Origin of the sequence: Agrobacterium radiobacter, from assembly GCF_040801995.1 — a bacterium.
Lineage (GTDB): Bacteria > Pseudomonadota > Alphaproteobacteria > Rhizobiales > Rhizobiaceae > Agrobacterium > Agrobacterium radiobacter.
The window spans coordinates 283,742-340,513 of the sequence record NZ_JBEGHX010000002.1 but is presented as its reverse complement, the minus strand read 5'-3'; the positions used below and the strand labels follow the sequence as shown (position 1 = coordinate 340,513).

The following is a 56,772-nucleotide window of genomic DNA, read 5'->3' as shown; positions in this document are numbered from 1 at the left end:
TACAGAGGCTTGGCATTTGCCTTACTCCGGGGCGTTTTCCATTTCCGCCATTCCGGCCTTGAACCGGAAACCAGTCAGCCAAAGTCATTGGACCGAGGGTGATGGCAAAGTCCGAAAACGTCTCCTCCGTCATGCTCGGGCTTGTCCCGGGCATCTGCAACCGATCGGCTTTGCGATACGTGGTTGGATCCTCGGGACAAGCCCGAGGATGACGGCGCATGTGTGGGCTGGCTTTTTCAGCTCTTGCCACCTGCAAGCTTCAAGCCGCCGTCGTCGCCGATGATGACATCCAGCTCACCATACCCGCCAATGGAAAGATGCGGCGTTTCGATCGGGTGGGAATGGGTCACGTTGATGACAACCACCGCGGCGCCCATGCGTTCTCCGGCCTGAATGCCCGCGGGCGCATCTTCGAAGACGATGCAGCTTTCCGGCGCAACGCCCAGCCTTTCGGCGGCCTTCCTGTAACCTTCGGGATCGGGCTTGCCGTTGACGACATCGTCCGCACAGATCATGACGGGTGGCGGCGTGATGCCGGCCGCGGCGAGCCGGCGTTCAGCCAGTTCACGCACGGCTGACGTGACGATGGCCCACTTGCCTGCCGGTAGAGACGAAAGAAAGGCCGCGGCGCCCGGTATCTGAATGATGCCGTCCACATCATCCATCTCGGCGCGCAATATCATATCCGCCTCCGCATCCACATTAAGGCCGGGAATCGCCTCGCGACGGATCACCTCCGAGGCCCGCATGCCGTGAATGCGCTGCAGGAAAGCATTCGGCTCGATGCCATTTGCAACGGCCCACTCCCGCCAGACCCGCTCGACGACGGCGATCGAATTGACGAGTGTTCCATCCATGTCGAACAGGAAGGCCGCAAACTCTTGCGAAAAAATCTGGTTCTGCGGCGGGACTTTGCTGTGCATCTCATTCTTCCGTTGGAACTGTGGGACAGCCCGTATCTACAGTATCGGAAGACATAACGGAATCGCTTTTCCATCCCGGGAATCGAGGGCCGGCTCAAGGCCGGTCGGAAATCGTGTGCCAGAATCGGACGTGCTGCGATCCCGTCGAGTCGAACTTCCAGGGCGGAGAAGGAGAGGGAGAGCGTGTCTTCGCTGAGACGTCAGCCTGCTGCAAGGATAAGCTGTCATCATAAACATTCGCAGAGGGCGGAATATCGCAAAATCAAAAGGTAACCGAGGTTTTGGAAAGTTCCGCGCGAAGAGTTTCGCATTGGGAATTTTCTTAACGATTTCCCTTCTTTGGGGCCGGCGTTAACCATTTGTTAACCATATTCGAGGTACCTAATTGTCAACGATTTATTTACCAAGATGACCAAAGTGCTAACAGACCAGCGTTCGATCCGTATCAAAGGCCGCTCCTTCCTCGCAGTCGTCCTGTCCCCCGAATCTCCGGTCGATCAATGGCTGGAGAGGCTTGATGATCTCGCCGCCCGTTCGGCGGGCTTCTTTCTGTCGCGGCCGGTGGTTCTCGACGTCTCGGAGCTGTCGCTCGACAAGGCGGGACTGAAGGAACTGCTGGCGGCGCTGACGGAGCGCAATGTCGGCATCATGGGCATTGAGGGCGTTCGCCCCTCGATGATCGAGCCGGGCATGCCGCCATCGCTGAAGGGTGGAAAGCCTGCTTCCGATGTCGAGGTTGAACCGGTCGCCATCGCTGCCGACTTGCCGGAGGAAAAGCCGCGTGCTGCCGGTGAGGTCAGGGCCGTCGTGCAGTCGCTGGTCATCAACGAGCCGGTGCGCTCCGGCCAGTCGATCCTGTTTCCCGAAGGCGACGTGACCGTCATCGGCTCGGTCGCCTCGGGGGCGGAAATCATCGCCGGCGGTTCGGTGCATATTTACGGCGCCCTGCGCGGTCGGGCCATGGCCGGTTCGCTCGGCAATGTTTCGGCGCGCATCTTCTGCCGCAAGCTCGAAGCGGAGCTTCTGGCCATCGACGGCGTCTACAAGGTGGCCGAGGATATTGACGACAAGCTGCGCGGCCAGCCCGTTCAGCTCTGGCTGGAAAACGATACGATCAAGGCCGCAAAACTCGGCTGATAACAGATAAACACACAGGAACAGGAGAGAGCCATATGGGGAAGGTAGTCGTTGTAACTTCCGGCAAGGGCGGGGTCGGCAAGACCACCTCGACCGCAGCGCTTGGCGCCGCATTGGCGCAGAACAAAGAGAAGGTCGTGGTCGTCGATTTCGATGTCGGTCTGCGTAACCTCGACCTCGTCATGGGTGCTGAACGCCGCGTGGTTTACGATCTCGTCAACGTCATCCAGGGCGACGCCAAGCTGACGCAGGCGCTGATCCGCGACAAGCGCCTCGAGACGCTGTTCCTCCTGCCGGCCTCGCAGACGCGTGACAAGGACAATCTGACGCCGGAAGGCGTCGAATGGGTCATCAACGAGCTGAAGAAACATTTCGACTGGGTGATCTGTGACAGCCCGGCCGGTATCGAACGGGGCGCTACGCTCGCCATGCGCCATGCAGACGTGGCCGTCGTTGTCACCAATCCGGAAGTCTCCTCGGTGCGTGATAGCGACCGCATCATCGGCCTGCTCGATTCCAAGACACTGAAGGCCGAACGCGGCGAGCGCATGGAGAAGCACCTGCTTCTGACGCGTTACGATGCTTCCCGCGCCGAGCGTGGCGACATGTTGAAGGTCGATGACGTTCTGGAAATCCTTTCCATTCCGCTGCTCGGCATCATTCCCGAAAGCACGGACGTGCTGCGCGCCTCCAACGTCGGTGCGCCGGTAACGCTGGCGGATGCCCGTTGCGCGCCGGCCATGGCCTATTTCGATGCCGCCCGCCGCCTGTCCGGCGAGGATATTCCGGTGGTCATCCCGGGTGAGAAGCGTGGCATCTTCTCCAAGATCTTCGCAAGGAGGGCTGCATGAGCATCTTCAGTCTTTTCCGTAAACAGAAGTCGGCACCGCTTGCGCGTGAGCGTCTGCAGGTGCTGCTCGCCCACGAAAGGGCATCGTCCGGCTCCGATCTCGTGGCTATCCTCCGGGAAGAAATTCTCGGTGTCATCGCCAAGCATGTGCAGATCGACAGCGACAGGGTGCATGTGAAGATGGATCGCGACGAGCATGTCTCCATTCTGGAGATCGACGTCGAAATCCCGCTTGGCGCGGACCTGCGCGCTGCCTGAAGACATTCCGCCAAAGACGCCGCCCGCCACCGGGCGGCTTTTCTATTCCGCCGTCGTATCGACGGGTTTGTGAAACGCTTCCTCCAGGTCACCGGGCAGCGGGCGTTTCAGGTTTATCCCGTTCGGCGGGATCGGCGCGTTGAACCATTTGTCGTAGATTTTTTCGATTTCGCCGTTGGCATAGATTTCGCCGAGCGCTTCGTTGACGGCATCCCTGAAGCCGGTATCGCCGTGCCGGAGCATCAGGCCATAGGGCTGGGGCGGGGCGAGATATTCGTTGGAGATGACGTAGTCTTCCGGCTTGCCCGTTTCGGCGACGAAGGATCGCAAGAGAATATCGTCCATCACGAAGGCTGAGGCGCGGTTTTCCGTCACCATGTCGAAACTGCCCTCCGTGCTGTCATTCTGCAGCACGGCAATGTTCAGCCCCAATTTGCGATTGAGCACGTTGAGCTGGCTGATATTGATGGTTCCCGTCGTCACCACCACCGTTCGTCCGGCAAGATCGGCGACGGTGTTCAGACCGCTCGATTTCAGCGCGACATAACGCGTGCCGGTGATGAAGTGGCTGTAGGAGAACCACACGGCCTTGCGCCTTTCCTCCGTATTCGTGCTTGCCACGCATTCCATATCCATCGTGCCGTCATTGAGAAGCATGATGCGGTTGCTGGGCGTGCGCTTGACGAATTCGACCTTCAGTTCCGGCAGGCCGAGCTTTCTCTTGATGGAATCCGCCACCCTCAAGCAGAGCTCGATGCTGTAACCGATCGGTTCCGATCCGGTGCCAAGATAAGAAAAGGGAATATTGCGATCGGCATAACCGAGCTTGATCGTGCCGGTTCTGGCAATGGTATCAAGCGTCGGCGGTTGGGCACCGTCACTGGCCGCCTGGGCGGGCAGAAGACTGAGGAAAAACAACAGAAGCCATAATGTCGATCTCTGCATCGCGCATCTCCAGCCAAAATAATCCGTCAAAACATCTTCATGAAAATCGATAGGAGTTGGCGCTTTGCGCTCTCAGTCCTGGTATTCGCTTGGATATTCGTAGGCCTGTTTTAATGACGCGGCCATTGGCAGGTTCAGGTTCATGCCGTTGGGGGGAATGGGCTTGGTGAACCATTTTTCATAGAGGCCATGAATGGCCGGGCCGGTGAAGATATGTCTGAGGCTTTCATTGACCGCCGCTTTGAAAGCAGGGTCGTTGCGCCGGAAAACCAGGCCATAGGGTTCGGGTGCGCTCAGCGTTTCCTCGGAAAGCGCATAGAGGTCCGGGTTTTCCGATGTCGCCGCCAGCGCCGCGAGCAATATGCCATCCATGACAAAGGCGGAAGCCTTGCCGGAAACCACGAGTTCGAAGGCCTCCTCATTGGTCTTTGTCGGCATCACCGAGATGTTGAGGTTCTTCGCCCGGTTGACGGCGTTGAGCTGCTCGATATTGACGGTGCCGGAGGCGGATGTGACGGACCGTCCGGCGAGATCGGCAAGGCTTTTCAGATTGTCCTGCCTGCGGGAGAGAAACTGCGTCGCGGTCATGAAATTGGGATAGGAGAAATCCACGATCTTACGGCGTTCGTTATTGTTGGTCGTGGCTGCGCATTCAATGTCGATCTGGCCGCTGCGGACAAGGATGAAGCGTGTCGCGGGCGTTGCCTTGACATATTCGAGCTCGATGCGGTCGAGCTTCAGCTTCCTGCGAATATCTTCGCTGATCGCCCGACAAAGATCAGTCGAGAAACCAGTGACCTCGCCATCAGGCAATTGATAGGAAAAGGGCGGTTCGGCCTCGCGATAGCCAATGCGGATCTTGGCGGTTCTGGCAATCTGCTGAAGCGTGTCGCCTTCGCCGGCGGCCTGAAGGGGCGTGATGGGAGCAAAGCATGTGAGGAAAAGGCAAAATACTGAAAGACGCATTTTATGTCCTCTGGGCCGGCGGCCGGTTTCTCAAATGGCTTTTTGTGGTGGGCAATAGATTTCCTGTGTCGGTCGACCGATGTCGCCGAATTCATCCTGCGCAATCGGAGCGATGACGGCGCGGTTCTTGAGAATTCGGGCAAGCGGCGCGGGCTCGGCAAAATAATAGCCCTGCGCTTCGTCGCACCCGGAAAGCTTGAGCGCTTCGACCTGCTCACTGTTCTCAACGCCTTCGGCGGTGACCTTCAGGCCAATCTGTTCAGCCATGTCGATGACAGTGTTGACGATGGCCGAACACATGGGATTGGCCGGCAGGCCGGAGACGAATTCCCGGTCGATCTTGATCTTGTCGAAAGCGACATGGGTTAACGTGCTGAGCCCGGCGTAACCGGTGCCGAAATCATCAAGAGCGAGGCGAACGCCTCTTTCCTTCAGCAGTTTCAGGGCCCGGGCGCTGCTGTCACGCTCCAGCATGGCCGTTTCCGTCACTTCCAGTTCAAGCCGTTCCGCCGGGAAGCCGGATTTCTCAAGCGCCCGGTCGACGACAGGGACGATGTCGTCATTACAGAGCTGAACGGCGGATAGGTTGACGGCGAGCTTGATATCCTTCGGCCAGGTCATCGCATCCATGCAGGCCTGTGCCAGAACCCATTCGCCCAACGGCCTGATGAAGTTGTTTTCTTCGGCAAGCGTGATGAAGCGGTCCGGGGTAATGAGGCCAAGCTTGCTGTGTCGCCAGCGGGCCAGCGCTTCATAAGCCACAATGCGACCGCTCTGCAGATTGACCACGGGCTGGTAGTGCAGCTCGAATTCGTGGTTTTCGAGTGCGGATTTCATGTCTATTTCCAGCGCATGCTTGTGCTGCGCCGCCATGTCCATGCCCGCCTCATAGAAAACGAAATAACCACAGCCCATGGATTTCGCCCGGTAAAGGCCGAGATCGGCGTGTTGCAGAAGCTGCGTGGCGGATGTGCCGTGGCCCGGCGCGCAGGCGATTCCGATGCTGGTATCAATGCTGATGTCGCTGCCTTCGAGGCCGAAACTGCGCGAGACGGCATGCACCACCCGCGCGGCCAGCATCGCCGCATCGCTCTCGCAGTCACCGTTTGTCGACTGTATGATTGCGAATTCGTCGCCACCGAGGCGACTCACCATATCGTTTTCACCGAGCACGGAGGAAATCCGCGAGGCCACCGCCACCAGCAAGGCGTCACCGGCGGCATGTCCGAGTGTGTCATTGACGGCCTTGAAGCGGTCGAGATCGAGCAGCATGACATTGAAGGGCTGGCCGGACGCCGACAGTTGCTCCAGACGGTTTTCCAGCGTCTTCATCAACAGCACGCGGTTTGGAAGTCCGGTCAGCGCGTCGTGATGGGCCATATGCTCCAGCTGCTGCGCCATATCGCGTATCTGCCGCAGGCGTCCACGCTCCAGAACTGCCTCGCGCAACGTTTCGATGGCGGTGGCCATGTCGCCGATCTCGTCTCTCCGCTCCTGAAACGGCGTGGCGACATCTGTTTCCTCGCGGGCAATCCGAAGTGTCGCCTGCACCAGCGCCGGGACCGGTTTCAGGAAATGCCGGGCAATCACCGTCACAAGTACGCCGGTGACGGTCAAGACCACGATCAGCGCGGCGAGTGAATTATAGATGAGCTTGCGCTGCGCGCCATAAAGCGCGTCCGATCCGCCGATGCTGACGGCGACCGCGCCGATCGGTTTCTTCGTTTCCGTGCTGATGATCGGCAGCAGGCCGATATAATGGCTGGATTCGCCGATCGTCGCAAAACCGGTGGAAAAACGCGCGGCGACCGCGTCTCTGGAAAAGATGGGATCGGTGGCGAGCGGCTTTTCATCGTCATCGGTGGCGTTGTCGAAGGCCGCCGCGATCTGGCGGAAGCCGGAATCGGCCTCATCATAACGGAAAAGCCAGACGGCATTCTTGGTCTGCGCGCCGATAAGCGCGAGAACGTCGCTGGGGTTGAAGCCGGTGACGAGAATGGAGTCATCATCGCCGATCGGCTTGTCGGTCAATATGCCGTTGACCTGCCCGTCGGCATCGGCGGTGACGCTGACATAGGTATAGATGCTGCGAAGCGTGGCGCTGGCGATCTGCGAATTGACGCGGGCCTGATTGAGCCATTGCTCGCTGGCGGCGGCAACGAACATGTACCAGCCGACGAGCGCGCCGATGCTGTAGGAAAAGATCACGCCGCCCAGGAATATCAGGGTTATCTTGCTGGCAAGCGACCGCCGCCGCGAAAACCGGCCTGTTTCCGGCTGCGTCGGTGAGCGAAGCGTGTGGCCCGGTTCAACCTGTCTATCCGTCCCGCGATAGGCAGTCTCTTCCATTCGCGATAGTCCCCCGCGATGTCGCGTTATAATTGTTTTATGGAATTTTATAGGGCATGCGTTTCAATGATGTCTGCTAAATAATTCAACAAAGTTTAGAGGCGATTAAGAATTAATCCGTCTTTTTATAGTCGTAGCTTATATAAGAAATGGCATTCATGCACCTCAGGTTGAAAAAATCGGAGGTTAGAGATGAAGCGTCAAGGATAGACTCCAAAATTCTGCGATCTTCGTCATGTTTCCTGATCTGCGTGTGGGGCATAGATGGCGCGATGATTGACCTTGCCAACGGGTCGATAAACGGCATGTTGTGCGCAACATGCCGTTTTCAGGGAAGATATCCATGGCTCACAGAGGCAAAAATATCGCGCAGCTTTCCGTTCTCATCCAGAGCGGCCATCTCGATCCGCGTACCTTGGCGGAGGAGATGCTGGATGCGATCGGCAATGAGGGCGATCAGGCCATTTTTGTCGAGTTGACGGCCGCGCGGGCCATGGTGGAGGCGGAAGCCGCGTCAAAACGCATTGCCGAGGGCCGTTCCTGTGGCGTGCTTGATGGCATTCCGGTGGCCTGGAAGGACCTTTTTGATCTGGAAGGCATGGCGACCACGGCCGGATCGACGGTGCTTGCGGATGATGCGCCTGCGTCTCGCGATGCTGATGTGGTGACGGCGCTGAAACAGGCGGGCATGATCTGCATCGGCCGCACCAATATGAGCGAGTTCGCGTTTTCCGGTCTCGGCATCAATCCGCATTATGGCACGCCGCGCAATCCTGCTTCTAAGGATGGTCACCGTCTGCCGGGCGGCTCTTCGTCTGGCGCGGGCGTCACTGTCGCAGCCGGTCTGGTGCCGGTAGCGATCGGCACCGATACGGGCGGATCGGTGCGTATTCCCGCCGCCTTCAACGGTGTGGTGGGTTACAAGGCAAGCCGCGGCCGCTATTCGATGCGTGGCGTTTATCCCTTGGCAAAAAGCCTGGATTCGCTCGGGCCGCTCACGCACACCGTGCAGGACGCCGTCTGGGTGGATGCCGCGATGCGCGGCAAGGCGGCTGCAGACGTCCAGCGTGCGCCTCTCGCGGGCCTTTCGCTGGTGGTGCCGGAAACTGTATTTTTCGATGGCATAGAGGATGGCGTTGCAGCCGCTTTCGAGCAGGCGGTGGAACGTCTTGTCCGCGCCGGTGCCTGGGTGCGGCGGCAGGCATTTCCCATTTTTTCGGAGCTATTCGATCTTATCAAAGAAAAGGGTGCGCTGGTGACGGCGGAAGCCTTTGCCCTGCACAAGACACGGCTGGAAGGTGCGGATGCCGCGCGCATGGACCCGCGCGTGGTTGCGCGAACGAGGCTTGGTGCAAATATTTCAATGCCTGATTATATCGCCATCATCGAGGCGCGCGAACGCATGACGGCGGCGTTTTCAGGCATGATCGGCAGGCAGGAACTGCTGGTGTCGCCGACATTACCGCATGTTGCGGCCAAGGTCGCGCCGCTTCTCGATGACGACGATGCCTTTTTCGCCATGAATGCGAAAACCCTGCGAAATACCCAGATCGGCAATTTCTTCGATCTCTGCGGCGTTTCCATCCCTTGCGGGACGGGTGAAGCAGACATGCCGGTTGGCCTGCTGCTTTCCGGTCTACACGGCTCGGATGACCATGTTCTCAGCGTGGCGATGGCGGCGGAAGAGATTATTCGCGGCTGATGAAAGGAAAAGGCGGCCTTGTTTGGCCACCTCTCAATGCACGCTTCAGCGCGCCGCCCAGTTGGCGCCGCGGCGAAACATGGTCTTCATCTGCGGTACGGAAAATTCCTTGGCCTGATGGCCGAGCGCCGAATAGAAGACGCGGCCTTTGCCATATTTGCGTTTCCAGACCACCGGCATCACCACGCCGTCGATCCACCAGGCGTGGTCGCCGGTGAACTTCGTCGTGGCCAGCACCTCGTTGGAGGGGTCGACATGCATGTAATATTGCTCCGACGTATAGGGAAAATCGGAAATTCCCTCCATCAACGGATCGTCGGGGCGAGTGATGTTGACCGTGTAATCGATGATATTGCCGGGATGGGCGACCCATTGGCCGCCGATCATGAACTGATATTCCACGCATTCGCGGAAACTGTCGCCCGCACCGCCATGGAAACCGGCAATGCCGACGCCGTTTTCGACGGCGGCCGTGAGGTTCTTGATCTCTTCCTTCTCGATCTTCGACATGGTGACAATAGGCACGACGAGGCTGAGATCATGCACCGACGGATCGGCGAAAGCCTCCGTGCTGTGCTCCACATAGACCTTGAAACCGTCTTCCTCCAATATGTCCTTGACGATGGTGGCGCATTCCTGCGGCTCGTGGCCGCTCCAGCCGCCCCAGACGATGAGTGCTTCGCGCATTTATTTCCTCCTCGGGATTATTTGCCGAGCTGGCCGTCGACCAGCGATGTTTCGAGCGGCGCAGGGCGCTCCGCTTTGGTGGTGATGGAAACGGTCGTGCCGCTGTCCGATGCCGTCTGGAAGGCTTCCATGACTTCCAGCACATGCAGGGCGAGATCGCCATTGGCGCGGTGCGGACGGTTCTCGCGGATCGCGTAGGCCATATCTGCAACGCCGATGGAGCGATAATTGCCGTCAGCATAGGGCGACGACAGCGACTGCGGCTCGAACTGGCCGCCCTTTTTCAGCAATTGCACCTCGCCGCCGAAATGGTTGGGATCGGGCACGATCAGCGTGCCTTCGGTGCCGTAGAGTTCCAGTGGCACATGTTTGTGGCCCGCCACATCAAAGCTCATGCCCACCTGCACAACGGCGCCGTTCTCGAAGGCCAGCACGCCGGACACATGGGTGGCGACATGGACGGGGATTTTTTCACCGTTCTTCGGTTCGCTGGTGATGAGGCGCTCATTGCGCGGTGCAACGGCAAAGCCCGCCACCTTGGCGACCGGGCCGAACAGGTTAACGAGATCGGTAATGTAATAGGGGCCCATATCGAGCATCGGCCCGCCGCCGACCTCGTAATAGAAGGCCGGGTTGGGGTGCCAGCGCTCATGGCCGGGGCACATGAAGGTGGCTGTTCCGCCAACGGGCTGGCCCAGCACACCCTCATCGATCAGGCGGCGTGCGGTCTGGTGTCCGCCGCCAAGGAAGGTGTCGGGGGCCGAGCCGATGCGCAGGCCCTTGGCCTTTGCCGCATCCGCAAGGCGTTTACCCTCGGCGAAATTGATGCCGAGCGGTTTTTCCGAATAGGCGTGCTTGCCGGCATCGAGCGCACGCAGGCCCACTTCCACATGCGCCTTGGGGATCGTCAGGTTGACGATGATTTCCACTGACGGGTCGGAGAGAAGTGCGTCAATGCTGGTTGCCTTCAGGCCGAATTCGTCCGCCCGCGCCTTCGCGGCTTCCTCGTTCATATCCGCCAGTCCGCGAATGTCGAGAATGGGAAACGACGCCATGGCCTTGAGATAGGCGCTGGAAATGTTGCCGCAGCCTATGATGCCGATACCGACCTTGTTCATATGATTCCTCCCGTAAATCAGAAATACCTGGGCCTGTGCTCAACCCTGCGGGCTAGAGCGCTGGCCCGGTTGTGTTCCATGGCGATTCGTAAAGTTCGTAAAGCGCAACGGCCGCGGCCCCCTGCGCCCACAATTCGTCGCTCGCAACATCGAAAACCAGTTCCGCGACACCGGCCAGCGATGGCGGCACGGCGGCGTTGTAGCTGTTGCGAATGCTGGCGATGAAAGGTTCGCCAAGTTCGAGGCTGGAGCCGGTGATGATGACCCGCGGCGGCGCAAACAGCGTGACGATATTGGCAAGTGTCAGGCCAAGTGCTGCGCCGGCGCGCAGGGCCGCCGCGATGAGATCGTGATCTTCGGCCGCAATCAGCGCATGGGCATGCTGCATGCCACGGCCGAGCCGGATCGCTTCGGCAAAACGCCCGTCCACCGGGCGCGAGCCTAAAATGGCATTTTCGCCCGCCTGGCTTGCCAGCCGCACCGTTCCTTCATTAGCAAGGCCGATGACGAGGTCGCCGAGATTGTGGCTGAGACCGCCAGCGCCGCGAAACAGCTGGTTCTGGTGCAGCACGCCAAGCCCGAGTGTCTGTTCCAGCGAAATCAGCACCATGTCTTCGAGATCGCGCGCATGGCCGAACCAGTGGTGGGCGAGCGTGATGGCGTGTGCGTCACTTTCGATGATGGTTGGCGAATTCAGCCGCGCCGTCATTTCCTCGGCAAAGTTGACGTTTACTTCGCGCAGGATAGGACTGCTGCGGATCCTGCCGGTGCGGTGTTCGATGACACCAGGCAGGCCGAGACAGACCATGTCCACATCCTCAAGCGAAAGACCGGCATCGACGACGCAGCGTCGTACGCCGTCTTCCACCAAATCGGCGATGACGCCGATGGGCTGGCGGTCGACGCGGATCGGCAAGGCAAGGGTGGACAGCACATTGCCGCAGAAATCGGTGACGACAAAAACCATGCGGTTTGCGGCGATCTTGGCGCCCACAACGCGGGCGGCATCCGGGTTCAGTTCCAGCATCACGCGCGGTCTGCCGCGCCCCCCTTCGGTGCGGATATCACCGATATGGCGGGTGAGAATCAGCCCGTCATCGAGCAGCGAGGCGGTAATCGCCGAAACAGTCGTGGTGGAGAGCTGCGTTCTTTCGCTGATTTCCACCCGCGAGATCGGGCCATGGCGGCGGATGCTATCAAGCACGCTCAGCCTGTTGATCGCGCGCATCAATTCGGGGTCTGCGGTCTTCATGAGGTCCTGCTGCGATCGGGTTCGATCTAAAACGAATTTATATCGGATTGCGGATTAAATAACGTCTGTCGGGAGGGGTGTGTCAAGCGGTTTGGGTAAAAAATTGGCAAACCACCTTGACATCGGGCAGGGCGTGGGGTGAATTAATCCGCATTGGGGAATAAATGGTGAGGAACCCCAGGGAGGATCACGATCATGACGTATTGGCACGCAGGCGCAAGCCTGAGCGGCAGGCGGATTGCCTTTGCCGCAACGACAAGCATAGCCCTGATGCTCGGCGCGGCCAGCGCCTCGGCAGCCACGGTCGTTAAATGGATGCATGTGGAGCTGGACCCCAAATCTGTGGCTGTCTGGGAGGAGATTGCCAAGGAATATGAGGCCAAGCATCCCGATGTCGATGTTCAGCTGCAGTTCCTCGAAAACGAGGCCTTCAAGGCAAAATTGCCGACGCTGCTGCAATCCAATGACGTGCCTGACTTCTTCTACAGCTGGGGTGGCGGCGTCCTTGAGGAGCAGTCCAAGACCGGCGCGCTGAAAGATCTGACCGACGTTTTCGACGCCGATGGCGGCAAGCTGCGTGAGGCCTATAATGCGTCCGCAATCGACGGCCTGTCTTTTGACGGCAAGGTCTGGGCCGTGCCTTACCGTGTCAGCCTCGTCAGCTTCTTTTATAACAAGGAGTTGTTCGCCAAGGCCGGTGTGAAGGCGGAGGATATCAAGACCTGGGACGATTTCAGCGCCACGGTCAAGAAGATCAAGGAAGCCGGTATCGTCCCGATCGCCGGCGGCGGCGGTGAAAAATGGCCGATTCATTTCTACTGGAGCTATCTCGTCATGCGCAATGGCGGGCAGGCCGTGTTCGATGCCGCCCGCAAGGGCGAAGGCGAAGGTTTCATGGACCCGGCGATCATCAAGGCCGGTGAACAGCTGGCCGCGTTCGGCAAGCTCGAACCCTTCCAGCCCGGATATCTCGGCTCGACCTGGCCACAGGCGCTCGGCGTCTTCGGCGACGGCAAGGCGGCGATTATTCTCGGCTTCGACAATACGGAAGCCAACCAGCGCAAGAATGCGGGCGACGGCAAGGGGCTGGCCCCTGAAAATATCGGCCGCTTCGCCTTCCCGATTGTCGAAGGCGGCGCCGGCAAGGCCACTGATACGCTGGGCGGCCTGAACGGCTGGGCGCTCACCAAGAACGCCTCCAAGGAAGCGATCGATTTCGCAACCTTCCTGACCAGCAAGGAAAGCGAAGAGAAAATGGCGACCGCCGGCATGATCCTGCCGGTTGCCACGGGTGCCGCCGGTGCGGTGAAGAACCCGCTGCTGGCGGATTCGGCAAAACAGCTTGCCGCCTCCACCTGGCACCAGAACTTCTTCGACCAGACATTGGGCGCCGCCGTCGGCCGCGTCGTCAACGATATTTCAGTCGAGATCGTTTCCGGCCAGATGACCTCCGAAGAGGGCGCCCAGCAGATTCAGGACGCATTCGAACTGCGCTGATCTGACGGTTTTCATGGCAGCGCCGCGAATGTGCGGCGCTGCTTATCTGCCTCCATGAAAGCGGATAGAGATGACGGATATTTCCATGACTTCTGCGTCCATACCGGCGCGCGGCGCGACAAAGGCCAAGCGCAAGCAAAGTTCGGTCGCGCATGACCGGGCGCTGACCCTTCTGGTGTTTCTGCCGCCTGCCCTGTTGCTCTTTACCCTGTTCGTCATCCTGCCCATGGGCGAGGCGGCGTGGTACAGCCTTTACCGCTGGAACGGTTACGGCACGCCGACCGATTTTGTCGGTTTGAAGAATTTCCAGGTCCTGTTTGGTAATGCCGCCTTCTCGCAGGCCCTTATGAATAACGGCCTGATCATCCTTATCTCGATCCTGATCCAGATTCCGCTGGCGATCTGGCTGGCCATGATGCTGGCGCACCGCATTCCCGGCGTCGTCGCCTTCCGGCTGGTGTTCTTTCTGCCCTATGTTCTGGCTGACGTTGCAGCGGGCCTGATCTGGCGTTTCGTTTATGATGGTGACTATGGTCTGTTCGCCGCCATCTCCAATTTCTTCGGTTTCGCCAACCCTTACGTGCTGGCTGACAAGGATGTGGCGATCTATGCCGTGCTTGGCGTCATCGTCTGGAAATATTTCGGTTTCCACATGATGCTGTTCATCGCCGGCCTTCAATCCGTCGACAAAAACGTGCTGGAAGCAGCCGAAATCGATGGCGCGTCCGGCTGGCAGAAATTCCGTTATGTCACGCTGCCGATGCTCGGCTCAACGGTGCGCCTTTCCGTCTTCTTTGCGGTAATCGGCTCGCTGCAGCTCTTTGACATGATCATGCCGCTCACCGGCGGCGGTCCGTCCAACTCCACGCAGACCATGGTCACCTTCCTCTACACCTACGGCGTCATGCGCATGCAGGTGGGGCTTGGCAGCGCGGTGGGCGTCGTTCTCTTCGTCATCTGCGTGACGCTTGCCTTCGGTTACAAAAGGATTTTCATGCGCCATGACTGACACATCCACTTCCGTCCGCATGCCGCTGCAAACCAAGCTTTATCTTTATATATCGCTGAGCCTGATTGCGGCCATCGTGCTTATCCCGTTGCTCACCACCGCGCTCGGCGGCTTCAAGACGCTGGGAGACCTGCGCGTCAACCCCTTCGGCATTCCGGCCGAATGGCAATGGTCGAACTACGGCGATATCCTGCTTGGCAAACGCTATTGGCTGCAAATCTTCAACTCGCTGGTCATCGCGCTGCTGACGGTATTCCTGACGCTGACTGTCTCGGCCATGGCGGCCTTCACCTTCGCGCATGTGAAATTCTTCGGCTCGTCCTTCCTACTCAACTATTTCCTGCTGGGGCTGATGTTTCCAGCGGCGACCGCCATCCTGCCGCTGTTCATTCGTATCCGCGATCTCGGCCTGCTCGATACCTATTGGGGTGTGGTGCTGCCGCAGGTAGCCTTCGGGCTGGGCATGAGCATTCTCCTGTTCCGCAATTATTTCCGTAATCTGCCGGACGAGCTGTTTCAGGCGGCCTTCGTAGATGGCTGCGGTTATCTACGCTTCTTCTGGCATATTTCCGTGCCGCTTTCGCGGCCGATCGTGGCGACCGTTGGCATCGTCTCCTTCGTCGGCAGCTGGAACAGCTACATCCTTCCGCTCATCATGCTGAATTCGGAATCGAAATATCCCTGGCCGCTCGGCATCATGGTTTATCGCGGCGAATTCGGCACGGAATGGCAGCTCGTTCTCGCCTTCATCACGCTGACGATCCTGCCGACCGTCATCGTCTTCTTCCTCGCACAGAAACACATCATCGCGGGCCTGACGGCCGGTGCCGTCAAATCGTGACATGAAAGGAGCAAAAAATGGCTTCCGTCGAACTTAAGGGTATCCGCAAGTCCTATGCGGCGCTCGATGTCATCCACGGCATCTCGCTTGATATAACGGATGGTGAATTCATCGCGCTGGTCGGTCCATCCGGCTGCGGCAAGTCCACGCTTTTGCGCATGATCGCCGGGCTGGAGGAGATCACCGATGGGGATATTCTCATCGGCGACAGGGTGGTCAATGGCATGACCCCGCGCGAGCGCAACATCGCCATGGTGTTCCAGTCCTATGCGCTTTATCCGCATATGACGGTGGCCGAAAACATGGGCTTCAATCTGAAGCTCGCCGGCCAGCCGAAAAACGTCATTGAAGAGCGCGTTGCGGAAGCCGCCCGCATGCTCGATCTCGGCAAGCTTCTGGATCGCAAGCCCTCACAGCTTTCCGGCGGCCAGCGCCAGCGTGTCGCCATGGGCCGCGCCGTGGTGCGCAACCCGGCCGTCTTCCTGTTCGATGAGCCGCTTTCCAACCTCGATGCCAAGCTGCGCGTACAGATGCGCAGCGAAATCAAGGCCCTGCACCAGAAAGTTGGCACGACCTCCATCTATGTCACCCATGACCAGATCGAGGCCATGACGCTGGCGGACCGGGTGGTGGTGCTCAATCACGGCCGCATCGAACAGCAGGGCACGCCGCTCGAACTTTACAAGACACCCGCCAATCTCTTCGTCGCCGCCTTTATCGGTTCGCCGGCCATGAACCTCATCGAAGGCGTGGTCGATGGCGAGGGTGACCAGCCCGCCGCCCGGCTGAAGGACGGCACCGCGATCCGCATTGCCGCCTCCCGCAAGGTCAAGCGCGGCCAGCCGGTGACGATCGGGCTTCGCCCCGAACATATCGGTTCGGCGATTGGCGGCGATATCTCGCTTACCGGACGGACGGTGCTGGTGGAACCGACGGGCGCGCAGACCCATGTGGTCTTCGAACTGGCGGGCGATCAGGTTACGGCAGTGGTGGATGGTGAGCAGCCGGTGAAGGTGAACACCCCCTTCGCAGCCACCGTGCACCATGAGCGCGTGCACGTCTTCGACAGGGCGAGCGGACTGGCGCTTTAAGCGCCTCCCGTCTTTTAAATGAAATACGGAAATTCTCTTGCCCTCCGCTTTTGGGGCTTGTTTGAAAATCACGAGCGGTTAGCTTGGCGCTTGGGAACAAAGCGGGTTACCGCGCAACTGTATCGATGCAGGAGGAGATTTTTATGAGAACGATCAAAGGGCCGGGTCTTTTTCTCGGTCAGTTTGCCGGTGATGCAGCCCCCTTCAACAGCTGGGACGGCATTACCAAATGGGCGGCGGAAAAGGGCTACGCCGGCGTGCAGGTGCCGACCTGGGCCGGGCAGCTGATCGATCTCAAAAAAGCGGCGGAATCGAAGGATTATTGCGACGAGTTCGCCGGTGTCGCGCGCCAGAACGGCGTGGAAGTAACCGAGCTTTCCACCCACTTGCAGGGTCAGCTCGTCGCCGTTCACCCGGCCTATGACGAGGCCTTTGACGGTTTTGCCGCACCGGAAGTGCGCGGCAACCCGAAGGCACGCCAGCAATGGGCGGTGGAGCAGGTGAAGCTCGCGCTGAAAGCCTCGAAAAATCTCGGCATCAAGGCGCATGCGACGTTTTCCGGCGCGCTTGCCTGGCCGTTCGTTTATCCGTGGCCGCAGCGTCCGGCCGGTCTGGTGGAAACAGCCTTTGATGAACTGGCGAAACGCTGGACGCCGATCCTCGATTACGCTGATGAGCAGGGTGTGGATGTCTGCTACGAAATCCATCCGGGCGAAGATCTGCATGACGGCGTCACGTTCGAGATGTTCCTCGAGCGGGTGAAGAACCACAAGCGCGCCAACATGCTCTACGATCCCTCGCATTACGTGCTGCAATGCCTAGATTATCTCGACAATATCGACATCTACAAGGACCGCATCAAGATGTTCCACGTCAAGGATGCGGAGTTCAACCCGACCGGGCGGCAGGGCGTTTATGGCGGTTATCAGGGCTGGGTGAACCGCGCTGGTCGCTTCCGTTCGCTGGGCGACGGGCAGGTTGATTTCGGTGCGGTCTTCTCCAAGATGGCGGCCAATGATTTTGACGGCTGGGCCGTCGTCGAATGGGAATGCGCACTGAAACACCCTGAAGACGGCGCCCGGGAAGGGGCGGAATTCGTCAAGGCGCATATCATCCGCGTCACGGAAAAAGCCTTTGACGATTTCGCATCAAGCGGCACCGATGATGCGGCCAACCGCCGTATGCTTGGGCTTTGAAAGCATTTCAGGGGAGATATTATGGCTATTGAAGGAAAGACAACGGACAAGGCGAACAAGCGGATTCGCCTTGGCATGGTCGGTGGTGGTTCGGGCGCATTTATCGGCGGCGTTCACCGCATGGCGGCGCGGCTCGACAATCGTTTCGATCTCGTCGCAGGGGCCCTGTCCTCGACGCCGGAAAAATCCCTCGCTTCCGGCCACGAGCTGGGGCTCGATCCCGAGCGTTGCTATGGTTCGTTCGAGGAAATGGCCGAAAAGGAAGCGCTGCGCGAGGATGGCATCGAGGCGGTGGCGATCGTTACCCCCAACCATGTGCATTATCCGGCAGCGAAGGCGTTTCTGGAGCGCGGCATCCATGTCATCTGCGACAAGCCGCTGACCTCCAATCTGGAAGACGCCAAAAAGCTGAAGCAGGTGGCCGACAAGGCCGATGCACTGTTCATCCTCACGCACAACTACACCGGCTATCCGATGGTGCGGCATGCGCGGGAACTGGTGGAGTCAGGCGCGCTCGGCACGATCCGTCTGGTGCAGATGGAATATCCGCAGGACTGGCTGACGGAAGCGGTGGAACAGACCGGCGCGAAACAGGCCGTCTGGCGCACCGATCCGGCTCAGTCCGGCGTCGGCGGCTCCACCGGCGATATCGGCACCCATGCCTATAATCTCGGTTGCTTCATTTCCGGTCTGGAAGCGGATGAGCTGGCGGCGGATGTGCATACCTTTGTCGAAGGCCGCCGGCTGGATGACAATGCGCATGTGATGCTGCGCTTCAAGCCGAAGGGCGGCAAGCAGGCAGCCAAGGGGCTACTCTGGTGCAGCCAGGTTGCGGTCGGTCACGAAAACGGGCTGAAGGTCCGTGTTTATGGCGACAAGGCCGGCATTGAGTGGACGCAGGCCGATCCGAACTATCTCTGGTTTACGAAGCTTGGCGAGCCGAAGCAGTTGATCACCCGCGGCGGTGCCGGGGCAGGGGCTGCTGCAGCACGCGTCACCCGCATTCCGTCCGGCCATCCGGAAGGTTATCTCGAAGCCTTCGCCACCATCTATACCGAGGCGGCGCATGCCATCGAAGCCCGCCGCACCGGCTCGGCGCTCGATAAGGCGGTTATTTACCCGACCGTCGATGACGGGGTTAAAGGCGTCGCCTTTGTTACGGCCTGCATCGAGTCCGGCAAGAAGAATGGCGGCTGGGTGAAGCTGTAAGACGAGGTTGCGGCATATTTCTTCTCCCCGTTGCCGGGGAGAAGATGCCCCTGACGTCATCTGCCGACGGGATCAATTGACGCGTGTCGTCTGTCGCTGCACCCGTTCCGTTATGGGGCAGCCATCCTGGAGCTTGGTCCAGGACGAAACGTTGAGCTTCATCTCGCAGCGCGCGAGATAGGAGCCACCGTCGACCTTCAGGCAGGATGTCTGGCCGAGTTCGAACATGGTGCCGCGATTTCGGCATTTGCAATTATGGGCATCCGCCAAGGTCGGAATAAGGGCCATGATCAGGCCAAGTATGAGCACTCCAGTACGCATGGCTGAGGCTCCAAAGAATATACCGCCAGATTACTCCTGTCCGAGGGCATAGTCAAAAACGGCCTTTGCCTGTGATGCGCGCCCTCTGCGGGCAGCAGCCGCTGCGAATTCCCCCGCTGTCACCCGATCAAAATCGCCCTGATATCATTCACATTCGTCAGGGTCGGACCCGTCACGACAAGGTCTCCGGCCGCCTTGAAAGCGGTGTAGCTGTCGTGGCTTACGAGCGACTGACGCGGATCGACACCGGCTTCGCGCATGCGGGCAAGCGTATCCGGCGTCACCACAGCACCCGCCGCATCCTCGACGCCGTCTATGCCGTCGCTATCGCCGGCAATGGCCCAGATCTCGTCCGCACCTTTCAGCGTCAGCGCAAGGCTCAGCAGGAACTCCGTGTTGCGGCCACCCTTGCCGGCTGGCCCCTTGCCAATCGTGACCGTGGTTTCGCCGCCGGAAAGCAAAACGGCCGGACCTTTTAGCGGCAGGCCCTTGCGGCTGGCGGAGAGCGCTATGCCGGCCATAACAGCGCCGACGTCCTTGGATTCGCCTTCCAGCGAATCCCCGAGGATGAGCGGCGTAAGCCCGAGTTTCACGGCCTCTTCCGCTGCCGCCTGCAAGGCGAGCGAAGGGGCCGCGATGAGCCGGATATCCTCGTCGATATCGCCGGCCTTCGGGGTTTCCTCGCCTTTTTCCAGCACCTTGCGCACGTTTTCCGGAAGATCGAGCGCATAACGGGAGATGATTTCCCGCACGGTTTCGATGTCGCTCGGATCGGCAACCGTCGGGCCGGAGGCGATTTCCGAGGGGTCGTCGCCCGGCACGTCGGAAATCAGCAGCGAAACAACCTTGGCCGGTCTGGCAGCCAGTGCCAGCCGTCCGCCCTTGATGCGGGAGAGATGCTTGCGCACGGCGTTCATTTCGGAAATCGTCGCGCCGCTGGCAAGCAAAGCGCGGTTGACGGCCATCTTGTCGGCAAGCGTCATGCCTTCGGCCGGTGCGACCATGAGCGCCGAACCACCGCCGGAAATCAGCGCGATCACCATGTCGTCGGTGGTCAATCCCTCGACGGCGGCGAGAATGTGTTTCGCCGCTTCCGCACTCTTATCGTCAGGCACGGGATGGGAAGCCTCGATGATCTCGATACGCGCAGTCGGGACAGCATGGCCGTAACGCGTCACCACCACACCGGAGAGATCGACATGTGGCCATGCCGCTTCAAGCGCTGCGGCCATGGCGGCGGAAGCCTTGCCGGCGCCCACCACCACGCACCGACCTTTGGGCGGGGAGGGAAGGTGGTGTTGCAACACCTTTGCCGGATCGGCGCTTGCGACTGCGGCCATGAAGATGCGGTTGAGCGCGTCTCTTGCGGACGTGTCATTCCATGCGCTCATCGGCTCATGCTCCGATCCAGAGGAAGCCGAGCGCAAACAATGCCGGCAATGCCTGAATGAACAGGATCTTCATATTGGCTGTCATGGCGCCGAAAATACCGGCCACCAAAACGCAGGTCAGGAAGAAAACCTTGAAGCTCAGCCCTTCATCGCCCTGCATGAGCCCATAGATCAGCCCGGCCGCGAGAAAGCCGTTATAAAGGCCCTGATTGGCGGCAAGCACCTTTGTCTGCCGGGCAAAATCTGCCGAAAGACCGAAAGCCTTGCGCCCGGCTGGCTTTTCCCACAGCAGCATTTCCAGAATGACGATGTAAATATGGATGGCCGCAACCACGGCAATCAGAATGCTGGCGATCATCGGCGGTTTCCTCCAAACCATGATGTCCGTTGCCGTTGTCAGGGTGAACAGGCGGCGAGCGGTCACTTCCGTTTTAACGTCGGGACGAAGGGCTGCAAGGCCAGAATCTCCTCTTCCCGTGCAAACTGTTGAAGAGTGGTGACCTGTTGCTTGACTCTTTGCTGAAATAGGAACAAAACAAGAACAATAGAGATGAATAACCGGAATTGAAACCTGTCATGCCATGCAAAAGCGCGCGGATCAGTTGCTCGTTGTCGAAGAGCTGCGTGAAAGGCTGGAAAGGATCGGTAACGGCCCTGAGCGGCTGCACGAGACCTTGCCTTTCGGCGTGGATGCCATCGACCATCGCCTGCCGGGAGGCGGGCTCAAGCTCGGCTGTCTGCATGAGCTGAGCGGCGGCGGCAATGGCGCTGCCGATGGTGCGGCGGCCGCCCTTTTTGCGGCCGGTGTGGCGGCAAGGCTTTCCGGCAAGGTTTTATGGTGCGTCACCCGGCGGGATCTGTTCATGCCGGGGCTGACGCAGGCTGGCCTTTCGCAGAACCGGCTCATCATTGTTGAATGCCGCGATGAGAAGGGCGTGCTCGACTGTTTCGAGGAGGGTTTACGCTGCAATGGTTTCGGCGCGGTGATGGGTGAGGTGGCAAAATTGCCGATGAACGCCTCGCGACGGCTGCAACTGGCGGCGGAAACCTCTGGTGTTACCGGCATCGCCATCCGCCGTTTCCGGCGCGCGGCCGATGCGGCGCTGTTCGGCGAGCCGACGGCGGCGGTGACCCGCTGGCGTGTCTCGGTCCGTCCTTCTTCGCCCTTGCCGGTGCCGGGGGTGGGCAGGCCGCGCTGGTTTCTCGAGCTTTTGCGATGTCGCGGCGGCGAAAGCGCTGAATTTGAAGTGGAAGCCTGTGATGCAAAGGGTCGTATCGCTCTACCTGCCGACATGGCCGACGGATCGCTTCCGGCGTCTTTCGGGAGAGAACGCGCCGCCGGTTGAAAAGCCGCTGGTCATGATCGGCCGCCAGGGCAGCCGCCGGCTGGTGCTGGCGCTCGACAAAGCGGCAAAGGCGGCGGGCATCCGGCCCGGCACGCCGGTCAGCAAGGCGCAGGCGCTGGTGCCGGGCCTTCTGGTGGAAGATCTGGATGCAGCTGGAGATGCCCGCGCCCTGCAGCAGCTGGCCTTTCATTTTCTGCGCATCTATGCCCCCATCGTCGCCGCCGATACGCCTGATGGGCTGGTGCTGGACACGGCGGGAGCGGACCATCTGCACGGCGATGAGACGCTGATGCTGAGCGGGATGGTCAACCGCCTGCATGCCGCAGGCTTTGCCGCCCGCGCGGCCATTGCCGATAGCTGGGGTGCTGCCCATGCGCTGGCCCGCTTCGGCCGCGAGCAGATCAGCATCATACCGCCGGGCGGGCAGCGGGCGGCGATCAACGGCTTGCCGCTTGCTGCGCTGAGGCTGGAGGAGCGTATCGTTTCAGGGTTGAAGGTGCTCGGCTTCCGCAGCATCGGCGAGCTTGCCGAAGCCCCGCGCGCGCCGCTGACCCTGCGTTTTGGCCCCGAACTCGTCCGGCGTCTTTCCCAGGCTTTCGGGGAGATCGGCGAACCCATAGAGCCGGTGCGCGTGGCCGAACTGGTGGAGGTGCGTCGCGCCTTTCCCGAGCCGATTGCGGCGGCGGAAACGATTGCCCGTTATACGCAGAAGCTGGTCACGGGGCTTTGCTCAGCACTTGAAAAACGCGGCCTTGGCGCCCGCCGGGTCGATCTGGTGCTGCACCGGGTCGATAGCGGCCTGCAGGCGGTACGCGCAGGCACCTCCAGACCGGTGCGCGACATCAAGCAGCTTGTCCGGCTTCTGACCGACCGCATCGACACCATTGATCCCGGTTTCGGCATCGAGATGATGGTGCTGACCGCCACCCATGCCGAGCCGCTTCTCGCCGCGCAGGCCCGATCCTCGCTTCTAGAGGAGGTGCGTGCGGACATCGCCGATACGGTCGATGTCATCCTCAATCGTGGCCACAGGGTCTATCGTTACGCGGCGGTAGCGAGCGATGTGCCGGAACGCTCCGTTGCCCGCGTTGCGGCGCTTGCATCTGAGGATATGCTCGGCTGGCCCGGCCACTGGCCGCGCCCGGTCAGGCTTTTTGCAACGCCGGAACCCATCGAGACGCTGGCGCTGCTGCCGGATCATCCGCCGCGTTATTTCATCTGGAAAGGCGTGCGCCATAATGTGCGGCGCGCCGACGGGCCGGAACGGGTGTTCGGCGAATGGTGGAAACGCGACCGGGAAAAGGAAGCCGTGCGCGATTATTTCACGGTGGAAAATGAAAGCGGCGAGCGCTTCTGGATTTTCCGCTCCGGCGATGGCGAACATGCCGAGACAGGCTCGCAGGGCTGGTTCATCCACGGGGTCTTCGCATGAGCACGCCGCGTTATGCCGAACTTCAGGTGACCACGCATTTTTCCTTCCTACGCGGCGCAAGCTCCTGCGAGGAGCTTTTCGAACAGGCCAAAAACCTCGGCATCGAGGCGCTCGGCATTGTCGACCGCAACAGCCTTGCGGGCATTCCCCGCGCCTACGAGGCGGCAAGCACCCACGGCATCCGGCTCGTCATCGGCTGCCGGCTCGATCTGGGTGACGACCTTTCCGTGCTTGTTTATCCCATGGATCGCCCGGCTTACGGCCGGCTTTGCCGGCTGCTTTCCGTCGGCAAGAAAAGGGGTGGTAAGGGTAAGTGCCGACTGACATGGGATGATCTCGTCGCCTATGGCGAAGGCCTGATCGTGGTGCTGCTCGCTGATCTCGCGGATGATCTCTGCGCGCTTCGCCTGCGGCGGCTGAAAGCCGCTTTTACGGATCGCGCCTATATGGCGCTCAGCCTCAGAAGACGTCCCAATGACCAGATGCGGCTTTTCGAATTGTTCAATATGGCTCAAGTCGCAGGTATACCGACGGTGGTGACCAATGACGTACTGTTCCATGTGCCCGAGCGGCGCATGCTGCAGGATGTCGTCACCTGCATCCGGCATAATTGCACCATCGACGAGGCGGGTTTCCGCCGCGAGCGGCATGCCGACCGCTATATGAAGCCGCCGGAGGAAATGCACCGGCTATTTGCCCGCTACCCCGAAGCGCTGGCCCGCAGTCTCGAAATCACGAAGCGCTGCACTTTTTCGCTGAAGGAACTGGTCTATCAATATCCCGAAGAGCGCACGCTGCCGGGGCTGACGGCGCAGCAGGCGCTGGAAAAAATGGTCTGGGAGGCGGTGCCGGGGCGGTATCCGGATGGTCTGCCGGCGAAAGTGGAAAAGGCGCTGAAACATGAGCTTACACTGATCGGCAGGCTGGAATACGCCCCCTATTTCCTGACGGTAAACGCCATCGTTCGCCATGCACGCTCGCTGGATATTCTCTGCCAGGGACGTGGCTCGGCGGCCAATTCGGTTGTCTGTTACGTGCTTGGCATTACCGCCATCGATCCCGTCAAGGTCGATCTTCTGTTTGAACGTTTCGTTTCTGAAGAACGGCGTGAACCGCCTGATATCGATGTGGATTTCGAACATCAGCGGCGTGAGGAGGTCATCCAGTGGGTCTATGACACCTATGGGCGCGACAAGGCCGCGCTGTGTTCGGTCGTCACCCGTTATCGCGGAAGGGGTGCGCTGCGCGATGTCGGCAAGGTTCTCGGCCTGCCGGAAGATCTGACGAAACTTCTATCCTCGCAGGTCTGGCGCTGGAGCGAAGGGGTGGACGAGAAGCAGGTGAAGGAGCTGAACCTCAATATGGAGGATCGTCGTCTGAAGCTTGCCCTTGAACTGGCCAACCAGCTTGTAGGCACGCCGCGTCACCATAGCCAGCATCCGGGCGGCTTTGTTCTCACTCATGACCGATTGGACGAGTTGGTGCCGATCGAACCTGCTGCCATGGACAAACGGCAGATCATCGAATGGGACAAGGACGATGTCGATATCATGAAGTTCATGAAGATGGACTGTCTGGCGCTCGGCATGCTTTCCTGCATGAAGCGCGGCTTCAACATGCTGGAAGAACGTACTGGTGATAAGTACGATCTTGCTACCGTGCCGCAGGATGACGATCCCACCTATGAGATGATCCAGAAGGCCGATACGCTTGGCACCTTCCAGATCGAAAGCCGGGCGCAGATGTCGATGTTGCCGCGGTTGAAGCCGAAGATATTTTACGATCTCGTCATACAGGTCGCCATTGTTCGTCCGGGTCCCATTCAGGGAGATATGGTGCACCCATATCTGCGCCGCCGCGACAAAAAAGAGGAGGAACATTACCCGAAAGAAGAGCTTAGAGGGGTACTGGGCAAAACACTCGGTGTGCCATTGTTTCAGGAGCAAGCCATGCGCGTCGCTATCGAATGCGCTGGTTTCTCCCCCGGTAAAGCGGATCAACTGCGCCGCGCCATGGCCACCTTCAAGAATGTCGGCACCATCTCCAAATTCAGGCAGGATTTGATCGACGGCATGGTGGAGCGCGGTTATGAAAAAGAATTCGCCGAACGTATCTTCAAACAGCTGGAAGGGTTCGGCAGTTATGGTTTTCCCGAAAGCCATGCGGCCTCCTTCGCGCTGATCGCCTATGCCTCCTCATGGCTGAAATGCCATTATCCCGATATTTTCTGTGTTGCCCTTCTAAATTCACAGCCCATGGGGTTTTACGCCCCGGCGCAGATCGTGCGCGATGCGCGCGATCATGGCGTGGAGGTGCGCCCGGTCTGTGTCAATAACAGCCGCTTCGATTGCACGCTGGAGCCCACGGGTGAGAAGGATGCGAAAGGCGACGAGCGGTTTGCCGTGCGGCTCGGTATGCGCCTGGTGAAAGGGCTTTCCAACAAACATGCTGCCGATATAGTCAATGTCCGGCAGGATCGGCCTTTTGCCTCGGTGGATGATCTCTGGCGAAGGGCGGGCGTTCCCGCCGCTGCCCTCGTCTGTCTCGCCGAAGCCGATGCCTTTTTACCGTCGCTTTCGCTTGCCAGACGCGAAGCGCTCTGGGCCATCAAGGCCTTGCGGGATGAGCCGCTGCCGCTTTTCGCCGCCGCCGCCAGTCGGGAAAATGCCGTGGTGGATGAGCTTCAGGAACCCTCCGTCGCGCTCAGGCCCATGACTGACGGTGGTGAGGTGGTGCAGGATTACGGCCATGTGGGGCTGACGCTGCGCGAACATCCCATGACCTTCCTGCGTCGCGATCTTTCCCGCCGCCGCATCGTCACCTGTGCGGAGGCCGTGCGCGCCCGTGATGGCGCATGGCTGGAAACGGCGGGTCTGGTGCTGGTGCGCCAGCGCCCCGGCTCGGCAAAGGGGGTGATCTTCATGACACTGGAGGATGAGACGGGCATCGCCAATGCGGTGCTGTGGGTAAAAACCTTCGAAAAATACCGGCGCGTGGTGTTGTCCGCCGGCATGGTCGGTATTTACGGCAAGATCCAGCGGGAGGGTGAGGTGGTGCATTTGGTCGCCTATCGGCTGACAGATTTGTCGGAGGCGCTGGCCAGCGTGGGCGAACGCAACCATGCCTTTCCCCTGCCGCATGGGCGTGGCGATGAGTTCCACCACGGCATTCCACCGGATGATCACCGCACTATCAGGAAGCATCCGCCGCCTGCCGTGGATGATGCGGACGAGGTGGAGCGGATAAAGGTCATTTCCCGCAATTTTCACTGAAGGCGGCTCAGATCACCTTTTGCGCGCCACGATGTAAGGACGATTGTCATTGCCCTTTGTCGCGTGGATTTCCGTGGCCAGAATGTCAAAACCGCCGGCGTCTATATGCCGGCCAAGCTCGGCCGCGTTGAACACGCCGGCAAAGGGCGCCTTGCCGATCACACGCATCGCCGGCAGGACAAGGCGGATAAACGGGTTCATATCCCTAACGCAGGGGGTCTTGGTGATGAACAGCCCGCGCGGGCCAAGCAGGGAATGAATGTGCTGCAATGTGCCGCGCAGGTCGCGCACCAGATGAAGATAGTTGAAACCCAGCACCACGTTGAACTGATGAGGGTCGGGCGCAAGCGTTTCCACGGTCGCAGTGCTGAAAACGAGGTTCGGGAGAGGGCCGGCGGCGTGTTTTCTTTCCTCGGCGATTGCGATCATGCCGGCGGAAATATCCGTCGCAAGATAGTCTTTGACGCTGCACGCAAGCCGGATCGCCGTTGTCCCGGTGCCGCAACCCAGTTCCAATACCCTGTCATCCGGATTCAGCAGGGCACGGGTCCGCTCCAGCGTGCGCTCATATCCGGCCTCATCCGAAATCCTGCCCTTTGCATATTTCCGAGCGGTCCGGTTCCAGAAACGGGCGTCGTCGGCAATACTCATGGTGGATGCTCCCCGGACGACGCCCTTCCGCTTCGGGCGGATCTGCTCTCACGCGGATATCCTATCCGGTTTGTTTGTAGCTTTTAAGCCGCATCCTCCAACCCGGCCGTGTCCTTCCGGCGAAACTGGCTGGGCGGTGCGCCGAGCACGCGTTTGAACGCGCGGCTGAAGGAGGCTTCGGAATCGTAACCGAGTTTTTCCGCCGCCAGCGTCACGCGCATGCCTTCGCGCAGCCACAGCCGTGCCTGGTGCATGCGCACGCGCACCACATAGCGCGCCGGGCTTTCGCCCACCACGCGGGTGAAGCGCTCCGCGAAACTGGAGCGGGAAGCGCCCATCAGGGAAGCAAGTTCCTCCACGCTCCAGTCCTTTTCGGGATTGAGGTGGATGGCGGCCAGCACCCGTCCGAGTTCGGGGTTGCGCACCGCAGCCAGCCAGCCGCTGGAATCGCCGCAGCCATATTCCACCCATGTGCGGATCAACGTCGCGGTCAGCACATCGGCAAGCCTTGCCAGAATGCCGCCCGCACCAACGCGGTTCAGTTCCACCTCACGCGTCATGGCCTCCAGCAGGTGCGGAATGGCCGGGTCGCTTTTGGCGAGATCGCTGGTCAGCATGACATCCGGCATCAGCTGCAGGAGAGGGTGCAGATTATCCATGTTGAAACGCATCGAAGCGGTAAAGGCCACGGTATCGCCGCCGGCGCTGGCGCATTGCAGGTCGAAAACGCCCTGGCAGACTTCCTTCTTGCCGAAACGGTCGAAGGGGGTAGGCGTCACATCCTCGCCGCTACCCAGCACATGGGCGTGGCCGCGGGGCAGAAGAACGGCGTCGCCGCATGTTAGCGTCAGCCACTCGCCGGAGGGTTTGCGCAATTTCGCCTGGCCGACACCGATGAAATGGAACCGTGCCGCTTCCTGCTCGGGAAAAGCTGTCGCCCAGGGGGTGGCCATGCGGCATCGGCCGTATTCCACGCCGTCGAGCCTCAGGCCACGCAACATTTCCGTCAGGGCATCATTCATGGCGCTCTCGCAAATTTGGATGTTTGGTTAAGGAATACGGATTTTCTAGCATGGAAACGCCGGGCTGTCACGCATAGCTTACGACCATTGATTTGCAGAATATGAACTGGCCTCCCACCGGTTTCACCATTTTGCCATTCCGTTTCAGAGCGCGTTCCGGAAATGCGCATCAGGAGATTTTCATGAGCAACCGGACCATAAACGAACTCGAATATGTGCCGCGCAAGACAGAGCCGGATGCGAAGTGGGCCGCCGTGGTTTCGCTTTCGCTCGGCGTCTTCGGGCTGGTGACGGCGGAGTTCCTGCCGGTCAGTCTGCTGACGCCGCTTTCGGCCGATCTCGCCGTCAGCTCCGGCATCGCTGGCCAATCCATTACCGTTACGGCGCTGGTCGCGGCGGTCGCCGGCCCCGGCGTTGTCATTGGCACACGCAGCATCGATCGCCGCTGGACATTGCTTGGGCTGACCACGCTGCTGATCATCTCCAGCACTTTGGCCGCCTTCGCAAACGGTCTCTTCATGCTGTTTGCCTCGCGCGTCCTGCTCGGCATCGGCCTTGGCGGCTTCTGGGCCATGTCCGCGGCGCTGGCACTGAGACTCGTACCGCTTGATAAAATGCCGCGTGCCATGGCCATTATCCTGACAGGGGTTTCGGTCGCCACCGTCTGTGCAGCGCCGGTGGGCGCGTGGATCGGCGCGACACTTGGCTGGCGTTCGGCCTTTGTCGTTGCGGGTGTGCTCGGTGTCATTGCGCTCGTCGTGCAATTGCTCACCGTTCCGTCGCTGCCGCCGGCCGGTGCACCCGGTCTCTCCACCATGTTCCGCCTGTTGCAGCGGCCGCAGGTCCGGATCGGCCTTCTGACGACGCTGTTCATCGTTGCGGGTCACTTTGCCGGCTTCACCTATGTCCGTCCGTTCCTGGAAGATGTGACGCTTCTTGGCGTCGAGGCGATTTCGCTCGTCCTTCTGGTTTATGGTGTCGGCGGCTTTTTCGGTAATCTCTTCGGCGGTTTCCTCTCCGAGAAAAACACGGCATGGGCGGTGACGTTCGCCGCCACCCTGATCGCCGCATCGGCTTCCGTTCTGGTCGTGGCGGGTGCGTCGCCCCTGATTGCCGGCCTTGCCATCGCCTCCTGGGGTTTTGCCTTCGGCGCACTTCCAGTCAGCGTGCAGAGCTTCATCACGAGGGCCGCTTCCGACGAAGCCGAAAGTGCCGGCGCGCTGCTGCTCACCACGTTCCAGATCGCGATTTCCAGCGGTGCGGTTCTGGGCGGTCTGCTGATCGATCTTCAGGGTGCGACGATGGTCTTCGTCTTCGTGGCGATTGCCGCCCTTCTCGGTGCTTCGCTGATGGCGTCGCGCCGCGGTGTGGTCCCGCAGGTCGAAGCGTCGCAGGGGTAAGCCAAGCCGCGACAAAAAAGACCCGCCTTCGAGCGGGTCTCACGAGAAGCGCAGGCGTTATCGCGTCTTTAGGGCGCCTTGATCGCGTTCTGCGTCCGGTCCTTGCCGACCTCGATCACATGGCGCATGGCTTTCACCGCCGCATCCGCGTCACGCGCCGCAATCGCGTGTACGATACGCAGATGATTGGAGGCGATCTCGGCGATGGTGCCGGGTGAAGCGGCCGGTGACGAGAGCTGGAAGGATATCGCAAGTGCGGCTTCGATCAGCCCGCTTGCGGAGCGCATGAAGGGGTTGCCGGACATATGCGCGACCGCAAGGTGGAATTCGAGATCGACCTTGGCGATGCTTTCCGGCGTATGTTTCGGATTGTCGAATTTGGCGGCGATGACGTAAAGGGAAACGATATCGTCATTGGAGGCCTGCAGCGCCGCCGCCGCCGCCGCCGCTGGTTCCAGCGCCAGGCGTATCTCCGCCAGATGCGTGACGAATTCCTGATCTATGCCGGCCTCGCAGCGCCAGCCCAGCACGTCGGGATCGAAGAAATTCCAGCTGGAGCGGTCAAGAACGCGGGTGCCCACCTTGGCCTTTGGTTCCACCAGACGCTTCGCCGCCAGCGTCTTCATCGTCTCGCGCAGCACGGTGCGGGAGACGCCGAACCGCAAGGAAAGTTCGGCATCATTGGGCAGCAGGGAGCCTTCCGCAATCCTGCCCGAGACGATGGCGCTGCCGAGTTCGGAGACCACATGGGCGTGGCTGTTCCTGCGTTTTCGCCCGCTTATCGTCGTTTCGAGCAGCCCCAAGCATGCCTCCCTTGGCAATTATGCCGGATGCGGTCCGGCCAGTCTCCTGTTTGAATACCAGATGATTGCGCGCTGCAACACGATGAAGACGAAAAGCAGCACACCGATGACGATTTTCGTCCACCAGGAAGAAAGCGTCCCGTCAAAAACGATGTAGGTCTGGATCAGCCCCTGTATCAGAAGGCCGATAAAGGTTCCCGCCACCAGCCCCGTGCCGCCGGTCAGAAGCGTCCCGCCAATGACGACAGCGGCGATGGCGTCCAGTTCCACGCCCACCGTCGCCAGCGAATAACCTGACGAGGTGTAGAGCGTATAAACGATGCCGGCGAGGCCCGACAGGAAACCGGAAAGCGCATAGATGCCGATGGTCGTCGCGCCAATCGGCACCCCCATCAGCTCGGCCGATTGCGGATTGCCACCCAACGCATAGACATTGGCGCCGAAGCGGGTGCGGCTGGCGATCAGCATGCCGGCGGCGAAGACGAGAAGCATCAGCATGGCCAGCGCCGTCAGCCTGCCGCCGCCCGGAAAGCGGAAATAAAAGCCCTGTATCGCATCGATGAACGGGTGGGAGATCGGCACCGACTGCGTGGAAATCAGATAGGCCGCGCCGCGTGCCAAAAACATGCCCGCCAGTGTCACCACAAAAGGCGGGATCGACAGGAAGCGGATCATCGCCCCCATCAGGCAGCCGAACAGCGTCGAGACTGCCAGCACGATGGCGAAGGCCAGCAGCGGATGGATGTTATAGGTGCCGACCATGACCGCCACGAAGACGCTGGTGAAGGCGATGACCGAACCGATGGAGAGATCGATGCCGCCCGACAGGATGACAAAGGTCATGCCCACCGCCGCTATGCCGAGGAAGGCATTGTCGGTCAGAAGATTGCCGATTACGCGCGTCGACAGGATCGACGGATATTGCAGCACGCACAGCAAATAGGCGACCACGAAGATCGTCAGCGTGGTGAGGAAGGGCAGATTGCGGCTGTGGATCATCGCGCGGTTCCTTCCTTGGTCATGCCATTGGTCGCCGCCGGTTTGACGTGCGGCTTCGGCGCTTTCACGAAACCGAGGACGGCCATGATTGCAGGCGATTGCAGTGTGAGCACCACCATGATGATGCCTGCCTTGATGATGAGGTTGAATTCCGGCGGAAAGCCCGAGACGAGGATGCCGGTATTGATGGTCTGGATGATGAGCGCGCCGATCAATGAGGCCGTGATGGAGAAGCGGCCGCCATTCAGCGATGTGCCGCCGATCACGACCGCCAGGATCGCGTCCAGTTCCAGCCACAGCCCGGCATTGTTGGCATCCGCGCCGCGAATATCGGCGGTCACGATCATGCCGGCAATGGCCGCGCAGAGGCCGGAGACGGCATAAACGAAAAACAGCAGGAAGCGCGCCCGCACGCCGGCGAGCGCCGCTGCACGGCGATTGATGCCTGTGGCCTCGATCAGGAAACCGAGCGCGCTTTTACGTACCAGAAGGCCGATCAACAGCGCCGCGGCCACCCAGATGATGACGGGCAGCGGGATGCCTGCGAACGAGCCGGAGCCGATGGCGGCAAAGCTGTCATTGTTGAAGGTGAGAATGACACCCTCGGTAATGAGCTGGGCGATGCCGCGTCCCGCCACCATAAGGATCAGGGTGGCAATGATCGGCTGGATATCGAGAAGGGCGACCAGCACGCCGTTCCACAGGCCGCAGGCAATGCCCACCGCAAGTGAGATGACGATGACCGAGGGAATGGAATGGCCATTGCTGATGAGCGTGGCCGCGACCGCGCCGCAGATGGCGATGACCGCGCCGATGGAAAGATCGATACCCTTGGTGGCGATAACCAGCGTCATGCCGATGGTCAGCAGCGCCACGGGAGCGGCGCGCACGAGAATATCCACCAGACTGCCATAGAGCCGGCCATTCTGGAAAGAAACATGCAGAAAACCCGGCGAAATGATTGTAATCGCTGCCAGAATGATAAAGAGCGCGGCAAGCTGGGGAGCAAGTCTTTTGAAGCGTCGTGTTACAGCCACCATCACGCCGCCTCCGTTTTCGCCGCATCCGCAATTGCCCGCATGATGTTGTCGGCGGTCACTTCGCTGCCTTTCAATTCACTGACATGGCGGCGGTCGGAAAGCACGACCACACGATGCGCAACGGCCGTCAGTTCTTCCAGTTCGGAGGAGATGACGACGAGCGACATGCCTTCGCCGCAGAGTTTTTCGATCATTTTGAGAATTTCCGCATGCGCGCCGATATCGATGCCACGTGTCGGCTCGTCGAGTATCAGCAGTCTGGGCTGGGTGGCGAGCCAGCGTGCCAGAATGGCCTTCTGCTGATTGCCGCCGGACAGGAATTTTATCGGCCGGTTGGGGTCGGCCGGGCGGATATCGAGCGATTTGATGAAGCTTTCGGCCAGCTCTGCCTTCTGCCGGCGCGACAGTGGCCGCGCCCAGCCCTGCCGGGCCTGAAGCGCCAGCGCGATATTATCGGTGACGGAAAAGTCGCCGATGATGCCATCCGTCTTGCGCTCTTCTGGACAGAAGCCGAACCCGGCCGCAATGGCGGCCTCGGGAGACGAAATCGCCGCCGGTTTTCCGTCAATCATCGCCGTGCCGGTATCGGGACGGTCGATGCCGAACAGCAGGAAGGCGGTCTCCGTTCGTCCGGAGCCAAGAAGACCGGCAACGCCGACGATCTCTCCCGGCCGGATGCCGAGATCGAAGGGGGCGATGCTGCCGCGCTTGCCATAGGCTTCGAACCGGATTGGCGGCTCGCCCTCGGCGACCGTATCTTCGGTCGCCTGGTGTTCGTGGGTAATATGCTGAAGCTCGCGACCGAGCATCATCGAAATGAGTTCGGACCTCGGCAGACTGCCGATGTCGCGGGTGCCGACGAGGCGGCCATTGCGCAGCACCGTCACCCGGTCGGCAATATCATAGACCTGATTGAGGAAGTGGGTGATGATGATGATGCCGATGCCGCGGGCGCGCAGGTTTTTCAAAACCCCGAACAGCATCTCGACCTCATGGGCGTCAAGGCTGGCTGTCGGTTCGTCCAGCACCAGCACCTTGCCGGAAAGATCGACGGCGCGGGCAATGGCGATGATCTGGCGGATAGCGACGGAATAGCTGGAAAGCAGGGCGTTGACGTCGATGGAAAGCCCGTATTGGGCGAGCAGCGCCTGCGAATTCTTCTGCATCGTGCTGCGGTCGATCAGCCCGAAGCGGCGTGGCTGGCGGCCGAGAAACAGGTTTTCGGCGACCGTGAGATTTTCGAGAAGGTTCACTTCCTGATAGACCGTGCCGATGCCAAGCGCCTGCGCCTCGCCCACATTGGTGGGCGAGATTTCGCCGCCCTCCAGAAAGATCGAGCCGCTGTCGCGGTGATAAACGCCAGTCAGGATTTTGATGAGCGTCGATTTGCCCGCGCCGTTTTCGCCAAGCAGGGCATGGATTTCACCGTGCCCGAGCGAAAAATCGACGCCATCGAGCGCCGTGATCCCCAGAAAGGATTTGCCGATGGCGCGTGCTTCCAGAAGTGGTGCCGTTTCGGACATTGAGCAGGTTCCGCATGAAGAATGCCATGATGGAGCGGCGCGAACGACGCGCCGCTCCTTCCGAAGAATGAGGTATCAGTAACCCAGACCCTTCTTCGCCTCGTAGACCTTCATCGGATCGTCGGATGCCGTGTAAAGTTTGGATTCGGTTTGAATCCACTTCGCTGGCGCCTTCTTGTCCTTCAGGTAGGCTTCGAGCGCGTCGAAGGCCGGGCCGGCCATGTCAGGCGTCAGCTCGACGGTGGCGTTGGCTTCACCGGCTGCCATGGCCTTGAAGATGTCAGGCACGGCATCGATGGAGACGATCTTGATGTCGGTTCCGGGCTTCAGACCGGCTTCCTTGATCGCCTGGATCGCACCGACGGCCATGTCGTCATTGTGGGCGTAGACCGCACAGATGTCCTTGCCGCCGCCTTCGGCCTTGATGAAGCTTTCCATCACTTCCTTGCCCTTGGTGCGGGTGAAATCACCCGTCTGCGAGCGTGCGATCTTGATGTTCTTGTGCGAAGCAATGGCCTCTTCGAAGCCCTTCTTGCGGTTGATGGCAGGCGAAGAGCCGGTCGTGCCCTGCAGTTCTACCACCTTGCAATCCTTGGAGCCGACGTCCTTGACCAGCCAGTCGCCGGCAACCTTGCCTTCATGAACCTGATCGGAGGTTACGGCGGTCAGGTAAAGATCGTCCGGAGCCTCGATTTGGCGGTCGAGCAGGATGACAGGGATTTTTTCTTCCTTGGCTTCCTTCAGCACGGCATCCCATCCGGTCGCGACGACCGGCGCGATCAGGATCGCATCGACGCCCTGCGCGATGAAGCCGCGAACGGCCTTGATCTGGTTTTCCTGCTTCTGCTGCGCGTCGGCGAATTTAAGCGTGACGCCGCGCTTTTCGGCCTGCTGCTTGGTGACGGTGGTTTCAGCCGCGCGCCAGCCGGATTCCGAACCGATCTGCGAGAAGCCGACGGTAAGCGATTTGGCGGAAACACTTGATGCAAGGCACAGCGAAACGGCGACAGTAACTGTCGCGAGAGCTTTTCTCATCTTAATCCTCCCAGAGATGATGTCAGCGTGACGGAGACACTATGAGCATATAGTAATACTCTTGAAAAGAGGCATTTTCGCATATTTCAATTTCAGAATGGTGTGTCTGGTCTCGAATTTTGAAATATATCAATTAATATCAAATGGATAAACGATTCATGTTTTGTGGTTCGAACAGCCGGCACTGCTGCTGCTCACACCGCTATAGCGCTTGACAGCATATGGCTGTGTCTAATAGTAATACAAATAAGAAGATGATTTTTGCCGGAATTTTGGGTCTTGTGATCGGAGTTCAATCGGCAAAAGAGGGAGGGAGATTCCTTTGCGCAATCCTGCGATGGCCGTAAATGCCGAAAAATATTCGGTTAAAGCCGCAGAGCAGCCCAAGCCTACTCGTCTGGGCTCTCACTGTCGGTTATGCGTGATCTCCGAAAGCTGATTCCATTTTCCTTGCGCACAACATAAGCTTGTCGCATTTCGTAATATTTTACCGTTGGCCACTTCCGGCTGGAGACCGCATCATGACCAAATCCGACAATCTGCCCGCAACCCAAGGCAAGCTTCGTTCGCGCGCGTGGTTCGACAACCCCGCCAATGCGGATATGACGGCGCTTTATCTCGAGCGTTACATGAATTTCGGCCTGAGCCAGGCTGAACTTCAGTCTGACCGCCCGATCATCGGCATTGCGCAGACCGGTTCGGACCTTTCGCCCTGCAACCGCCACCATCTTGAACTCGCTAACCGTCTGCGCGAAGGCATTCGTGAAGCGGGTGGCATCGCCATCGAATTCCCGGTGCATCCAATCCAGGAAACCGGCAAGCGTCCGACCGCCGGTCTCGACCGTAACCTCGCATATCTCGGCCTCGTGGAAGTGCTTTATGGCTATCCGCTCGACGGCGTCGTTCTGACCATCGGCTGCGACAAGACCACGCCTGCCTGTCTTATGGCGGCGGCCACCGTCAACATTCCAGCCATTGCCCTTTCCGTTGGCCCCATGCTGAACGGCTGGTTCCGTGGCGAACGCACCGGTTCCGGCACCATCGTCTGGAAGGCGCGCGAACTTCTGGCCAAGGGTGAGATCGACTATCAGGGCTTCGTCAAGCTCGTCGCCTCGTCGGCCCCTTCCACCGGTTATTGCAACACCATGGGCACGGCAACGACCATGAACTCGCTTGCCGAAGCGCTCGGCATGCAGCTTCCGGGTTCCGCCGCCATTCCGGCGCCTTACCGCGACCGTCAGGAAGTCTCCTACCTGACCGGCCTGCGCATCGTCGAAATGGTCAAGGAAGATCTGAAACCATCAGATATCATGACCAAGGATGCTTTCATCAACGCCATCCGCGTCAACTCGGCCATTGGCGGCTCCACCAACGCGCCGATCCATCTGAACGGCCTTGCACGCCATGTCGGCGTCGAACTGACCGTCGATGACTGGCAGACCTATGGCGAAGACGTACCGTTGCTCGTCAACCTGCAGCCAGCAGGTGAATATCTCGGTGAGGATTATTACCATGCCGGCGGCGTTCCGGCGGTCGTCAACCAGCTGATGACCCAGGGTCTCATCAAGGAAGACGCGATGACCGTCAACGGCAAGACCATCGGCGACAATTGCCGTGGCGCCATCATCGAAGACGAAAAGGTCATCCGTCCTTACGACCAGCCACTCAAGGAGCGTGCAGGCTTCCGCGTTCTGCGCGGCAACCTGTTCTCCTCCGCCATCATGAAGACGAGCGTGATTTCGGAAGAATTCCGCAACCGTTACCTCTCCAACCCGAACGATCCGGAGGCCTTCGAAGGCCGCGCCGTAGTGTTCGATGGTCCGGAAGATTACCACCACCGCATCGACGATCCGTCGCTCGGCATCGACGCCAACACCGTCCTCTTCATGCGCGGTGCAGGCCCGATCGGTTATCCGGGTGCAGCGGAAGTGGTGAACATGCGCGCGCCGGATTATCTGTTGAAGGAAGGTGTCAATTCGCTGCCCTGCATCGGCGATGGCCGCCAGTCCGGTACGTCCGGCAGCCCATCCATCCTCAATGCATCTCCCGAAGCTGCGGCCGGCGGCGGTCTCGCCATCCTGCAGACGGGTGACCGCGTTCGCATCGATGTGGGTCGCGGCAAGGCCGATATCCTGATATCAGGTGAGGAACTGGCCAAGCGTTACGAAGCGCTTTCCGCCGAGGGTGGTTACAAGTTCCCTGACCATCAGACGCCATGGCAGGAAATTCAGCGCGGCATCGTCAGCCAGATGGAAACCGGTGCGGTTCTGGAACCGGCCGTGAAATATCAGCGCATCGCCCAGACCAAGGGCCTGCCGCGCGACAACCACTAAGGCAAGGCCGTTTCGGCCGACCGCTTTTTAATCAGCCCCGGGGTAAAACCCGGGGTTGAAGCATTTTAAATACCGTGCTCCGCAACCGCGTAAACTTTGCGGGCGGCCGAAGAGCATGATAGTTTCGTTGCTTATCTGCCTACTTCCCCGATGGGGCTGCCGACTTTCCCAGATATGGCAGGAAGAACATGTACAGCCCGCTGAAAATCAGCAAAGTCAGCGGCAACAGCGGAGCATAGACGATCACCGATGGCGTCGGACCGAAAGCCATCGAGATGAAGTTCGCCAGAATGGTGATCGTCAGCAGAATGCCCAGCCACCGATGGCTCTGCCTTATCCAGTTTCGCAAGATCAAAGTCGCCCCCAAGAAAAAGCATCCATGATCGAATGTGACACATGAGCGCTTCAGCGGGCCTGAACGAGCTTCCAGCCATTGCCGGAAGGATCGCGGAAGCTCGCATCCACCGAGCCGTAGCGGGCGATCGGTTCCTGGGTGAATTCGACGCCGCGTTTGTGCATCACGTCAAAGGCTTTCTGGCAATCCTCGACCACCAGAACCAGCGGCGGCATCGCGCCTTTGGCCACGGCTTCGTTCAGATTTTGCGCCGTCGCCTCGTCAACCGTCGGAGCCTGCGGCCGAAACAGGCCCAGCTGGAAATCCTGTTGGTCCGGGTGCTGTACCGTCAGCCAGCGATAATCGCCGTTGCGCGCGTCGGTGTGCACACGAAATCCAAGTTTTTCGACGTAGAATTGCAGCGCTTCGTCCTGATCATGAACGTAAAGCCCGACAACTTGAACACCATTTTTCATGAGATATCTCCCTTTCCCTCGTCGTGCCTAGCGCTTTTCGTTCGTCGGCGCTTCTCCGAAACTGCGATTGTGAGATGAGGGCGACTTGCGGCGCTGACGAAGCAATGGGGAACCTGCTCGAGATCGGCAGGCGAAACCCGCATCCGGCGCCGCAATTCACTCGGGTTCTCGCCGGTCACATCCCGGAAAACACGGCCAAATGTGCCGATGCTGTTCCAGCCGGTCTGCAACGCGATTTCGATGATAGGAAGATCGGTGTCACGCAAAAGCGCCACGGCGCGCTCCACCCGGCGGGTCAGTAGATAGCGGTGAGGGGGTATGCCGAAGGCATCGCGAAACGATCTTGCGAAATGGGCCTGCGAGGCGCCGCTGACACTGGCAAGGCGTGAAACAGGCCACGCCTCATGGGGTACGGCATCCATATGATCCCTGGCGCGCAGAAGACGGCGCAGCAGTTTCAAGTCTCTGTTTGCAGAATCTTTGGCATTTCCGGACCGGCGCATGGGCCAATCATTGAATGAACCGGCGGCCCTTGGCAAGTTTCATGCCCGGCAGGCTACCGAAACCTCCTAGATCACCGGATAAAGCGACCAGAAGAACAGTTCATATTCCTGATCGCGGTCGTCGTCATGCGACTCGTCGTCCGGTCTGCGCGGCGTTTTGTCCTGAAACTCGGTCTCCACCCGCTCATTGACGACGGGCATCCTTCGGCCGATGCCAAACAGGTCAAAGGAGAGCATGTTGAACCCTGCTACCATGGCCAGTTCCCTTCTTCACGCGAGTTAACGGTGTGTTAAGTTTCGCGCGTTGCCATGATTTCGTCAAGATTGACCGAGGAATTTGTCTACCATTTTTAACAACAATGTCGTGACTGACGTTTCACTGCTGCCGGATTTTGCGCAATGAATGTTTATCGCCACCTTCAAACGCGGTTCGGATCGGCGTCAGAATAGGCTTTTTCGCTCGCTTCCAGCGCGGAATCGGTATCTGCGGCATGGCCGAGGCTTTTCAAGGCACTGGAGAAGGCCACGATATTGGCTTTCACCGCCTCCGGATGCGCCCGTCGACCGGTGTGGTTGAGCCTTATCAGCCGTTCCGCGCCGGGGCCGACCCCGGCGGAAATATCCGCGCCATGCTTTTGGGATGCAGCGGCGAGGAATGCCTTGGCTTCGACGGTATCCGGCAGGATTGCTGTGGAAACGAGGGCGGAGGCGTGCGCCTCCTTCACCCAGGTTGGAATACCGAGCGCCCTGATGCCGTTCCGGTTGGCCGCGGCCGCCCTTTCGTGGCGTTCATTGGCAGATGCCAGACCTTCCGCCTCTATCCGGTCAAGTGCGGCCTCCAGGGCATAGAATTCCAGCGGAGCGGGCGTTCCGGGCAGCGCTCCGCGGCCGGCATCGAGCCAGAGTTTCTTCTGGTCCATAAGCGAGAGCATGGAGTTGTCGGACGCATTCTCGTGCGAAAGAAGCTCCCACGCTTTTTCGCTGACGGAAATCGCGGAAACCCCGGCCGGCCCGGCCAGCGCCTTTTGCGGGCCGATGACGGCGATATCGATGCCCAGCCGGTCAACCTCGAAGGCATGTCCGCCGATGGACGCGACGGCATCGACGAGGGTCACGATGCCCCTTTGCCGAGCGAGCGTGGCGATGGCGGGCAGAGGGTTGAGAATGCCGCTTGCCGATTCCGCGTGGACGATGGCGAGAAGATCGAAATCCAGCCCTTCGTCCAGTGCCTGCTCCACCTCCTCCAGTGTGACCGGCTTTGCCGGGCTGGCCGTCAGGTTGCGCACCGTCGCGCCACCCCTTTCCAGCCAACCGCCGAACCACGCGCCATAGGGGCTGGTAACGATGTTGAGCGCCCGCAGGCCTGGTCGTGCAAGGCTTGTCGCTGCTGCCTCGAGCGCCAGCACGGCTTCCGCCTGTATGAGAAGGACGTCGTTCCTCGTGCCCATCAAGGCTGCCAGCCGGTCGGCAAGAACGGCATAACGCTCCGCAGGAAAAGCGGGTGGGTCGAGCAGCAATGCATAATCGGGAACGGGCATGTCTTTTCCTTACGTGGTAATGGTCAGTCGCGGTGCGGCGTCGATCAGTGTTCTTGCGGTCGAGGATTGCGGCGCCGAGACGATATTTCCCGTCCTGCCGATTTCAACGATCCGTCCCGCTTCCATGATGGCGACGCGGTGGCAGACGGCGCGGATGACTGCGAGGTCGTGGGAGACAAAAATACAGGAAACGGCCGTCTCCCGCTGTATTTCCACCAGTAGTTCGAGGATTCGCCTGCGAACCGAAACATCCAGCGCGGAGACGGCTTCATCCAGAATGAGAAGTGACGGCTTGAGCGCAATGGCCCGCGCGATCGCGACGCGCTGCCTTTGGCCGCCGGAAAGCTCGAAGACCGATCGGCTGGCATAGCTGGCGGGCAGGCCCACGCGGTCGAGGAGACGGTGTATTTCTGCTGCACGCTCGCGTCTTGCGACCATGCGATGAATGCGCAACGGTTCGCCAACGGCATCTTCGACGCTCGCGCGCGGATTGAATGCGCCGTGCGTATCCTGAAACACCATCTGCATGTGCTGGCGGGCGGCACGAAGCTTCCCGCCGTCAAGCGCCAGCCAGTCGCGGCCTTTGAAATGGATCGTCCCTTCGTCAGCCGGGATCAGCCGCATCAGAATGCGCGCCAGCGTCGATTTTCCGCAGCCGGAGGGACCGGCAAGTCCCAGCGTCTCGCCGGGCTGAAGCGAAAAGGAGATGTCGGAAAGCGCCGCCACCGTTCTTGCGCCGGTGCGATAGGTTTTCGACAGTCCGTCGACGCTCAGAAGGGCTTCGTTCATGACGCGGTCTCGCTGATCAGCGGCGGGGTGGAAAGATCGAGATAATCGGCAAGCAGCCCGCGTGTGTAGTCATGGGCGGGTGCGGAGAGCACCCGCCGTGTCGAACCGTGTTCTACCAGTAGCCCCGCGCGCAAAACCGCGATCTCGTCGGCAAGGCTGGAAGCTAGGCCGATATCATGGGTGATGAAGACCAGCGTTTTGTTTTCCTGCCGCACCAGATCGTCCAGCAGCGTGGCGATGGCGGCTTGGCTGACGGTATCGAGCGCGCTCGTGGCCTCATCGGCAATCAGGATCGAAGGACTGGCGGCAATCGCGGCAGCAATCGCCACGCGTTGCCTCTGGCCGCCGGAAAGCTGGTGCGGATAGGTGGCGAGCAGATGGGAGGGATGCGGCAGCCGCACCCGCTCCAGAAGGCCACGGGCAAGATCGCGCGCTTGCCTCCATGACAGGCCGAGATGCCGCACGGCCCCTTCCGCCACCTGTTCGCCGATGGTGAGAACCGGGTTTAGCGTCGCGCCGGTATCCTGAAAGATCGTGCCGATATCGCGCCCCGGCAGCGGCCTGCCGTGAAACAGGCCGCTATCGCGGCTCCAGGAAATATCCCCGGAAACGCGCGCATTGCCGGGGAGAAGCCCGACAATGGCTCTGCCGAGCGTAGATTTTCCCGACCCGCTTTCGCCGATGATCGCCAGCCTCTGCCCCTGCCGGATGGTCAGCGAAACATTCTGCAAGGCAGGCGCATCGCCTGTCGCATAACAAACGCTGAGATCATCGATCCGGCACCGCGCATCGCCGCTCATGGCGCTTGCCTCCTTGTCGCCATCGCCCTGTTGATGCCTTCTGCGAGAAGATAAACGCCGAGAACCGTGACCAGAAGGCCGATGCCGGGGATGACGGACAAAAACGCAGCTGAGCGCAGGACGTTACGTCCTTCGGCAATCATCGAACCCCAGGTGACGATATTGGGATCGCCGAGCCCAAGGAAGGACAGTGCCGCCTCGGTTAGGATGGCTGCCGCGACGATGATGGCGGCGAGCGCCAGAACCGGCGGCAGGGCATTGGGCAGGATCTGCCTGAACGCGATTCCCAGCGGATGCATGCCGATGGCGCGGGCGGATTGAACATAATCGCGCTCGCGGATGCTCAAGACCTGCGCCCGCATCAGCCGCGCCGGATCAGCCCATGCGCCGAGCGCAATGGCGAGAATGACAATGGGCATGGAGGGGCCGATGGTGCTGACGAAGGCGAGTGCGAGCAGGAAATTCGGCACGATCTGAAAGGCGTCGGTGACGCGCATCAAAGCTTCATCCACGAGGCCGCCGGCAAATCCGGCAATGGTGCCGATGACGGTGCCGATAACCAATGCGGCGGCGGCGGCGCCGATGCCGACGAGCAGGGAGGCCTGCGCGCCATGGGCAAGTTCGGCTAGCACGTTGCGGCCCAGCCGGTCGGTGCCGAGAGGCAGGGCGGCATCGGTAAAGGGTGCGATCAGCGGCTCGCCGACGATGGCCAGCGGGTCGCCCGGAAAAACGACGGATGCGGCGAGCGCCGTCATGGCAAGCAGCACCAGAATGATGGCGCCCGTGGCGCCTTCGAAACTGCGCAGCAGCCGGAGAGCGAAACTCATGCCTGTCGCTCCCCGCTGCCGATGCGCGGATCGAGAACGGCATAGAGAATATCGACGGCGAGATTGACGAGGATGACGAAGACGGCGCTGGTCAGAATAATGCCCATCAAAAGCGGCGTGTCGCGGCCGTTGACGGCTTCCTGCGCCAGCCGGCCAAAACCGGGAATGGCAAAGACGCTTTCGATCACCACGCTGCCGCCCAGCATGGTTGCGGCCTGCAGGCCAAGCACGGTGACAAGCGGAAGAGCGGCATTGCGCGCGACATGGCGCAGCACGATCCGCCGTTTGGAAAGCCCCTTGGATTGAGCAAAAAGCACGAAATCCAGCGGCCAGACCGCCGCCATGGCGGTGCGCGTGACGCGCAGGAAAAGAGCCAGGTAGATGAGGCCGAGACTGGCCACCGGCAACACGAGATGACGGCCGATGTCGAGAGCCCTTGCAAATCCCTGCTTGCCCGAGGCGATGGTTTCTACGCCTGAGGTGGGTAGCCATTTGAGTTGAACGGCGAAGACGATGGCCAGCACGAGGCCAAGCCAGAAGCCGGGGGTGGCGTAAAGCGCCAGCGAAAGCGTTGAAAGCACGCGGTCCGTCAGCCCGCCGGGACGCGCCCCCGCCACGATGCCAAGCGCGGTGCCGAGGATGAAGGCGAGTGTGGTGGCGCTACCCATCAGGAGAAGCGTGTTCGGCAGCCGCTCGAGGATCAGCCCCAGCACAGGCCGGTCGAAGGCAAGCGACCAGCCGAGATCGAACCGCAGGACCGAACTGGCATAGAGCCAGAAACGGGCCAGCACGGAACCGTTCAACCCATATTGTTCGCGAAGCACATCCCGCAGCCCGGCATCGCCGCCGCCGATGGAGACGAGATAGGCATCCACAGCGTCTCCGGACGCATTTTCAAGCAGCACGAAGGTGAAGACGAGAACAATCAGCAACACCGGAATGGCGCTGACTGCCCTTCGCTTCAGCAATGTCGTTGCACGCTTCACGGCGAGACCTCAGGTGTCGACGGTCGTATCCGCCCAGTTGGAAACGGCCCAGCGGGGATTGCTGGCGACATGTTTGACCGTATCGCGTGCCACCGTGATGAAACCCCATTCGGCGACGTTGATCAGCGGCAGATCGGCGGTGACCTGCTTCTGGAAATCCTTGTAAAGCGCCGTGCGTGCCGCCGTGTCCACCGTTACCGCCGCCTTGTCGATCAGTTCGTCCAGCGTCTTGTTCTCGTAACCGCCCTGGTTGGAGAAGCCGACGCCCGCCGGAATGCCGGAACGCACGAGAATGGTGGTGGAAATCGCCGGATCACCGCGGAAGACCGGCGGCGCGATGGCGAGATCGAAGGCATGATCGGTGTAGACGGCCTTCTGGTGGGCGGCTGAATCATTATTGACCAGCTCGGCATCAATGCCGACTTCCTGTAGCGCCTGACGAAGATAGGAACCGAACTGTCTGGTTTCATTGAAATAGGGTGCCGGAAGAAGTTTCAGTGAGAAACGTGTTCCGCTCGCGCCGCGCGCATAACCCGCCTCGTCCAGCAGGGCATTGGCCTTGGCCACATCGAAATCATAGGTCTCGACATCGTCGGTATAAAATTCCGGCGCGTTTTTCGGCACCGGGCCTGTGGACGCCGTGGCGTAACCGAGGAAGACCTTGTCGATGACGAATTTTTTGTCGATGGCGTGGGCGATGGCCTGTCTGACCTTGAGATCGGCGAGTTCCTTGCGGCGATGGTTGATTTCGACCACCAGCTGATAGGTCAGCGCCTCGTAACCATCGGCTATGACCTTGATGCCTGCCACCTTCGAGATACGGTCGAGATCTGCCAGCGGCACGGCGGAAAAGGCGGCGAGCTGGATTTCCTCTGCTTCGAGCGCAGACGCGGCGCCCGCCCGGTCTGGCAGAACGCGATAGATGATCTCATCGAGCTGCGGCTGGTTCTTGCCCCAATAATTGGGATTGCGGGTAAGGCGATAATATTCGCCGGGCTTGTATTCCGCAAAAACGAAAGGCCCGGTGCCGACCGGCTTGGTATTGGCCGGGTTGGTGGCGATATCGGTGCCCTCATAAAGATGTTTCGGCACGACGCTGGTAACGACCGGCAGCGCGTTGCGAATGAGCTGGAACGGCGTTGGCTTGGAGAAGCGGAAGATCGCCGTGTGGTCATCCGGCGTGTCCACCTTCTCGAGATTGGCAAAGACCAGCCGTCCGAGATTCTGCAACGGTTTCCAGACGGAGAGCGCCGAAAAGGCCACGTCTGCGGAGGTAAAGGGTTTGCCATCGTGCCAGGTCACGCCCTCGCGCAGCTTGAAGGTGGCGCTTAACCCGTCATCCGATCCCGCCCATTCGGTTGCGAGGCGCGGTTCCAGGCCGTCCTTGCCGTTAAAGGAGGCCTCGGCCAATGGCTCGATGATCTTGCTGGCAATATAAAACACGCCGTTTGAGGCGACGATCGCCGGATTGAGGTTTTTCGGCTCCGAATCGGCCGCGACGATCAGCCTTCCGCCGGGCGTCGCCTGCTGTGCAGCGGCGATGCCCGCAAGCCCCGTGGTTGCGGCAAGAAGAAGCGAGGTCTTGAGAAGCGAGCGGCGGGACAGGTGGACAGGCGACATGATTCACTCCGGAAATGAGGGCTGGGCGGGCCTTTCCGCTTGGTCCGCGGCCGGCCGATCTTAAGACTGCAACCTCGGCAGTGTCCACGTTAATTCGCGGGCTTTACAGCAATGATTTTACGTTGCGCGGGCCTTTGCGGAAACAATATGCTTTCCGGCGATAATGCGCTTTTCTCACCTTACCTTCTTGCCTTCGGTGACGCCCTGAAAATTTGATATAACGCAATAAAATTAGATGGTTGGAATGCCGCGCCCTCAGTCACGTGTGCGGTGCACCGCCTGTGCACGGAGTGAAAATCTGCCTCGGTGACCTCGTTTGGAAAGGGGTAATTAACCTTTATTTTTTATTTCAGGGAGACCGAAATATGTACGTTTATGATGAGTGTGCACGCTGCCATGAGCTTCTCCCGATCCAGATTCCAGAATTCGTCCAATAGCGTAGGGGAGGGGAGCGAGAAGGCTCGTCATGCCGGCGGCCAGTCGGTTGCCGGTCAGCAGACGGCGGCGATGAAGGGGGCGACACCCCGGCCGAATGCCGATGTCAGCGCAGCCGACGCCATAGAAGGCCGTGCCGAAATGCCGGGCTGGCAGAATGCTTTCGTGCTTGGCCCGAATGTGCGTTTCACCCGCACGCCGGAGAGCGCCTTTAACCGGCGTATGCCGGTCGAGACACCCAATATTCCGGAAGAGGAAGTCCCGGTTGTGGCTCCGCCTGAAGTAGTGGAGCCGGAAGCGGTGGAGCAGCAACAGGTTGTGCAGCAGGAGGTTGCTCCTGTCTCCCAACCGGACGTAAAGCCGGCGGAGCAGCGCATACCGCCGCCGCGCATGCCATTTCTGCCGCAGCCGCCGGATGCCCGGGGTGCCAGGGCGCTGACCTATAAATTGCGGCTGGAGCTTGCCCGCAAGCAGGCGGAAGAGGCGGCTGCCGCTGCCCGGATGCCGGTTCAGACGGAGATCTCCGTAGCCGCAGAAGCGCCTGCGCAGCAGATATTCTCGCCGGTTCAGCCGCAATCCGTCGAGCCCGCTGTCGGTGCAGTTCAGGCCACCGCGCCGCAGGCCGTCATTCCGGCTTTCGCCGCCCATCTGCCGGATGAGCTGTTCTGGGAAGTGATGACGCTTGATCTGCCGGGCAGTGTCGGCGAGGGCGTCTCTGCGTCCGCGCGTGCCGTTCTTGCAAATTCGGTCACGGCATCTGCTGTCGTCGCGCCGGTCGCCTTTGCATCGCCCGCCGCCGCTGCGATCGTACTTTCGTCCGAGCCTCCTGTTGTCACCGTGCCCGGCGGTTCCGCGATCAGGCTTTACCGCGAAATCGGTGTGCATCATTCCGCCATCCCGGCCCCCATTCAGGTCGTTGAACCGGAAATCGCGCCGCCGCCGGTGGCGGAGGCGCCGATGGTTGTCGAGACACAGAGACCTGTGGAGCAGGTTCAGCCGGTGGAGAAAATTGCGGCCGAGCCGCGCTTCACGCCGCGCGCGCCCATCCAGGCCTCGCAGCCGATGTTCCGCGAAGCGCCGGTCTTTGCCGAAGGCGAATATGAATACCCCTCCATCGATCTTCTGCAGGAAGCCCGCGTCCAGCAGACCACGACCATGACGCCGGAAGCGCTGGAGCAGAGCGCCGGGCTTCTCGAAAGCGTGCTGGAGGATTTCGGCATCAAGGGCGAGATCATCGATGTCCGCCCCGGCCCGGTCGTCACGCTGTATGAGTTCGAACCCGCCCCTGGCGTCAAGTCCTCGCGCGTCATCGGCCTGTCGGATGATATCGCCCGCTCCATGTCGGCGCTTTCGGCGCGTGTCGCCGTCGTGCCCGGCCGCAATGTCATCGGCATCGAACTGCCGAACCCCGTGCGTGAGACGGTTTATCTGCGCGAACTGATCGAAGCGACGGATTACGCCGAGACCCGCCAGAAGCTCGCGCTTTGCCTCGGCAAGACCATCGGCGGCGAACCTGTCATCGCCGAGCTGGCGAAGATGCCGCACCTTCTGGTCGCTGGCACCACCGGCTCGGGCAAGTCGGTTGCCATCAACACCATGATCCTGTCGCTGCTCTATCGTCTGAAGCCGGAAGAGTGCCGACTGATCATGGTCGATCCCAAGATGCTCGAGCTTTCGGTCTATGACGGCATCCCGCATCTTCTGACCCCTGTCGTCACCGATCCGAAAAAAGCAGTCATGGCACTGAAATGGGCCGTGCGCGAAATGGAAGATCGCTATCGCAAGATGTCGCGTCTCGGCGTGCGCAATATCGACGGCTATAATGCAAGGGCCGCTGCCGCCCGCGCCAAGGGCGAGACCGTGTTCTGCAACGTGCAGACCGGCTTTGACCGCGCCACCGGCGAGGCGGTCTACGAGCAGGAGGAAATGGACCTCACGGCCATGCCTTATATTGTCGTCATCGTCGACGAGATGGCCGACCTGATGATGGTCGCGGGCAAGGAAATCGAAGGTGCGATCCAGCGCCTGGCGCAGATGGCGCGCGCCGCCGGCATCCATCTCATCATGGCCACACAGCGTCCGTCGGTTGATGTCATCACCGGCACGATCAAGGCGAACTTCCCGACCCGCATCTCTTTCCAGGTGACGTCGAAGATCGACAGCCGCACCATCCTTGGCGAACAGGGCGCGGAGCATCTGCTCGGCCAGGGCGATATGCTGCACATGATGGGCGGCGGCCGCATCGCGCGTGTCCACGGCCCCTTCGTTTCGGACGAGGAAGTGGAAAAGGTGGTCGCGCATCTGAAGACGCAGGGACGTCCGGAATATCTCGGCACCGTTACCGAAGACGCCGACGAGACCGACGAAGAGGTGGAAGAGGAAACCGCTGTTTTCGACAAGTCCGCCATGGGTGAGGACGACAGCGATGATCTCTATGAAAAGGCCGTCAAGGTGGTGATGCGCGACAAGAAGTGCTCCACATCCTATATCCAGCGCCGCCTGTCCGTGGGCTATAACCGCGCCGCTTCGCTCGTCGAGCGCATGGAGCAGGAAGGCATTGTAGGGCCTGCCAACCATGTCGGCAAACGCGCGATCATCGCCGGCGAACGCTCTTCCTATGATGCCATGGGGGCGGAGGACTGATTGAGCCTTCGGGCGTGCGATATTCGATTGCAAAAACGCGCCCCGTGAATAGCTTGTGCGGCATGGATTCTGGAATTGGGAGGATTCCCTCATGGCGCACAGCAATGAAAAAGCCACCGTCCTGGCGAGGCTGGATGAGCTGGAGCGGTTTTGCCGCGCCGTTTTCCTTGCCGCTGGCACCGACGACGAAACGGCCGATGCGGCGACGCGCGCCATGATGCATGGCACGAGGCTCGGTGTGGACAGCCATGGTGTTCGCCTGCTTGCCCATTATATCACCGCGCTTGAAGGCGGGCGTCTCAATCGGCGGCCGCAGATCGCCCGTGTTTCCGGCTTCGGCGCAGTGGAAACGATCGACGCCGACCACGCCCATGGCGCCCGCGCCACCTATGCGGCCATGGACAGCGCCATGGCGCTTGCGGAAAAATTCGGCATCGGCGCGGTGGCGATCAGGAATTCCTCACATTTCGGTCCGGCCGGTGCTTATGCGCTGGAAGCGGCGCGGCGGGGTTATATCGGCCTCGCCTTCTGCAATTCGGACAGTTTCGTGCGCCTGCATGATGGCGCCATGCGCTTCCACGGCACCAACCCTATCGCCGTAGGCGTGCCGGCAGCCGATGACATGCCCTGGCTGCTGGACATGGCCACCAGCGCGGTGCCCTATAATCGCGTTCTGCTTTACCGGAGCCTCGGCCAGCAGCTGCCGCAAGGCGTTGCCTCTGATGGAGACGGCGTCGATACGCGCGATCCGCATGCCGTTGAAATGCTTGCCCCGGTCGGCGGCGAGTTCGGGTTCAAGGGTGCGGCACTTGCGGGAATGGTGGAGATTTTCAGCGCTGTGCTGACAGGCATGAAACTCAGCTTTGATATCGCTCCCATGGGCGGGCCGGATTTTGCCACGCCGCGCGGGCTTGGGGCCTTCGTTCTGGCGCTGAAGCCGGAAGCCTTCCTGGAGCGGGAAGTCTTCGATGAGGGCATGAAACGTTATCTCGAGGTCCTGCGGGAATCACCGGCGCGGGAAGACTGCAAGGTCATGGCGCCGGGTGACCGGGAGTGGGCGGTGGCCGCAAAACGGGAGAGGGAAGGGGCTCCTGTCGATCCCGTCACGCGGGAGGCGTTCTCGGAGCTCGCGGCAAGATTCTCGGTTAGCCCGCTCGCCTATCATTAAATCTGCCTGCGGCTTTCCGCCTTCAGCCCAGAGTCAGGCGGGGCGCAGCAGCATGTTCGGGTGCGGATAGGCGGTGGCGGCCGGGCCCAGCCTTTCGGCGACGACGGGGCGACCGATATAGTAACCCTGCGCGTAATCGATCTCCATCTGCCGCACCAGCCTTAGCTGTTCCTCGGTCTCCACGCCTTCGATCAGGATTCTGTGGCCGCGGTTGCGGATGAGGCGGATCATGTCCTGCAGCATTGCCCGGCCACGCGGGGTCTTGCTGTCATGCAGGAAGGAGCGGTCGATCTTGACGGTATCGAAATCCGTCATGCGCAGCCACGAAAGGCCGGCAAAACCCGTTCCGAAATCATCCAGCCAGATATTGATGCCGAGCGTCTTCAGGTCGTTCAGACACCGCAGCACATCCGAATGCATTTCCATGTCGACGCCTTCGGTGATTTCGAAGGCGAGCCTGTTGCCGGCAATGCCTGCCTCCACGAGAATGGCCGCGACCGAGGTGGCAAAACCCGGATTTTTCAATTGCATCGGCGAGACGTTGACGCTGACGACAGCCACCTTGTCATCGGCCAGTATCTGTTTGCAGACGGTCTTGATGGTCCACAGGCCCAGTTCCATGATCGTGCCGGTGCGCTCGGCAATCGGAATGAAAATACCGGGTGCAACAGGGTTCCCGTCCAGCAGGCGAAGCCGCATCAGCGCTTCGACCCCCGCGGTCTCGTTGGTCGAGATGTTGAGAATCGGCTGGTAGACGAGGGAAACGAGATTTTCCGCGATGGCGATTTTCAGCAGGGCGGCAATGTTTTCCGTCTCGTCGCTGGTCTGCGGATCATCGGGATCGAACAGCTTCATGCAGTTGCGACCGTTGCCCTTGGCAATATAGAGCGCGCGGTCGGCTTCATTGATGATCTTTTCCAGCTTGCCGTCCGGATTGGGGCGGGTGAAGGACGCACCGATGCTGACAGTGACGATGAAGGTACCGTCCCGGCGCTGGTCATGGGCGAGCGACAGGTTTTCAACGGTGTGGCGGATCGTCTCGGCAAGTTCGCCAACCTGCTGCTTGGACTTGAACGGCGCCAGCACGATGAATTCCTCACCGCCATAGCGGCCGATTGAGGCGCCGTGTTCGGTGATGGCATCCTGCAGGGCGGTGCCAACAGTCATCAGGCATTTGTCGCCTTCCTGATGGCCGTAACGGTCGTTGTATTTCTTGAAGAAGTCGACGTCGATCAGAAAAACGGCAAAGCCCTCTTCCTTCCTGATCCAATTGTCCCACAGAAGGCGCAGATGATGATCAATGGCGCGGCGGTTCTGCAGGCCGGTCAGTGAGTCGGTATTGGAAAGGCGCAGCAGCGCCTGGCCACGTTCGTCCGCGGCCTTCTGTTGGGCTTTTGCCTCCAGCCCGTTCACAAAGACGTGGTAGCGTTCCCGGTTCAGGTTCCAGTTCACGTAAGAGGTGAAGACGAAGCAGGATATGTAGAAGGTGCCGAAGGCGAACTTGTAGAAGCTATCTTCGGGAAACTGCGTCGCCGCCAGAAAATAGGTAACGAGAATAATGCCTGAAGACACCAGCGACAGGTGGAAGCGGAAGGTGAAAAACAGATTGGCGCCCATCATGAAGATCGCCCCGAAAACCATGTAGTAGGACATGTTTTCGGTATTGTCGGTCAGTAGCGAAGGCAGCAGCCAGCCGATATAGCCCATGACGAGAGCGGTAGCGCAGGTAAGATCAAGCGCCGCAGTGCTGGCGCCATTGCGCAGCTGAATTTCCAGCGTCAGCAGCGATGAGATGACGACGGCAAAGCGTGCGAGAATGGTGTAAGATGCGACATCGGGTATCAGAATGATGTCGGTTGCGGCAAACAGCAGATAGATGAAAACAGCGGTCCACAGGCCCCGTCGGATTGAACCACGGCGGCTGCGCTCACCTTCCTGCTGGTAAAGGGCAAGAAGTTCATCAGAAAACCGGGAGTCCGGCCGCCGATAGTCTTGCTGTCCACTCACCTCTCCCAATGTGTGCTTCATGCACTTTCCCATAGTGTTGCGTATACTTTATTAAGTAACTGCTTATTCCACTTTTCCGTGTGCTGTCGCACCCAGTGCGGGTTCCCGTCGATCTCCGCCGATGTGGGCCGAGAACATGGAAAGGAAGAACGCATCATACGTTCGCAACATTAAGTTTCACTAAATCGCGTATCTGCTTTCTCCCGTACTCACGAGTGTGACCAAAAAAATACGCTAATCTACTAATGTATCCCTACACCGCACAAAAATCGAAAGCGAGTGGCCTTCCGTCTCCCAGAAACGTATAGTTAACAATGTGTTAATACTGGAGGCTGAAGTGGTGCGGGTAAAGAAGAAAAATCGTGACGGGGCAAGTCTGATTACCCCGGATACTGTCGCAAAAGAGATTTTTGCACGCAGGACGGAAACATTCGATGAGCAGTTCGCAGTTGCGAAAGCAGAGGTGGCGCTCATTCTCGAATTGGCACAACAGCAATTCGACAATCGTGTTTCGGCACGTGAGATAATACATAGAACGGCGGGCGCACTTCATGGCCTGCGGGAAAATCTCCACTCCAGCGTGTGGGCTGAACTGATTCCGCTGGTACAGAATCACCCCGTTTCGAGCCATTTTCTGGAGGACCCGTTCACGCGGTGGTCTTTCGAAAAGCCGCGGGGTTATTCGGGCGATGCGCAGCTGCTCGATTTCATTTATGGTCACGACAGTGTTGCCGAACTGGTGAAGAAGGCTACGCCGCTAGGTGCCGCCCTTTACGATTATACGAAGGATGCCAGTTCCTCGGTCGCCGTGCGCGAGCGGCGCGATTTGCTGACACGCTTCGTTGACGAGGCCGCAGCCCGGCACGGCAATGAGACGGAAATCCTCACCATCGCGTCCGGCCATCTGCGCGAGGCGGATGCGTCCATGGCGTTGAAAGAGGGCGGGATCAAGCGCTGGGTGGCGCTCGATCAGGATCCCTTGAGCGTCGGTTCCGTCGCCCGGGATTTTAACGGCAGCTGCATCGAGGCGATCGACGGTTCCGTGCGCGATATCGTGCTGCGCACGCAGGAACTCGGCACCTTCGATCTGATCTATGCGGCCGGTCTTTACGATTATCTGAACGACCGTGTGGCGATCAAGCTCACGCGGCGCTGCATGGAGATGCTGAAACCCGGCGGCATGTTCCTCTTCGCCAATTTCTCGGAAGACATTGTCGTCGACGGTTACATGGAGACCTTCATGAACTGGGCGCTGCTGTTGCGCTCCAAGGCGGATATGTGGCGGATCGTCAATGCCAGCGCTGATCCTTCCAGCATCGAGGCGGAGGTGTTCTTCGGGGAGAACCACAATATCGTTTACGCAACGATGCGTAAGAAGGCGTGACATCCTTCGGCCAGTCTCTGCTTGCCAATAACTATTTGCTTAAACCTCGTCGCGGGCCTAAGAATCCGCGCCGAATGCGTTGCTGGATGGAATGGCTGAAATGAAGAGATATTATTCGGATATGGGCGGTCTGCCGGGACAGACGGAACTTCTGTCGAGCAAGGCGGTGTTCAAGACCGCTTATGCGGTCATCCCCAAAACCGTCATGTCCGATATCGTGACAAGTGTGCTGCCGCACTGGACCGGCACCCGGGCCTGGATCATCGCCCGGCCGATGACGGGTTTTTCCGAAACTTTTGCGCAATATATCGTTGAGGTGCAGCCCGGCGGCGGCAGCGACCGGCCGGAACCGGACGCACGGGCCGAGGCGGCGATCTTCGTCGTTGACGGCGAAATGACCGTGGAGTTCGAAGGTGTGCAGCATGGCCTGCGAGAGGGTTCCTTTGCCTTCCTGCCTGCCGGCTCCCGCTGGCAGCTTCGCAATTCGGGCAAGGTGCCCGTCAAGTTCCACTGGGTCCGCAAGGCGTTTCAGGCGGTTGACGGGCTGGAGCCGCCGCCGGCGATCTTCACTCACGAAGATGAGAACACCCTGTCGCCCATGCCCGACACGGACGGCAAATGGGCAACGACCCGCTTCATCGATCCGGAGGATGTGCGTTACGACATGCACCTCAACATCGTCACCTTCGAGCCGGGCGCGACCATTCCCTTCATGGAAACCCATGTGATGGAACATGGCCTTTATGTGCTGGAAGGCAAGGCCGTCTACCGGCTGAACGAGGATTGGGTGGAAGTGCAGGCGGGTGACTTCATGTGGCTGCGCGCCTATTGCCCGCAGGCCTGTTATGCGGGTGGACCGGGCCGCTTTCGTTACCTGCTCTACAAGGATGTGAACCGGCACGTGAAGCTCTGGTAAGGGGCATCATAGTCACAGAACCCGGGAATTATCGCGCAATCCGAAGGTTTGCGCGATAAATGCTTGCGTTAAATCGAATATCTCTAATAAATCCGGTGATGCGGGCGGCCATTGCCGCCCCGCACCCTTTCGGCCTTCATCCGCATTTACCTCAAGAAGAATGCCCGCATGAGTGAGACGATCGATACCAACATCTTCAACCTCGCGCCCGTGGCGATGTGGATAGAAGATTTCAGCGACGTGAAAAGCCAGTTCGATATCTGGCGGTCGCAGGGCGTCGAGGATATCAGGACGTTTCTTCTCGAAGATTTATCAAGGGTTGCGGCCTGCTCCCAGAAAATCCGTGTGATCAAGGTCAACGTTAGGACGCTGGAGCTGTTCGAGGCGCGTGATCAGGCGCATCTGGTTGACAATCTGCACCGGATTTTTCGTGACGACATGCTGGAAAGCCATGTGAACGAGCTTTCCGAACTCTGGGCGGGCAAGACGGAATTCACCAGCAACGCGGTCAATTATTCAATCGGCGGCAAGCGGCTGGATATTCAGTTGCGCGGTGCGGTCATCCCCGGCCACGAAGAAACACTCGGGCGGCTGCTTTTGACCACCGAGGATGTGACGGAGCGGGAGGAGGCCCGCCGCAAGGAGCGTCTCAACCGCCGTTACGCCGAAGGCATGTTCAAACATTCGCCCGTTTCCCTGTGGGTGGAAGATTTCAGCCGGGTGCGGCGATTGATCGAGGAGGTCAGGGAGCGCGGCATCATCGATTTCCGCGTGTTCATGGATGTTCATCCCGAATTCGTGCGGCAATGCATGAGCGAAATTCGCGTCATCGACGTCAACCGCGCGACGCTCGACCTGTTCTGCGCGCCGGACCGGCAGGTTCTGTTGCAGCGGCTTGGCGATATTTTCCGCGGCGAGATGGAAAAGCCGTTCCGCGAACAGCTGATGGAGCTTTGGAACGGCAATCTCAACCACCATCGCGAGGTGGTGAATTATGCGCTTGACGGTTCGGAGCGGCACGTTCTCCTGCATTTTTCCGTTTTCCCGGGCCATGAGCACGACTGGTCGCTGGTGCAGGTGGCGCTGACGGACATTACCGCGCGCAAGAAGGCTGAAGCCTATCTCGAATATCTCGGCAAGCACGATGTGCTGACCAAGCTGCACAACCGCGCCTTCTATTCGGATGAGTTGAACAGGCTGGAGCGCAGCGCGCTCAGGCCGGTTTCTGCGATCGTTATCGATCTCAATGGCCTGAAGGACGCCAATGACAAGCTGGGGCACGATGCCGGTGACGCTTTGTTGCGGCGCATGGGAGAGGTGCTGAACGGCGTCGTGACCGCGCCGAACCATGCCGCGCGCATCGGCGGTGACGAATTCGCCATCCTTCTTCCCGGCGCCGACAAGCAGGTTGCCGCCGCCATGGTCGAAACCGTTTATGAGTTGCTGAAGATCAACAACCAGTTCTATTCCAGCGCGCCGCTCAGCCTGTCGCTGGGTGTGGCGACCAGCGAGGCCGGCGAGACGATGGAATCGCTGGTGCGCCGCGCCGATATGAATATGTACGAGCAGAAGAACGCCTATTATGCGGCCCTGCGCAACAGATCCGCCGATAATAGCGACACGACGAAGGACGGTCCGCCGGAAGCCACCTCGCTGAAGCGTCTGTTCTAAGCGGGCGGGAAACGGCACATTGCCGTCCCGTTTGCGCCATTTCCGTTTGATGCTCTGGCGATATGGCCACGCGCAGGTTCACTGCCGCCACAGGCGCTTCCCGCAAGGGCGGTCCTCCTTCCCCATTTCTGCAATAGCCATTCCCGTTTCCAAGCCGTCTCACGCCTTCACAAGCGCGTGAGACGGCTTTTGCACTGCAACAATTTCATTGCCAAATTTTACATACGTCTTAGTATGTATGTAAATGTGACCTTTTTTATGGATTCGGAGCGCAGTATGGCGAAGAGATTGAGGCAGATCGCGGCGGTGTTGTTGACGGGCATCGTTTTGGTCGGATGTAGCGATGAGCAGGCCTCAGCGCCCGGCGCGCCGCCGCCCGGTGCCGTGAAGATCGTGACGGTGAAGCAGGAAGAGCTTCCCATTACCAACGAATTGCCCGGACGCATTGCGCCGACGCGGCTTGCCGAAGTGCGTCCGCGTGTCTCCGGCATCATCGTGGAGCGGGTGTTCGAACAGGGCTCGCTGGTGCAGGAAGGCGATGTTCTCTATCGGATCGATCCCGCGCCGTTTCAGGTGCGTGTCGACAGCGCCGAAGGCACGTTGCGCCGGGCGCAGGCCGCGCAGCTTCAGGCGCGGCAGACCGCCGACAGGCAGCAGCAGCTGCGCCGGTCCAATGTTGGTTCCCAGCAGGAATTCGACAATGCCATCGCCCAGCTGGCGCAGGCCGATGCCGAGGTAGCCGTGGCCGAAGCCGGCGTCGCGGAAGCGAAGCTCAATCTGCAATATGCCGATGTCAAAGCCCCGATCGGCGGCCGGATTGGTCGCGCACGTATTACCGAAGGCGCACTCGTCAGCGCCACCGGCTCGGAAAATCTGGCGACGATCCAGCAGCTTGATCCGATCTATGCCGACTTCACCCAGCCGGCCGCCGATCTCATCCGGCTGCGCAAGGCCCTGCAGGATGGCAAGCTGATGACCGGCCCGAACGAAGCCGAAGTCAACCTGCTGTTCGATGACGGCAGCCGCTACCCCGTTCCGGGCCGCCTGCTGTTTTCTGAAGCCGCGGTGGATGAAACA

General features: G+C 60.1%; 49 protein-coding genes (1 of these 49 running past the window's edge). 21 read left to right on the top strand and 28 right to left on the bottom strand.

Annotated elements, in window-relative coordinates:
* Positions 1–236: 236 nt before the first annotated feature.
* Entirely contained in the window at positions 237–923 is a 687-nt protein-coding gene (locus MRBLRC7O_RS15555) for an HAD family hydrolase (RefSeq protein WP_060726876.1), read from the bottom strand.
* A gap of 408 nt (positions 924–1,331) precedes the next feature.
* On the opposite strand from MRBLRC7O_RS15555, the gene minC reads away from it, so the two are divergent.
* Genes minC through minE form a run of 3 tightly spaced genes read left to right on the top strand, consistent with a single transcriptional unit; the run spans position 1,332 to position 3,168 of the window.
* On the top strand, positions 1,332–2,060 hold the full coding sequence (gene minC, locus MRBLRC7O_RS15550) for a septum site-determining protein MinC (protein WP_162706265.1): 729 nt from the start codon (positions 1,332–1,334) through the stop codon (positions 2,058–2,060).
* 35 nt (positions 2,061–2,095) lie between these two features.
* The gene (gene minD / locus MRBLRC7O_RS15545; RefSeq protein ID WP_003506498.1) at positions 2,096–2,911 is read left to right on the top strand and encodes a septum site-determining protein MinD; all 816 of its coding nucleotides are present in this window, start codon (positions 2,096–2,098) and stop codon (positions 2,909–2,911) included.
* Positions 2,908–3,168 carry a cell division topological specificity factor MinE gene (minE, locus tag MRBLRC7O_RS15540; RefSeq protein ID WP_003506500.1) on the top strand — a complete coding sequence of 87 codons (261 nt, stop codon included), beginning with the start codon at positions 2,908–2,910 and terminating at the stop codon, positions 3,166–3,168. The genes minD and minE overlap by 4 nt, the downstream gene beginning before the upstream one ends.
* Positions 3,169–3,210: 42 nt before the next feature.
* On the opposite strand, the gene MRBLRC7O_RS15535 is transcribed toward minE, so the two are convergent.
* From MRBLRC7O_RS15535 to MRBLRC7O_RS15525, 3 genes are all read right to left on the bottom strand, one after another.
* Entirely contained in the window at positions 3,211–4,113 is a 903-nt protein-coding gene (locus MRBLRC7O_RS15535) for an amino acid ABC transporter substrate-binding protein (protein ID WP_060726874.1), read from the bottom strand.
* Positions 4,114–4,185: 72 nt separating this feature from the next.
* Positions 4,186–5,079 carry an amino acid ABC transporter substrate-binding protein gene (locus MRBLRC7O_RS15530; RefSeq protein WP_003506503.1) on the bottom strand — a complete coding sequence of 298 codons (894 nt, stop codon included), beginning with the start codon at positions 5,077–5,079 and terminating at the stop codon, positions 4,186–4,188.
* A gap of 30 nt (positions 5,080–5,109) precedes the next feature.
* A complete protein-coding gene (locus MRBLRC7O_RS15525; protein WP_060726873.1) occupies positions 5,110–7,428 on the bottom strand; it encodes an EAL domain-containing protein in 2,319 nt (772 codons plus the stop codon).
* A 343-nt stretch (positions 7,429–7,771) separates the two neighbouring features.
* On the opposite strand from MRBLRC7O_RS15525, the gene MRBLRC7O_RS15520 reads away from it, so the two are divergent.
* Positions 7,772–9,130 carry an amidase gene (locus MRBLRC7O_RS15520; RefSeq protein ID WP_060726871.1) on the top strand — a complete coding sequence of 453 codons (1,359 nt, stop codon included), beginning with the start codon at positions 7,772–7,774 and terminating at the stop codon, positions 9,128–9,130.
* 45 nt (positions 9,131–9,175) lie between these two features.
* Here MRBLRC7O_RS15520 and MRBLRC7O_RS15515 read toward each other — a convergent pair whose 3' ends face one another.
* From MRBLRC7O_RS15515 to MRBLRC7O_RS15505, 3 genes are read right to left on the bottom strand one after another with little or no spacing between them, the layout of a single operon-like run.
* Positions 9,176–9,817 (bottom strand): ThuA domain-containing protein, encoded by a 642-nt coding sequence (locus MRBLRC7O_RS15515; protein WP_003506506.1) that lies wholly within the window; start codon positions 9,815–9,817, stop codon positions 9,176–9,178.
* A gap of 17 nt (positions 9,818–9,834) precedes the next feature.
* Positions 9,835–10,935: a Gfo/Idh/MocA family protein gene (locus MRBLRC7O_RS15510; RefSeq protein ID WP_060724717.1), complete on the bottom strand. Its 1,101-nt coding sequence runs from the start codon at positions 10,933–10,935 to the stop codon at positions 9,835–9,837.
* 52 nt (positions 10,936–10,987) lie between these two features.
* Positions 10,988–12,187 (bottom strand): ROK family transcriptional regulator, encoded by a 1,200-nt coding sequence (locus MRBLRC7O_RS15505; RefSeq protein ID WP_060726870.1) that lies wholly within the window; start codon positions 12,185–12,187, stop codon positions 10,988–10,990.
* 195 nt (positions 12,188–12,382) lie between these two features.
* Between MRBLRC7O_RS15505 and MRBLRC7O_RS15500 the strand changes: the two genes are divergently transcribed.
* The 6 genes from MRBLRC7O_RS15500 (at position 12,383) to MRBLRC7O_RS15475 (ending at position 19,030) form a co-directional block, all read left to right on the top strand.
* Positions 12,383–13,684, top strand: a complete 1,302-nt coding sequence (locus MRBLRC7O_RS15500) for an ABC transporter substrate-binding protein (protein WP_060726869.1) — start codon at positions 12,383–12,385, stop codon at positions 13,682–13,684.
* 70 nt (positions 13,685–13,754) lie between these two features.
* Entirely contained in the window at positions 13,755–14,693 is a 939-nt protein-coding gene (locus MRBLRC7O_RS15495; protein ID WP_003506511.1) for a carbohydrate ABC transporter permease, read from the top strand.
* On the top strand, positions 14,686–15,534 hold the full coding sequence (locus MRBLRC7O_RS15490; RefSeq protein ID WP_003506513.1) for a carbohydrate ABC transporter permease: 849 nt from the start codon (positions 14,686–14,688) through the stop codon (positions 15,532–15,534). Before MRBLRC7O_RS15495 ends, MRBLRC7O_RS15490 begins: the two co-directional genes overlap by 8 nt.
* A gap of 17 nt (positions 15,535–15,551) precedes the next feature.
* Positions 15,552–16,625 (top strand): ABC transporter ATP-binding protein, encoded by a 1,074-nt coding sequence (locus MRBLRC7O_RS15485; protein ID WP_003506515.1) that lies wholly within the window; start codon positions 15,552–15,554, stop codon positions 16,623–16,625.
* 143 nt (positions 16,626–16,768) lie between these two features.
* Positions 16,769–17,821 (top strand): sugar phosphate isomerase/epimerase family protein, encoded by a 1,053-nt coding sequence (locus tag MRBLRC7O_RS15480; protein ID WP_060724713.1) that lies wholly within the window; start codon positions 16,769–16,771, stop codon positions 17,819–17,821.
* 21 nt (positions 17,822–17,842) lie between these two features.
* Positions 17,843–19,030, top strand: a complete 1,188-nt coding sequence (locus MRBLRC7O_RS15475) for a Gfo/Idh/MocA family protein (protein WP_003506517.1) — start codon at positions 17,843–17,845, stop codon at positions 19,028–19,030.
* A gap of 72 nt (positions 19,031–19,102) precedes the next feature.
* Here the strand turns inward: MRBLRC7O_RS15475 and MRBLRC7O_RS15470 are convergent, their stop codons facing one another.
* The 3 genes from MRBLRC7O_RS15470 to MRBLRC7O_RS15460 form a co-directional block, all read right to left on the bottom strand.
* On the bottom strand, positions 19,103–19,351 hold the full coding sequence (locus MRBLRC7O_RS15470) for a hypothetical protein (RefSeq protein ID WP_003506519.1): 249 nt from the start codon (positions 19,349–19,351) through the stop codon (positions 19,103–19,105).
* A 119-nt stretch (positions 19,352–19,470) separates the two neighbouring features.
* Positions 19,471–20,742, bottom strand: coding sequence for a glycerate kinase type-2 family protein (locus MRBLRC7O_RS15465; protein WP_060726868.1), 1,272 nt, complete (start codon positions 20,740–20,742; stop codon positions 19,471–19,473).
* A 4-nt stretch (positions 20,743–20,746) separates the two neighbouring features.
* The gene (locus tag MRBLRC7O_RS15460) at positions 20,747–21,100 is read right to left on the bottom strand and encodes a DUF1304 domain-containing protein (RefSeq protein ID WP_003506524.1); all 354 of its coding nucleotides are present in this window, start codon (positions 21,098–21,100) and stop codon (positions 20,747–20,749) included.
* Between the two features lie 223 nt (positions 21,101–21,323).
* Between MRBLRC7O_RS15460 and MRBLRC7O_RS15455 the strand changes: the two genes are divergently transcribed.
* The 3 genes from MRBLRC7O_RS15455 to MRBLRC7O_RS15445 are packed head-to-tail and all read left to right on the top strand — an operon-like array spanning position 21,324 to position 26,792.
* Positions 21,324–22,088 (top strand): ImuA family protein, encoded by a 765-nt coding sequence (locus MRBLRC7O_RS15455; RefSeq protein ID WP_077998651.1) that lies wholly within the window; start codon positions 21,324–21,326, stop codon positions 22,086–22,088.
* On the top strand, positions 22,003–23,520 hold the full coding sequence (locus MRBLRC7O_RS15450) for a Y-family DNA polymerase (RefSeq protein WP_166690041.1): 1,518 nt from the start codon (positions 22,003–22,005) through the stop codon (positions 23,518–23,520). The genes MRBLRC7O_RS15455 and MRBLRC7O_RS15450 overlap by 86 nt, the downstream gene beginning before the upstream one ends.
* On the top strand, positions 23,517–26,792 hold the full coding sequence (locus tag MRBLRC7O_RS15445; RefSeq protein ID WP_060726865.1) for an error-prone DNA polymerase: 3,276 nt from the start codon (positions 23,517–23,519) through the stop codon (positions 26,790–26,792). The genes MRBLRC7O_RS15450 and MRBLRC7O_RS15445 overlap by 4 nt, the downstream gene beginning before the upstream one ends.
* Positions 26,793–26,804: 12 nt before the next feature.
* Here MRBLRC7O_RS15445 and MRBLRC7O_RS15440 read toward each other — a convergent pair whose 3' ends face one another.
* Together MRBLRC7O_RS15440 and MRBLRC7O_RS15435 are read right to left on the bottom strand one after the other, a co-directional pair.
* Entirely contained in the window at positions 26,805–27,443 is a 639-nt protein-coding gene (locus MRBLRC7O_RS15440) for a class I SAM-dependent methyltransferase (RefSeq protein ID WP_367727481.1), read from the bottom strand.
* 83 nt (positions 27,444–27,526) lie between these two features.
* Positions 27,527–28,465: an AraC family transcriptional regulator gene (locus MRBLRC7O_RS15435; protein ID WP_003506534.1), complete on the bottom strand. Its 939-nt coding sequence runs from the start codon at positions 28,463–28,465 to the stop codon at positions 27,527–27,529.
* A gap of 182 nt (positions 28,466–28,647) precedes the next feature.
* On the opposite strand from MRBLRC7O_RS15435, the gene MRBLRC7O_RS15430 reads away from it, so the two are divergent.
* Positions 28,648–29,865 carry an MFS transporter gene (locus MRBLRC7O_RS15430; RefSeq protein ID WP_099087357.1) on the top strand — a complete coding sequence of 406 codons (1,218 nt, stop codon included), beginning with the start codon at positions 28,648–28,650 and terminating at the stop codon, positions 29,863–29,865.
* Between the two features lie 68 nt (positions 29,866–29,933).
* On the opposite strand, the gene MRBLRC7O_RS15425 is transcribed toward MRBLRC7O_RS15430, so the two are convergent.
* The 5 genes from MRBLRC7O_RS15425 to ytfQ all read right to left on the bottom strand — a co-directional run bounded on the left by MRBLRC7O_RS15425 (position 29,934) and on the right by ytfQ (position 35,265).
* Positions 29,934–30,668, bottom strand: a complete 735-nt coding sequence (locus tag MRBLRC7O_RS15425; RefSeq protein ID WP_020011781.1) for a FadR/GntR family transcriptional regulator — start codon at positions 30,666–30,668, stop codon at positions 29,934–29,936.
* An 18-nt stretch (positions 30,669–30,686) separates the two neighbouring features.
* The gene (gene yjfF / locus MRBLRC7O_RS15420) at positions 30,687–31,667 is read right to left on the bottom strand and encodes a galactofuranose ABC transporter, permease protein YjfF (RefSeq protein ID WP_003506538.1); all 981 of its coding nucleotides are present in this window, start codon (positions 31,665–31,667) and stop codon (positions 30,687–30,689) included.
* The gene (locus tag MRBLRC7O_RS15415) at positions 31,664–32,707 is read right to left on the bottom strand and encodes an ABC transporter permease (RefSeq protein ID WP_003506540.1); all 1,044 of its coding nucleotides are present in this window, start codon (positions 32,705–32,707) and stop codon (positions 31,664–31,666) included. The genes yjfF and MRBLRC7O_RS15415 overlap by 4 nt, the downstream gene beginning before the upstream one ends.
* On the bottom strand, positions 32,707–34,230 hold the full coding sequence (locus MRBLRC7O_RS15410) for a sugar ABC transporter ATP-binding protein (RefSeq protein WP_060726863.1): 1,524 nt from the start codon (positions 34,228–34,230) through the stop codon (positions 32,707–32,709). Before MRBLRC7O_RS15410 ends, MRBLRC7O_RS15415 begins: the two co-directional genes overlap by 1 nt.
* A 75-nt stretch (positions 34,231–34,305) precedes the next feature.
* A complete protein-coding gene (gene ytfQ / locus MRBLRC7O_RS15405; RefSeq protein ID WP_003506544.1) occupies positions 34,306–35,265 on the bottom strand; it encodes a galactofuranose ABC transporter, galactofuranose-binding protein YtfQ in 960 nt (319 codons plus the stop codon).
* Positions 35,266–35,786: 521 nt separating this feature from the next.
* On the opposite strand from ytfQ, the gene MRBLRC7O_RS15400 reads away from it, so the two are divergent.
* On the top strand, positions 35,787–37,598 hold the full coding sequence (locus tag MRBLRC7O_RS15400; RefSeq protein WP_003506552.1) for an IlvD/Edd family dehydratase: 1,812 nt from the start codon (positions 35,787–35,789) through the stop codon (positions 37,596–37,598).
* Between the two features lie 139 nt (positions 37,599–37,737).
* Here MRBLRC7O_RS15400 and MRBLRC7O_RS15395 read toward each other — a convergent pair whose 3' ends face one another.
* The 10 genes from MRBLRC7O_RS15395 to MRBLRC7O_RS15350 all read right to left on the bottom strand — a co-directional run bounded on the left by MRBLRC7O_RS15395 (position 37,738) and on the right by MRBLRC7O_RS15350 (position 45,471).
* Complete coding sequence (locus MRBLRC7O_RS15395; RefSeq protein ID WP_060726862.1) at positions 37,738–37,965, bottom strand: hypothetical protein; 228 nt, start codon at positions 37,963–37,965, stop codon at positions 37,738–37,740.
* A gap of 38 nt (positions 37,966–38,003) precedes the next feature.
* Entirely contained in the window at positions 38,004–38,408 is a 405-nt protein-coding gene (locus tag MRBLRC7O_RS15390; protein ID WP_003506554.1) for a VOC family protein, read from the bottom strand.
* On the bottom strand, positions 38,405–38,911 hold the full coding sequence (locus MRBLRC7O_RS15385; protein WP_060726992.1) for a helix-turn-helix domain-containing protein: 507 nt from the start codon (positions 38,909–38,911) through the stop codon (positions 38,405–38,407). Before MRBLRC7O_RS15385 ends, MRBLRC7O_RS15390 begins: the two co-directional genes overlap by 4 nt.
* A gap of 66 nt (positions 38,912–38,977) precedes the next feature.
* Entirely contained in the window at positions 38,978–39,166 is a 189-nt protein-coding gene (locus MRBLRC7O_RS15380; RefSeq protein WP_003506556.1) for a hypothetical protein, read from the bottom strand.
* A gap of 164 nt (positions 39,167–39,330) precedes the next feature.
* Entirely contained in the window at positions 39,331–40,449 is a 1,119-nt protein-coding gene (locus MRBLRC7O_RS15375) for a pyridoxal-phosphate-dependent aminotransferase family protein (protein WP_060726861.1), read from the bottom strand.
* Between the two features lie 9 nt (positions 40,450–40,458).
* On the bottom strand, positions 40,459–41,238 hold the full coding sequence (locus MRBLRC7O_RS15370; protein ID WP_060726860.1) for an ABC transporter ATP-binding protein: 780 nt from the start codon (positions 41,236–41,238) through the stop codon (positions 40,459–40,461).
* Complete coding sequence (locus MRBLRC7O_RS15365) at positions 41,235–42,038, bottom strand: ABC transporter ATP-binding protein (RefSeq protein WP_060726859.1); 804 nt, start codon at positions 42,036–42,038, stop codon at positions 41,235–41,237. Before MRBLRC7O_RS15365 ends, MRBLRC7O_RS15370 begins: the two co-directional genes overlap by 4 nt.
* Positions 42,035–42,865 carry an ABC transporter permease gene (locus tag MRBLRC7O_RS15360; RefSeq protein ID WP_060726858.1) on the bottom strand — a complete coding sequence of 277 codons (831 nt, stop codon included), beginning with the start codon at positions 42,863–42,865 and terminating at the stop codon, positions 42,035–42,037. Before MRBLRC7O_RS15360 ends, MRBLRC7O_RS15365 begins: the two co-directional genes overlap by 4 nt.
* Positions 42,862–43,851, bottom strand: coding sequence for an ABC transporter permease (locus tag MRBLRC7O_RS15355; RefSeq protein ID WP_060726857.1), 990 nt, complete (start codon positions 43,849–43,851; stop codon positions 42,862–42,864). Before MRBLRC7O_RS15355 ends, MRBLRC7O_RS15360 begins: the two co-directional genes overlap by 4 nt.
* Positions 43,852–43,860: 9 nt before the next feature.
* The gene (locus MRBLRC7O_RS15350; protein ID WP_060726856.1) at positions 43,861–45,471 is read right to left on the bottom strand and encodes an ABC transporter substrate-binding protein; all 1,611 of its coding nucleotides are present in this window, start codon (positions 45,469–45,471) and stop codon (positions 43,861–43,863) included.
* A 375-nt stretch (positions 45,472–45,846) separates the two neighbouring features.
* Here MRBLRC7O_RS15350 and MRBLRC7O_RS15345 point away from each other — a divergent pair, with 375 nt between their 5' ends.
* Positions 45,847–48,549, top strand: coding sequence for a DNA translocase FtsK (locus MRBLRC7O_RS15345; RefSeq protein WP_060726855.1), 2,703 nt, complete (start codon positions 45,847–45,849; stop codon positions 48,547–48,549).
* A gap of 91 nt (positions 48,550–48,640) precedes the next feature.
* Positions 48,641–49,717: an Ldh family oxidoreductase gene (locus tag MRBLRC7O_RS15340; protein ID WP_060726854.1), complete on the top strand. Its 1,077-nt coding sequence runs from the start codon at positions 48,641–48,643 to the stop codon at positions 49,715–49,717.
* Positions 49,718–49,750: 33 nt separating this feature from the next.
* Here the strand turns inward: MRBLRC7O_RS15340 and MRBLRC7O_RS15335 are convergent, their stop codons facing one another.
* Positions 49,751–51,745 carry a putative bifunctional diguanylate cyclase/phosphodiesterase gene (locus MRBLRC7O_RS15335; protein WP_060726853.1) on the bottom strand — a complete coding sequence of 665 codons (1,995 nt, stop codon included), beginning with the start codon at positions 51,743–51,745 and terminating at the stop codon, positions 49,751–49,753.
* A gap of 316 nt (positions 51,746–52,061) precedes the next feature.
* Between MRBLRC7O_RS15335 and MRBLRC7O_RS15330 the strand changes: the two genes are divergently transcribed.
* The 4 genes from MRBLRC7O_RS15330 to MRBLRC7O_RS15315 all read left to right on the top strand — a co-directional run.
* Positions 52,062–53,108 carry a class I SAM-dependent methyltransferase gene (locus tag MRBLRC7O_RS15330; protein WP_020811345.1) on the top strand — a complete coding sequence of 349 codons (1,047 nt, stop codon included), beginning with the start codon at positions 52,062–52,064 and terminating at the stop codon, positions 53,106–53,108.
* A gap of 91 nt (positions 53,109–53,199) precedes the next feature.
* The gene (locus MRBLRC7O_RS15325; RefSeq protein WP_020811346.1) at positions 53,200–54,024 is read left to right on the top strand and encodes a bifunctional allantoicase/(S)-ureidoglycine aminohydrolase; all 825 of its coding nucleotides are present in this window, start codon (positions 53,200–53,202) and stop codon (positions 54,022–54,024) included.
* Positions 54,025–54,192: 168 nt separating this feature from the next.
* Positions 54,193–55,695 (top strand): sensor domain-containing diguanylate cyclase, encoded by a 1,503-nt coding sequence (locus MRBLRC7O_RS15320; protein WP_031234091.1) that lies wholly within the window; start codon positions 54,193–54,195, stop codon positions 55,693–55,695.
* A gap of 276 nt (positions 55,696–55,971) precedes the next feature.
* Positions 55,972–56,772: the 5' portion of an efflux RND transporter periplasmic adaptor subunit gene (locus tag MRBLRC7O_RS15315; protein WP_003506580.1), read on the top strand. The gene runs 390 nt beyond the window's last position; only the first 801 of its 1,191 coding nucleotides appear in the window; the start codon lies at positions 55,972–55,974; the stop codon falls past the right edge of the window.

Bases quoted from the DNA above. Each gene is read 5' to 3' on its own strand.
- minE (WP_003506500.1), top strand. From the start codon at position 2,908: ATGAGCATCTTCAGTCTTTTCCGTAAACAGAAGTCGGCACCGCTTGCG.
- MRBLRC7O_RS15455 (WP_077998651.1), top strand. From the start codon at position 21,324: ATGCAAAAGCGCGCGGATCAGTTGCTCGTTGTCGAAGAGCTGCGTGAA.
- MRBLRC7O_RS15365 (WP_060726859.1), bottom strand. From the start codon at position 42,038: ATGAGCGGCGATGCGCGGTGCCGGATCGATGATCTCAGCGTTTGTTAT.
- MRBLRC7O_RS15535 (WP_060726874.1), bottom strand. From the start codon at position 4,113: ATGCAGAGATCGACATTATGGCTTCTGTTGTTTTTCCTCAGTCTTCTG.
- minD (WP_003506498.1), top strand. From the start codon at position 2,096: ATGGGGAAGGTAGTCGTTGTAACTTCCGGCAAGGGCGGGGTCGGCAAG.
- MRBLRC7O_RS15495 (WP_003506511.1), top strand. From the start codon at position 13,755: ATGACGGATATTTCCATGACTTCTGCGTCCATACCGGCGCGCGGCGCG.
- MRBLRC7O_RS15500 (WP_060726869.1), top strand. From the start codon at position 12,383: ATGACGTATTGGCACGCAGGCGCAAGCCTGAGCGGCAGGCGGATTGCC.
- MRBLRC7O_RS15515 (WP_003506506.1), bottom strand. From the start codon at position 9,817: ATGCGCGAAGCACTCATCGTCTGGGGCGGCTGGAGCGGCCACGAGCCG.
- MRBLRC7O_RS15350 (WP_060726856.1), bottom strand. From the start codon at position 45,471: ATGTCGCCTGTCCACCTGTCCCGCCGCTCGCTTCTCAAGACCTCGCTT.
- MRBLRC7O_RS15325 (WP_020811346.1), top strand. From the start codon at position 53,200: ATGGCTGAAATGAAGAGATATTATTCGGATATGGGCGGTCTGCCGGGA.
- MRBLRC7O_RS15430 (WP_099087357.1), top strand. From the start codon at position 28,648: ATGAGCAACCGGACCATAAACGAACTCGAATATGTGCCGCGCAAGACA.
- MRBLRC7O_RS15385 (WP_060726992.1), bottom strand. From the start codon at position 38,911: ATGCGCCGGTCCGGAAATGCCAAAGATTCTGCAAACAGAGACTTGAAA.
- MRBLRC7O_RS15505 (WP_060726870.1), bottom strand. From the start codon at position 12,187: ATGAAGACCGCAGACCCCGAATTGATGCGCGCGATCAACAGGCTGAGC.
- MRBLRC7O_RS15415 (WP_003506540.1), bottom strand. From the start codon at position 32,707: ATGGTGGCTGTAACACGACGCTTCAAAAGACTTGCTCCCCAGCTTGCC.
- MRBLRC7O_RS15470 (WP_003506519.1), bottom strand. From the start codon at position 19,351: ATGCGTACTGGAGTGCTCATACTTGGCCTGATCATGGCCCTTATTCCG.
- MRBLRC7O_RS15390 (WP_003506554.1), bottom strand. From the start codon at position 38,408: ATGAAAAATGGTGTTCAAGTTGTCGGGCTTTACGTTCATGATCAGGAC.
- MRBLRC7O_RS15460 (WP_003506524.1), bottom strand. From the start codon at position 21,100: ATGATCGCCAGCATTCTGATTGCCGTGGTTGCGGCCATCCATATTTAC.
- ytfQ (WP_003506544.1), bottom strand. From the start codon at position 35,265: ATGAGAAAAGCTCTCGCGACAGTTACTGTCGCCGTTTCGCTGTGCCTT.
- MRBLRC7O_RS15475 (WP_003506517.1), top strand. From the start codon at position 17,843: ATGGCTATTGAAGGAAAGACAACGGACAAGGCGAACAAGCGGATTCGC.
- MRBLRC7O_RS15445 (WP_060726865.1), top strand. From the start codon at position 23,517: ATGAGCACGCCGCGTTATGCCGAACTTCAGGTGACCACGCATTTTTCC.
- minC (WP_162706265.1), top strand. From the start codon at position 1,332: ATGACCAAAGTGCTAACAGACCAGCGTTCGATCCGTATCAAAGGCCGC.
- MRBLRC7O_RS15320 (WP_031234091.1), top strand. From the start codon at position 54,193: ATGAGTGAGACGATCGATACCAACATCTTCAACCTCGCGCCCGTGGCG.
- MRBLRC7O_RS15410 (WP_060726863.1), bottom strand. From the start codon at position 34,230: ATGTCCGAAACGGCACCACTTCTGGAAGCACGCGCCATCGGCAAATCC.
- MRBLRC7O_RS15375 (WP_060726861.1), bottom strand. From the start codon at position 40,449: ATGCCCGTTCCCGATTATGCATTGCTGCTCGACCCACCCGCTTTTCCT.
- yjfF (WP_003506538.1), bottom strand. From the start codon at position 31,667: ATGATCCACAGCCGCAATCTGCCCTTCCTCACCACGCTGACGATCTTC.
- MRBLRC7O_RS15345 (WP_060726855.1), top strand. From the start codon at position 45,847: ATGATGAGTGTGCACGCTGCCATGAGCTTCTCCCGATCCAGATTCCAG.
- MRBLRC7O_RS15525 (WP_060726873.1), bottom strand. From the start codon at position 7,428: ATGGAAGAGACTGCCTATCGCGGGACGGATAGACAGGTTGAACCGGGC.
- MRBLRC7O_RS15480 (WP_060724713.1), top strand. From the start codon at position 16,769: ATGAGAACGATCAAAGGGCCGGGTCTTTTTCTCGGTCAGTTTGCCGGT.
- MRBLRC7O_RS15485 (WP_003506515.1), top strand. From the start codon at position 15,552: ATGGCTTCCGTCGAACTTAAGGGTATCCGCAAGTCCTATGCGGCGCTC.
- MRBLRC7O_RS15360 (WP_060726858.1), bottom strand. From the start codon at position 42,865: ATGAGTTTCGCTCTCCGGCTGCTGCGCAGTTTCGAAGGCGCCACGGGC.
- MRBLRC7O_RS15510 (WP_060724717.1), bottom strand. From the start codon at position 10,935: ATGAACAAGGTCGGTATCGGCATCATAGGCTGCGGCAACATTTCCAGC.
- MRBLRC7O_RS15465 (WP_060726868.1), bottom strand. From the start codon at position 20,742: ATGAGCGCATGGAATGACACGTCCGCAAGAGACGCGCTCAACCGCATC.
- MRBLRC7O_RS15400 (WP_003506552.1), top strand. From the start codon at position 35,787: ATGACCAAATCCGACAATCTGCCCGCAACCCAAGGCAAGCTTCGTTCG.
- MRBLRC7O_RS15335 (WP_060726853.1), bottom strand. From the start codon at position 51,745: ATGAAGCACACATTGGGAGAGGTGAGTGGACAGCAAGACTATCGGCGG.
- MRBLRC7O_RS15435 (WP_003506534.1), bottom strand. From the start codon at position 28,465: ATGAATGATGCCCTGACGGAAATGTTGCGTGGCCTGAGGCTCGACGGC.
- MRBLRC7O_RS15490 (WP_003506513.1), top strand. From the start codon at position 14,686: ATGACTGACACATCCACTTCCGTCCGCATGCCGCTGCAAACCAAGCTT.
- MRBLRC7O_RS15450 (WP_166690041.1), top strand. From the start codon at position 22,003: ATGCAAAGGGTCGTATCGCTCTACCTGCCGACATGGCCGACGGATCGC.
- MRBLRC7O_RS15555 (WP_060726876.1), bottom strand. From the start codon at position 923: ATGCACAGCAAAGTCCCGCCGCAGAACCAGATTTTTTCGCAAGAGTTT.
- MRBLRC7O_RS15440 (WP_367727481.1), bottom strand. From the start codon at position 27,443: ATGAGTATTGCCGACGACGCCCGTTTCTGGAACCGGACCGCTCGGAAA.
- MRBLRC7O_RS15380 (WP_003506556.1), bottom strand. From the start codon at position 39,166: ATGGTAGCAGGGTTCAACATGCTCTCCTTTGACCTGTTTGGCATCGGC.
- MRBLRC7O_RS15520 (WP_060726871.1), top strand. From the start codon at position 7,772: ATGGCTCACAGAGGCAAAAATATCGCGCAGCTTTCCGTTCTCATCCAG.
- MRBLRC7O_RS15340 (WP_060726854.1), top strand. From the start codon at position 48,641: ATGGCGCACAGCAATGAAAAAGCCACCGTCCTGGCGAGGCTGGATGAG.
- MRBLRC7O_RS15530 (WP_003506503.1), bottom strand. From the start codon at position 5,079: ATGCGTCTTTCAGTATTTTGCCTTTTCCTCACATGCTTTGCTCCCATC.
- MRBLRC7O_RS15370 (WP_060726860.1), bottom strand. From the start codon at position 41,238: ATGAACGAAGCCCTTCTGAGCGTCGACGGACTGTCGAAAACCTATCGC.